Consider the following 57,174-nt stretch of genomic DNA (forward strand, 5'->3'; position numbering starts at 1 on the left):
CGCGGACACACCGCGCTGAAGGGCCAACCACCTGCCAGCCGCGTTCCCAACCTCACAGGGCAATACACCTAGCCCCGCGCCCGGGAGCCGCGGACACCGTTGAGAGCGATGGCCACGGCCGTGTCCGCAATGACGGCCGGGGATTCGGCCGCGCCGAGTTCGATGCGGCGGACGGCCGCGTCGACAGCTCCCTGGAGCAGCATCGCGGCCAGGCGGGGCTCCGGCTGGCCGAGGTCGGCCAGCACTTGGACGATCATGGTGATGAGCCCGCCGTGCGCAGCCCGGATCTTCTCGCGTGCCCGGTCGTCGAGCTCACCGGCGGAGATGGCGACGACGGCCCGGTGGCGGCGGTCACCGACCAGTTCGAGCTGGCGCCGCACATACGCCTCGACCTTGGCCTCCGGGGCAGCGACCCGCGCCATGGCGTCTTCGACCTCGGCGGCCCAGACGGGGAAGTCGACGGCGCACAGCTCCTCGACGACGGCGGCCCGTGAGCGGAAGTACTCGTACACGGAGGACCGCGCCAGGCCGGTGCGCTCGGCCAGGGCGGGAAAGGTCAGCGCCTCCGTCCCGCCTTCGGAAAGCAGGGTGCGCGCGGCCTCCAGCAGGGCGGCGCGCTGCATGCTCCGGTGCTCGGCCACAGAGGCCGCTCGAATCCTTGGCACGGGACAACTGTACGGCGGCGGGCCGGGCGTCGGGGCGGGGTGTCGGGTCAGCGTCCGACATCCGCCAGCTTGGCGCGGAGCTGGAGGACGGACTTCGTGTGGATCTGGCTGACACGGCTTTCGGTGACGCCGAGGACGTTGCCGATCTCCGCGAGGGTGAGCCCTTCGTAGTAGTAGAGCGTGATGACGGTCTTCTCGCGCTCGGGAAGCGTGTTGATCGCGCGGGCGAGGAGGCGCCGCAGTTCGCGGCCTTCGGCCACCTCGACGGGGTCGTCCGCAGCGGTGTCCTCCAGCTTGTCCATGAGGCTGAGCCGATCGCCGTTCTCCCCTCCGACGTGCAGGAGCTCCTCGAGGGCGACGACGTTCGCGAGCGACAGCTGGCTGAACACCCCGTGCAGGTCGTCGAGAGGGATGCCCATCTCGGTGGCGACCTCGCCCTCGGTGGGGGTGCGCCGCAGCCGGGCTTCGAGGGTGGCGTAGGCGCGCTCTACCGCGCGGGCCTTCTGGCGTACCGAGCGGGGGATCCAGTCGAGGGCGCGCAGTTCGTCGATCATGGCGCCGCGGATCCGGGTGATGGCGTAGGTCTCGAACTTGATGGAGCGGTCGAGGTCGAACTTCTCGATGGCGTCGATGAGTCCGAAGACGCCGGAGGAGACGAAGTCGGCTTGTTCGACATTGGAGGGCAGGCCCACACTGACGCGGCCTGCGACGTATTTCACGAGGGGCGAGTAGTGCAGGATGAGCTGCTCCCGTAGCCGCTCGTCGCCCGTCTCCTTGTACGACCGCCACAGCTCGTCGAGCGTCGAGGGGGCGGGCGGCCGTACGGTGCTCCCGGCGGCGGGGGGAGCTGCCGCGCGGTGGGACCCGGAGGTGTGCTGGGGCATACGTCGCCTTGAGCCGTTCTGCCGTGGTGAGCGGGGGGACGGATGTGAGGGCCGGGGTGTGGCTCGGATCGGGGTTCGGGTGGGGGGCTTGCCGGAAGGCGGGCGATGGTGAGCGTAGCGTGACTGGACTGTTGCTGTGAGCGAAGTCGTGGGGATCGCCCTTTGGTGGGGGCGTGCCGTCGGCCGCATCTTCGAATGGGGCCGACGGCGCGGTCGGCGGCGGAGGGACCGGCGCCGGGCAGTGATCCGAGGACCGTCGGGATTACCTTTTCACCCGAATGCCCCAGGTCAAGCACCGCCTCGCCGGTTGTTCGGGGCATGTGCGGCGGTCCGGACGAGATACCAACGGTCGCCCTCGCGGCGGGCGTATCCGAGGGAGTGGAGTTCGTACAGCCTGCCGAGTGTGTCGTCAACGTCGGTCCCGGCGGTTGTCGCCAGGTCGGAGAGGGTTACCGGGCGTCCGGGAGGTGGCAGGGCTTCGAGGACGCGGGCCGTTTCGGGGTCCAGGAGATCTCTGGGGAGGACGGGTCCGCGCCGGGCGGGTGCCAGGTCCCCGATGGCGCCGACGAGCTCGGTGACGTCGTCGGCGTCCGAGACGAGCGTGGCGCCGCCGCGCAGCAGTTCGTGCACACCGGCTGAGAGTCCGCTGGTGGCGGGGCCGGGGACGCCCATCGTGTGGCGGCCGAGGTGCTGGGCGTCGCGCGCGGTGGCGAGGGCGCCGCTGCGGTGGGCGGCCTCGACGACGACGGTGCCCCGGGTCAGGGCGGCGATGACCCGGTTACGGAGGAGGAACCGGCTGGGCGTGGGGTGCTCGCCCGGTGCCAGTTCCCCGATGACGAGGCCCTGCTGGGCGATGCGCCGGATGAGGGCGTCATGCCCTCGGGGGTAGGGCACGTCGACCCCGCAGGCGAGGACGGCGACGGTTGCTCCTCCGGCACCGAGGGTGCCGCGGTGTGCTGCGGCGTCGATTCCGAAGGCGGCGCCGGAGACGACGACCCAGCCGCGTTCGGCCAGGCCGGCTCCCAGGTCCGCGGCCATATGGGCGCCGTAGGCGGTGCAGGCGCGGGCGCCGACCAGGGCGACGGACCGGAGGGCCCACCGGCGCAGGTCCTGGGTGCCGCGCACCCACAGCCCCAGCGGGCGGGCGTCGCCGAGGTCGTCGAGCTGGCTGGGCCACTCCCGGTCACCGGGCACGACGAAGCGTCCGCCGAGGGCCCGGACGGCTTCGAGGTCCTGGTCGGGGCGGCTGCGGGCGGCACGCCTGAGGAGTCCCTGTACGCGCCGCTCGCCGGCTCCGGGAAGCGATCCGGGGCGGTACGGGTGGGTGGTGAGGCGGTACAGGAGTTCCCGGGCTCCGAGTTCGCGGAGCCAGCGCCCGCCGTGTTCGTCTCCCGGCTCGATGATCCGGCAGAGAGCCGCCCGTGCGCGCCTCTCCTCATCAGGTGCGGGCATGCTTTCCCCTCCGGTGACGCGCAGTCGGTTTCGTCGAACCCGGTCCGACGGAGGGGGTCATGCCCGCTGTCCGATCGCGAGGGGGACCCCACGGGTGATGCCGGTGCGCAGTTCCAGCGCCAGGTCGACGTCACGGGCAACGGGTCGGTCGCGTCCCGCCAGGTCGGCCAGGGTCCACGCGACGCGCAGGACTCGGTCGAGCCCACGGGCGGTCAGAAGCCCCCGCTCGATGCCTCGTTCGGCGTTGCCGAGAGCGCCGGGCGCGGGCTGCCAGCGGGTGCGCAGCTCGTGCCCCGGAACGTCGGCGTTGAGGCTCCACGGGGTGCCGTCGAGGCGGGCTGCCGCCCGTTCTCTGGCGCTCAGGACACGGGCGGCGACGGTGGCGGTGGGTTCGCCGGCGCCGTTCAGCAGGTCGGCCCGGGAGACGGGTTCGGCCTCGACGCGCAGGTCGACGCGGTCGAGGAGGGGACCCGAGAGCCGGGCCTGGTAGCGGCGGACGGCGGAGGGCGGGCAGTCGCAGCTGTCGCCGCGCAGGGTGTGCCGCCCGCAGGGGCACGGGTTGGCGGCCAGGACCATCAGGAAGTGCGCCGGGAGCCGTACGACTCCGGCGGCGCGGGCGACGACGACGTGACCGGACTCCAGGGGCTGCCTCAGGGCGTCCAGCGCCTTGCCGGAGAACTCGGGGGCCTCGTCCAGGAAGAGCACGCCACGATGGGCGAGGGAGCAGGCACCCGGCCGCGGTGCGCCATTGCCGCCGCCGACCAGGGACTGCATGGTGGCCGAGTGGTGCGGCGCGCAGTAGGGCGCCGAGCTGACCAGGGGTCTGCCCGGCGGGAGGGTACCTGCGACGGAGTGCACGGCGGTGACTTCGAGGGACTCGCGCCGGGTCAGGGGCGGCAGCACGCCGGGGAGGCGCTCCGCGAGCATCGTCTTGCCCGCGCCGGGCGGCCCGGACAGAAACAGATGGTGACCGAACCGGGCGGAATTGCATCTGATGCACGACCCTGAGGCGGCTTGCCGGGCTGATCTGCAGAGATGCTAGGGCGGTAGCGATCGCCCTAGCAAGCCTCCCACCTGGCACTTTGCCAACGATCATTCATTGGATGCATGATTCGGTCGTCTAGCGGCAAGGGGGGTTCGGTGTCAGATCGGTTCGAACCGGAGGGGTCCGCACGGTTGCAGGTCGTCTCGGGCGTCACCCTGCTGCACCCCGAGGACGCGATCTTCGAGGCAATGCTTGACGGCTGGGACCGGCAGCAACGGGGCGGACGGAACTTGGAGCGCAAGACCATCAGCGACCGGCAGGCACGCGTCCGGGATTTCATGGAATTCGCGGGCGAGTATCCGTGGCACTGGAACGCGGCCCACATGGACGACTGGTCGAGTCACCTGATCGCTGAGCTTCACAGGAAGCCCTCCACGATCCGCAACTACCAAGGTGCGATCAGGCTGTTCTGCGACTACCTGATCAACCCGCACTACCGGTGGGTGGAGGAGTGCGAGCAACGGTTCGGTACGCACCCGGTGCAGATCTGCCACGAGTGGAACACCCTCGCCCACCTCGTCGACTACGAGGGGGACGAGGACCGTCGGCCCTTCACCCGGAACGAGTTGCAGGCATTCTTCGACTACTGCGACGGCCGGGTCGAGCGAGCTGTCCGAAAGGGGCGGAAGGGGGCTCTGCACGCCTATCGCGACGCCACGATGTTCAAGGCGATCTACGCCTGGGGCCTTCGTCGCACGGAGGCTTCGCGGCTGGACTTGTCGGATTTCCACCGCAACCCCAAGGCTCCGGAGTTCGGCCGATACGGCGGCCTCCAGGTCCGATACGGAAAGCGCACTCGTGGGTCGGCCTATCGCCGGCGCGAGGTGCTGTCAGTGATGGACTGGGCGGTCGAGGCCGTCGAGGACTACGTCACCAACGTCCGGCCTCGCTTCGGGTTCCCGGACCATCCGGCCCTGTGGGTGACTGAGCGGGGTGGCCGTGTCCGCCCGCGGGAGATCGACGATCGGTTCGCCGACTACCGCACGGATCTGGAGCTTGACGAGAAACTGGTTCCTCACTGTCTGCGGCACAGTTACGTGACGCACCTGATCGAGGACGGTGCCGATGAGACCTTCGTACAGCAGCAGGTCGGGCACCGCTACAAGTCCACGACTGCGATCTATACGTCGGTCAGCGGTGACTTCATGAACACGATGATGCGCCAGCACCTGGACCAGACCCTCGCTCCGATGGGATGACGATGCCTTCCAAACTTGACTACCGCTGGCACCTGCGCGAGCTCATGGCGAAGCAGGGCATGTTCTCCACCACCGCGCTTCAGCCCTTGCTCGTCGAGCGTGGGATCAATTTGTCCACCAGCCAGGTCTATCGCCTGGTGACGGAGAAGCCCGAGCGGTTGAGCATGAAGGTCCTCATGGCCCTGCTCGACATTCTCGGCTGCGCGATGGACGAGCTGATCGAGCCGGTGGCCGCAGCGGCAGCGGCCCGACCGCGCAAGGCCGCCGGCGCCGAACTGGCCGGTGACGCCGGCGTCGGTTCCTTCCGGCCGAAGCGGGCCCGGATCTCGGGGGTTGATTCCTGATGGCGACTCCCGTGCCGGCCCCGGCTTCCGTCGAGGACGACACGGCCGCGATCGTGGCCGTCGTCCACGGGGTGGAACCCCGGCTTCGGGAGTCCGTAATCCGAACCGTGCTGGCGCAGACGTGCGTCGCCCGGACCAAGCGCCGCCGAGTCGCCCGCGCATTGGAAGGCGATCCGGGCCTTCTCACCTGCGGGCGTCCCGACGGGCCGGTCGCCGTCGATCAGCTGATCCACGCTCTGATTGCAGCTGGCGCCCGACAGCTGGTCGCCCCCCGCTGCCCCAAGTGCGGCACCCAGACGGCTCTGCTCAGCGAGAAGCTGGATGGCCAACGCGTTTGCCAGACCTGCAAAACGTCGTTCCGTGCCAACACGCGACCTTGTTCGGCCTGCGGGTCCACCCTCAACGTCAACTGCCGGGACCGTCAGGGACGTCCCGTCTGCCGCGGCTGCCGACCGGGCGACGGAGAAGACCCGGTGGCCCGCTTGATTGGCCAGGTCGCCCCTTTGGCCCCGGGCCTGAAATCCGAACAACTTCAGGCAGCGATTCAGGCTTCCAACAAGCAGTCGTACGCCCTGCTCAAGGTCTCCTGGGAGATCGAGGATCGTCCCGCGCTCCTGACGGGTGAGGGTGCCCAGGGCTCGCCGCATCTGATGCGGCTCCTCATAGAACTTCACAAGATCGGCGCGAGCGGCATCGTTGTCCCAGCCTGCCCGCAGTGCTCGGATGCACGCCCGCTGTTGTTCCGCGGCAAGAGTGGCCTTCGTGTCTGTCGCGGCTGCTATGACGCAGAACGAGCCCAGCCCTGCACAGGCTGCGGGAATGACCGCCCGGTCGTCTCCCGTTCTAACAGTGGCGGAGCCCTCTGTGGCACGTGCTCAGCCCAGGACCCCGAGAAGTTCGAGCAGTGCATCCAGTGCCGCCGCCATCGCCCCGTCGGACGGCGGACACCCGACGGGCCTCACTGTCGGGCCTGCTACCGACTGCCCGTCGACCGCTGCGGCCTCTGCGGCCGGAACCGGCCATGCATCGGAGCCAGTACGACGACGCCTCGCTGCGAAACCTGTTACCAGGTCAAGCACCCCTGTCACCGATGCGGAAAGACCTTCTACCCCCGAGCCCGCACACCGGATGGCTACCTCTGCCAGACCTGCTACAGAGTGGACCCGGTCGCCTACCGCACCTGCACCGGCTGCGGTCAGTCCGCCATTCTCTGGCACCACGGACTCTGCCCTCGTTGCGCCTGCACCCGCCGCCTCACGGAACTCCTTGCCGGCTCCGACGGCTCCATCCGCCCCGGTCTACAGCTGGCATTCGAGGCCCTCAGCTCTGCTGACGACCCAAGATCGGTCCTCTCGTGGATCGCGCCCAGGACCAGGGCTGCCACCGTGCTGGCTCAGCTGGGAACCGACGGGTTCCCAGTCGATCACAGCACGCTCGATCAGTACCCTCGCAGCCGAGCCATCGACTACCTGCGAGGAGTCCTGGTCACCGCGGGCGCCCTTCCGCACCGTGATGAGCAGATGGTGGCCCTCCACCGGTCACTGAGCGAGATCTTCAACAGCATCTCGGACAGCGACGACCGCAAGTTGCTCCAGGCCTTCACCCAGTGGGACCAGCTCGGCAGGCTCCGGCGACGCCTCGCAGGTCGTCCGGCGACCTACAACCAGATCAACACCATTCGGGTCCAGGTGAAGCAAGGTGCCCGCCTGATGGCGTGGCTCCGCAATCACGACACTGACCTGTCCAGATGCAGCCAGCGCGAGATTGATCTATGGCTGTCGGAGGGCAAGTCCGTGCACCTGCATGCCCGCGCTTTCGTGAAGTGGGCAGCCGCCCGCGGCCACACCGCTGGTCTGCAGATCCCGCCACCGAGCCGCACCAACCCGACGCCGCCCCTCGACACCGAGAAGCGGATCGAGCTCTCCCGGCGGCTCCTGACGGACGCCACCCTCGCATTGGACCTGCGCGTCGCCGGCCTCATGGTCGTACTCTTCGCCCAGCCCGTTACGACCATCACGAAGATCCGCATCGACCAGGTTCTTCACACCGATGCAGGCGTCCATATCGCCTTCGGACGAGAACCACTCCACCTGCCAGGCGCCATCGGAGAGCTGGTGACACACCTGTCAACCGACCGACGCGCTTACTCCGCCATTGGGCGAAACAGCACAAGCCCCTGGCTCTTCCCTGGCCGGCATCCCGAACAGCACCTCAGCCCAGCGACACTCCTGGAACGGCTCAAAGAGCTCGGAATCACGGCACGAGCCACCCAGCACGCCGCCCTCCGGGACCTCACCACAGCCCTGCCCGAGGCCGTGATCAACCGGCTCCTCGGCATCAGCATCTCCTCGGTCGACCGCTGGAAGGCCGGCGGTCAGTGGGCGAACTACGCGGCCGAGGTGGCCCGCCGTCGCATGCCACCCAAGGCGTGAATCAGCCGACCTCGACGGCCCACAGGCCGAGCCGAGAGCCGTCGTCACCATCCAGGTGATCGATTAGAGCCATCCCTGCCCGGGCCGCCAGGGCCTCGCTCGCCTTGTTCCGCGTGTCGATCTTGCCGAGAACAAGAATGGGACTCCCCGAGTCTGAACCCCGGATCGTGGACAGAGCGTGCTCGAAGGTGGCGTCCGCGACCTTCCGTCCCGCTCTGCGATGTTTCATGGACACGGCAAGCGCCATGATCAGGCGCTGAGGGCCTGCATAGTCGACGAGAGAACAGCGAGCGTGGGCATAGGCAGCGGCGATGCGGCCGTTCTCCGGCAGAATCCACAGCTGTTGATCTGCAGCGGCAGCCTTTGCAGTGCTGGTGAGGGACTCATCCCGAAACCAGGACTGAACACTGCGTTCCCACGGCAAGCTGTTATGCAGAGGCCGCCCTTTGCGGTCCTTCTTCGGCTTCGGAGTGCAGGTGAAGCCGTTCAGAAGGGCACGATCTTGCTTGATCGCCCTGCGCCAGTTGACAGAGTTCACTCGGCGGGTGCCACAGTTCGACGTGGGATGGTTCCTTCGGCCAACCGTCGTTCCAGCGATTCGCGAGCTTTGTCCGGAAGAGCCGCCTTCATTTCGGCCTCGTACTTGGCACCCCGGGTCCGGGTCCGCTGGTTGGCAGCCTTCCAGGCGACAACCTGCTCTGCCATGCGTCGCTGGGTCGAAGAGAGGGTCTGTTTCGCCCCGCGTTGCGCCGAGCGCGGGCGGCGGATCCGCGCGAGACCCTTGGAGCCATACGCGCCAAGCAGAGCCCGGAGCTCGGCTTCGGGCTTCCCTGCCATTCGCGCAACGTTCGCGCGACTGATCGGGTCGCTGGGCTCTTTCTTGGCGCCCTGCTTCTTGGCACCTTCGGCCTTCGCGGCAGCGCGGGTCCCCCGATCTGCCCCTGCTGCCTTCCGTCCCATGGGACGAGCATACCCAGACGGGGGACCCGAACCGCTGACGAAGCTCAGAAGGAGGGCCATTGCGCAACTTCTGATATCCGCCTCCACCAATACCGGCCGCGGCGACCTCCAGGGCGAGGCGGGCCGCCCGCTGCCCCGCGACGTCCTTGAGGTCCGGGGTGTCGGCGGGCGTGGTGGCCAGTCCGGTGCCGAGGCCGGCACCGGGCACGAGGAGCCCGGCGAGTGCCGGATCGGGCCTGCCCTCCTCGCGCGGTCCCTCGTCGGGGAGGGGGGCGTCGTTGAGGACGGCGAGGAGCTGGCGCAGCGTGCGGACGCCGAGGACGGAGACGCCGGGGACGAGTGCGGCCTCCCCCGCGGTCTGCTCCGGCACCACGACGTGGTCGTATCCGGCCTCGGCGGCGGCGAGGACCGCCGGGAGGACGCCCCGGACCGGCCTGACGCGGCCGTCGAGCCCGAGTTCTCCGATGAGGACGAGGTCGGCGATGGCGCGCGGGTCGACGAGTTCGGCGGCGGCGAGGACGGCGACCGCGACCGCGAGGTCGAAGCCGGATCCCGCCTTGGGCACGGACGCGGGGCTGAGGCCCACGGTCAGTTTCCTCTGCGGCCACTCGGCGCCGGAGTTGCACACGGCGGCCCTGACTCGCTCTCTGGCCTCCGAGAGGCTCTTGTCGGGCAGCCCGACCAGGGTGAACGCGGCGACGCCGGGTTCCAGATCGGCCTGGACCTCCGCCACGACGCCGTCGACGCCGACGAGTGCGACGGAACAGGTACGCGCGAAGCCCATCACGCCACCCCCCGTACGTGCTCGACGACCGGCGCGCCGCGGCGCGGCAGGAGCACTCCGACCAGGTCGATGCGGATGCCGCCGGGCGGTGGCGCCCCGTGCCGGTCGAGCCAGCAGGCGGCCAGCCTCCTGAGCCGGTCGGCCTTGGCCGGGGTGACGCCCGCAGAGGGGTGCTCGAAGGTGCCCGCCCTGCGGGTCTTGACCTCGCAGACGACGACGGCGTCTCCGTCCCGGGCGACGATGTCGATCTCGCCGCGCCGCCCGCAGCGCCAGTTCCTGGCGATCACGGTCATGCCGGCCTGGCTCAGCCGGCGTACCGCCAGCCTTTCTCCGTACTGTCCGAGTGCCCCGGTCGCGTTCATTCGGCACCACCTCCGGTACCGACGGTGACGCCTCGCGCACTCAGTTGTGGATCTTGGTGGACAGCTCGCCCGATGTGGATATCGCCGTCACCCGCCCGAGTGACTCAGCTGCCGGGAAGCTCCAGGTCCGTCTTGTTCAGCTCCTCGATGTTCACGTCCTTGAAGGTCAGAACACGGACCTTCTTCACGAAGCGGGCAGGCCGGTACATGTCCCAGACCCAGGCGTCCGCCATCGCCACCTCGAAGAAGACCTCGCCGTGCACCGAATGCACCTGCATCTCGTAGTCGTTCGTCAGGTAGAAGCGGCGCTCGGTCTCGATGACGTACTTGAACAGCCCGACGACATCGCGGTACTCCCGGTAGAGCTTCAGCTCCATCTCGGTCTCGTACTTCTCGAGGTCCTCGGCGCTCATGGCATGTTCCCCTTCAGCCGTGCGTGCCCCCATTGTGCGCCAGTCATCCGTACCCCTAGACGATTTCCGGGGACAGGACGAGCGGCGTTCGCGGAGGGCCGTCGTCGAGCAGTGTGCGCAACAGCCCGGCGAGTCGTGTCGGGTACACGGTCTCACGTGCCGCCGACAGTTCGCCGGAGGTCCACCACCGCAGTCCTGTGACGCTGCGGGTCTCCAGTTCGGTGAGGTCGGCGCCCAGGCCGACCTCGGTACGGGAGGTGCGGGCGAGGTAATACCACTCGTCCTGGTTCCAGCGCCGCCCGTCGAACGGGAACGAGCAGACCCGCCGCCACACGACCGGCCCGAGTTCGGCGTCGGTCACGCCGGTCTCCTCGGCCAGCTCCCGCAGCGCGGCCTGCTCCCGGGTCTCGTCGCCCTCCACGCCGCCGCCCGGGGTGAACCACCAGTCCTGGGCCGGGTCACCCGGCTCACAGCCGTGCAGGAGCAGGATCCGGTCGTCGGGGTCGAGCAGCACGACCCGCGCGACCTTCCGCAGCTCACCGGGCGGCAGCCCTCCCGGCAGCCCTTCGGGCGGCACACCTCCGCCCGCCGCCGGCATGTCACCCACGCGCCACCGCCTCGCCGGAACCGGCCCCGCGCCCGCCCGCGCCGCCGGAGCCACCGCGGCCCACGGCCCGCCGCAGCACCCCCGCGACCGGCCCGTACGCGGCACCGCCCAGGATCAGCCCCACACCCGCGGCCAACGCCCAGGCCAGCGGCTCCACCGGCCCCGGCCGCGACACCCCGCCCGGCAGCGAGGCGAACGCGGCGGGCCGCTCCAGAACCCCCTCCAGCGGCCACACCACGGCGTCCAGCCGTCCCGTCACCGCGCTTCTGGGAACCGAACCCTGTCCGGGCTCCGTGAGGTGCACCCGGGAGTCCTGGGAGCTGGCGCGCTGGTCGCCGAGCAGGAACAGATGCCCGTCGGGCACCGTCGCGGAGAACGCGCCGGGCGAGGCGGCCTTCGCGTCCTCCCACACCTGCGGGTGCAGATACGGCTCGTCGACCGCCGTGCCGTTGACGGTGAGCCGCCCGTCGGCGTCGCAGCAGACGACCTCGTCGCCGTCCACCCCCACGACCCGTTTGATCATCGTGACGCCGCCCCAGCGGGGGTCGCTGAACACCACGATGTCGCCGCGCCGCACGTCGGCGCCGCCGACCCGCTCGGCCAGCACCCGGTCCCCCGCCGTCACCGTCGGGCTCATGGAGTCGGTCGGCACGGTGTACGGGTGGTAGACCAGGGCCGCCCATGCGAACCCGCCGAGGAACAGCACACAGCCGACGGCCACGGCCAGCCCCGACAGCATTCTGCCGAGGCGGCCGTGGCCGTCGCCACCGCTGCCTGTCGTTCCGCCCATACCGGCGCTCCCCCGCTTCCGGATCGGTGCCCGCACCGGTCCTCGACCGGTGCCCTGGAACGGCACCCTACCCGCGGGTCGCTACCGGCGGTACGCCCCTTACGCGTCCCGGTGCGTCCGGTCAGGGCCGGCCGTGCCGGGAGCCGTCGCACCGTCGGCGGACGCCGACGCGGACACCGCCCCGGCGGAGGCCGACGCCACCGCCCGCCGGCGCCGCCACAGCACCAGCGGCACCGCGCCCGCGAGGCCCAGCGCCCCGGGCCCGGCCGCGAGGGCGGCGGCCGCGTTCAGCCCCGGCTGGTCGAAGGTGTCCGGCACGGGCAGCGTGGCCCAGCGGCTGACCGGCCAGGCCACGACGACCGCCCGGCCGACGACCTCCTTGTTCTCGACCGTGCCGCCGCCCGGGAGCTCCTGGTGATAGCGGGAGTCCAGGGAGTTCTGGCGGTTGTCGCCCATCACCCAGATCCTGCCCTCGGGCACCTTGATCGGCCCGAACGGCTGGTCGTCACACGGCGTCGAGCCCGGGTAGAGGTAGGCGGTCTCGTCCAGTTCCTTGCCGTTGAGGACGACCTTGCCACCCTTCTTGCACTCGACGGTGTCGCCGCCTACCGCGATGACGCGCTTGATCAGGTTCTGTTCGTCGGACTCCGGCATCAGTCCGATCCAGCTCAGCACCCGCTGCACCGGGTTCGGCTCCGGCGCGGGCTCGTTGAGCCAGCCGCCCGGGTCGTGGAAGACGACGACCTCGCCGCGCTCGGGCTCCGAACCGAACCACGGGGTCAGCTTGTCGACCAGCACCCGGTCGCCGCGCTGCAGAGTGTTCATCATCGACTCGGACGGGATGGAGAACGCCTGCACCAGGAAGGACTTGATCAGCAGCGCCAGAACCAGCGCGATACCGATGAGCAGCGGCAGTTCCTTCCAGAAGGACCGCTGTTTCCCCGGCCCCTCACCGTCCGGGGTGCCGTCCCCGTCCGGGGTGCCGTCCCCGCCCCCGGACGCGCCGCCGGTGCCGTCATTGCCGTCGGTGTGGTTGTCCACGCTGCCGCCCTCGGCGTTCTCCGCGTTGTACGTGTTGCCCGCGCCCTGCGGGGCCGCGCCGACCGCGTCCCGCGGTCCCCCCGGGGCCGCCTCGCCGGTGCCGTCCACGGCGGGGCCTCCGGCCGGACCGGGGGATCGCTCAGCGACTTGCTCGCGCCCCGGCTCCGGCTCGTCTCGTCCGGATCGTGCGCCGACCGCCAGATCCCCCACATCCACTCCTCAGTCCATGCGTTCGCCCGCCCCAGAGCAGGGGAAGGCCCACTACTCCCATAACGAGCGGGAGTTCCGCAGGGGTCGGGAGCCGTAGCGATCCATTCGGATTCCGAGAGGACACACTATGCGACGCGCCGAGTGCCGTCGTGGCACCGGGCGACGGCGCGTCCGGTACGGCCCCGAACACATCCCGTCGCTCCAGCCCCTGCCAGTGGCCCACCGGCCAGCCGATGTAGACGGCCCGGCCCACGACGCCTTCTTCGGGGATCGTGCCCTGGAACTCCTCGTCCAGATGAAACCGGGAGTCGGCCGAGTTGGCGCGGTGGTCCCCCATGACGAAGAGGCGCCCGGGCGGTACCCGGACCTCGAATCTGATCTCCGAGGGGGAGTTGCCCGGATGCACGTACGGCTCGTCCAGGGGAACGCCGTTGACGGTGAGGCGCCCGCTGTCGTCGCAGCACTTCACGGTGTCGCCGCCGACGGCCACCACACGTTTGATGAGGTCCTGTTCGTCGTCCGAGGGCAGCAGCCCGATGAACGTCATGCCCTCCTTGACCTGCTTGATGAGGAACGGGTCGTCCTCCTCGGGAAGCTGGTCCTGCTGGAGCCATCCGCCGGGATCCTCGAACACGACCACGTCGCCGCGCTGCGGCTTCGTCCCGAACCAGGGTGTCAGCTTGTCGACGAGCACCCGGTCGTCGATCTGGATCGTCTCCTCCATGGAGCCGGAGGGAATGACGAACGCCTGCACCAGGAAGGTCTTCAGGACGAGCGCTATCAGCACGGCGGCCGTGACGAGGAGCGGGATCTCCTTGACCGCGGACCGTCGGCGGCGCCGCTTGACCTTGCGGGCGAGCCTGCGCCGCTCCGCGCGCCCGGGGAGCGGGGAGCGCCCGTCGGTGGGCCGGGTCCCGGTGGGCAGCCGGGTGTCGGCACCGTGACCGCCGGGCCGCCCGCGCCTACCCATGGCCTCCGCCGACCACCGCTCCCCCGGCCGGTACGGCGTCGAAGGCACCGGTCCGGCCGACGGTGGACCACCGCCCGGCCGGCCACGCGATCCAGTCGGCCCGGCCGATCACCCGGTCGACCGGGACCATGCCGCCGCCGGGCGCGCCGAGCAGTTCGCGGGAGTCCCGGGACTGGCTGCGGTGGTCACCCATCACCCAGAGCCTGCCGGGCGGCACGACGATGTCGAACGGCACCCGGGACGGGGAGTCGCCCGGATACAGGTACGGCTCGTCGACCACTGCTCCGTTCACCTGGACCCTGCCTTCCTTGTCACAGCACGTCACCCGGTCACCGCCCACGCCGATCACGCGCTTGACGAAGACGGTGTCCGACGGCTCGGCCAGCCCGAGCCCCGCGGCGAGTCCGCGCAGTGCTCCGGTGACCGGATTCTCCTCGGGAACGTTCCGGACGAACGATCCGGTTCCGTCGAAGACGATCACGTCCCCGCGCGGGGGCGGGTCGTCGGAGCCGTACGCCAGTCTGTTCACGAGGACCCGGTCACCGACCTGAAGCGTCGGATCCATCGAACGGCTGGGGATCTGGTAGGGGGAGAGGACGAACCGGCCCACCAGCAGCACGGCCACCGCGCAGACGAGGCCGATGATCCCGATCCGCCGCCAGGACAGCCCGCCCAGCCACGCCACGCCCTCGGCGCCGCCGTCGGCGGGCGGGCCGGCGTCCGGGGCCTCAGGATCCGCGGAGTCGGCCGGATCCGAGGGGTCCGGCGCGGCCGGTCGCCGGAAACGCGCAGAGCGCGACCCGCCCTCCGTGCGCCTGTCGGCGTCGGGAGGCAGATCGCGCTCCGTGTGCTGTGCTTCGGTGTCCATGGAGGCCAGAGCCTATCCGGCCTGCCTGTGAGGACTCATCCGCTGCGCACCGCGCGGGCTGAGCGGATGCTCAGTTCTCGCGCTTCTCCTTGATCTTGGCGGCCTTGCCGCGCAGGTCACGGAGGTAGTACAGCTTGGCGCGGCGGACGTCACCACGGGTGACGAGCTCGATCTTCTCGAAGATCGGGCTGTGCACCGGGAAGGTACGCTCGACGGCCACCGAGAAGGAGACCTTGCGGACGGTGAAGGTCTCGGAGACGCCCGCGCCCTGGCGGCGGATGACGACACCCTTGAACTGCTGGATACGGGAGCGGTTGCCCTCGATGACGCGAACGTGGACGTTCACGGTGTCACCGGGACGGAACGCCGGGATGTCGGTCCGCAGGGAGGCGGAGTTGACGGCGTCGAGCACGTGAGACATGTCGTCTGCTTCCTCACTGATGCCACAGGTCATCAGCGGCAACTAGAAACGGGGTTCGAGCGACTGTCCGTCGGGGGCGGCGCACGACCCCCTGTGGCAGGGGCGCCGTCCGGACGTACAGCAGCGGTCTATTCTTCCACGGCCTCGGTCTTACGCCAAAATCGGCCACCGGGCTCGGGGGCCCAGCCCAGGATGGAGAGGGTCTCCCGGTCCTTCTTGTCGAAGACGGCGGGGTCGCAGCGCTCGATGAGGTCGGGCCGGTTCTCCGCGGTACGGCGGAATGCCTCGTCACGGCGCCAGCGGGCGATCTTCCCGTGGTGGCCGCTCAGGAGCACGTCGGGAATGCCGCGGCCCCGCCACTCGGGCGGCTTGGTGTAGACGGGGCCCTCCAGCAGGTTGGCCATGGCTCCCGGGGCGAAGGAGTCGTCGCGGTGCGACTCCGCGTTGCCGAGGACGCCGGGCAGCAGCCGGGCCACGGCCTCGGTGATCACCAGGACGGCGGCCTCGCCCCCGGCCAGGACGTAGTCCCCGATGGACACCTCGTACACCGGCATCCGGGTGGCGTACTCGTCCACGACGCGCCGGTCGATGCCCTCGTACCGCGCGGGGGTGAAGACCAGCCACGGGCGCTGGGACAGCTCGACCGCGACCTCCTGGGTGAAGGGGCGACCGCTGGGGGTGGGGACGACAAGGACGGGACCGTGGGCTCCGGCCTCGTATCCGGAGGCCAGGACGTCGTCCAGGGCGTCGCCCCAGGGGTCGGTCTTCATGACCATGCCGGGGCCGCCGCCGTAGGGAGTGTCGTCGACGGTGTGGTGCCGGTCGTACGTCCAGCGCCGCAGGTCGTGCACATGGACGTCCAGCCGGCCGCGCGCGCGTGCCTTGCCGACGAGGGAGACGTTCAGCGGGTCGAGGTACTCGGGGAAGATCGTGACGACGTCGAGCCTCATCAGCGCGCGTCCTCACCGGATCCGGAGCCTGCGTCGGCGTCGGCGTCGGCGTCGGAAGCAGCGCCGGAGCCCTCGCGTGCGGAGGCGACCTCGGCGCGGTCGTCGATGAGGCCGGGCGGCGGGGTGATGACCGCCTTCTGCTCGTCGAGATCGATGCCGGCGACGATCTCCTCGACGAACGGGACCATGACCTCGCTGCCGTCGGGCCGTTCGACGATGAACAGGTCCTGGGAGGGCAGGTGGGAGATCTCGCTGATCCGGCCGACCGGGGTGCCGTCGGCCAGGACCACGTCCAGGTCGATCAGCTGGTGGTCGTAGTACTCGTCGGGGTCCTCCGGCCGCTCCTCCGGGTCGACGTCCGCGATGAGCAGGGTGTTCCGCAGCGCCTCCGCCGCGGTCCGGTCACGGACGCCTTCGAACCGAAGGAGGAGTCGGCCGCTGTGCACCCGGCCGCTCTCGATGGTCAGCGGCCCGGTGCCGGCCGGGTCGGTGGCCAGCACGGCTCCGGGCCCGAGCCGCAGCTCGGGCTCGTCCGTGCGTACCTCGACGGTGACTTCGCCCTTGATGCCATGGGCGCGGCCGATCCGTGCGACTACCAGCTGCACTTTCTGACACTCTCCTGTCGTACGACGACGGGCCGGGGTGGGCCGCAGCCCTCCCCGGCCCGTGCGCCGGTGCTCATCCAGCTTCGCCGTGCGAGGCCCATGCCGGCCAGGTCGGCAGACCTGCTGTCCGGCTGGGAGTCCGGGGGTCATCCCCCGGAGAACACAGCGACTTCGCTCAGCGAACCTGGTCCACGTCGACGAGGTCGACCCGGATCCCGCGCCCGCCGAGGGCCCCCACGACGGTGCGCAGCGCGCGGGCGGTGCGGCCGTTGCGGCCGATCACCTTGCCGAGGTCGTCGGGGTGCACCCGGACCTCCAGCACGCGTCCGCGGCGCAGGTCGCGGGAGGCGACCCGCACATCGTCGGGGTTGTCGACAATGCCCTTCACGAGGTGCTCAAGAGCCTCGTCGAGCATGCTCAGGCCTCGGTCGACTCGTCGGCGGACTCGGCGTCAGCCTTGTCAGCCTTCTTGGCCTTGGGGGTGATGGCCTCACCCTTGGTGTCGTCGCCCTCGAGCGTCTTGGCGAACTCCTCGAAGGTCGAGCGCTTCTCTTCCTTCGTGGCCGGGGTCAGGAGCGGCTTCTCCGGGGCGGGCAGGCCCTTGTGCTTCTGCCAGTCACCGGTCAGCTTCAGGATGGCGAGAACCGGCTCGGTCGGCTGGGCACCGACGGACAGCCAGTACTGCGCGCGCTCCGAGTCGACCTCGATGCGCGAGGGGTTGTACGTCGGGTGGTACAGACCGATCTCCTCGATGGCCCGGCCGTCACGGCGGGTGCGGGAGTCGGCGACGACGATGCGGTAGTGAGGCGAACGGATCTTGCCCAGACGCTTCAGCTTGATCTTGACTGCCACGGGTGTGGTGTCTCCTGGTCTTGACGAGGTGGGGCACGACGAGATGCCGCGTGGGGTTGCGGTACTCGAATTGCCCGATGGACGCGTCAGCCGGAGGAGAGAGGGGTCCTGTTCGACTGTCGAGTACAGCTAGCCATTGTGCCACACCCCGCGCGCCTGTCCGGCCGCGGGGCGTGGCACCCGGCGACGGCCTGTCACCGTGCCGCGCCGACGGTCTCCGGGATGCGGAACGGCTTTCCGCAGCCGCCGCAGACGATCGGCGCCTGCGCCAGGACAGAGGGGACGACCCGCACGTTGCGGCCGCAGTCGCACACCGCCTTGACCCGCACACCGCCGCCCGAAGAGCCGTGCCGTGCGGCCGGCCCACGGAAGGAGCGCTTGGTGTCGGCGGCCGTGGCGGCCGTGTGCGCCTTCAGGGCGCGCTGGAGCCGCTCGATGGTCGGCCGGTACCGGCGCCGCGCCTCGGGATTGAGCGCGACCAGGGAGAAGCCACTGCTCGGATGTGGCTCGTCCGGGTGGTCCAGGCCCATCTCCTCGGCGATCGCCAAGAAACGGCGGTTGTGGTAGCGGCCGGCGCGCGAGGTGTCACGGACACCTCGCGCGGCGGCGATGCCGTGGACTGCCTCATGGAGCAGTCGCTCGAAGGAGAGCTCGGCGCCACAGGCGGACGACGACTCTCCGATCAGGGACTCGGGTGCGGCGAGATCGGGCAGCTCGGGGTGGTACCGCTGAATGTCGGCCCACGCCTGTGCCAGTTCTGCGGCGAGGACAGGTGGTGTCGTGCTCACGTCGTGACAACGAGCCGGAGGTCCAGGGGGTTCCATTACGGGGCATCCCAAATAATTTGCACGTACCCGTCAGTTGCCGTTGATGTGCTCTGACGAGGGCCAGTGCGCCGATGTAGGGCCGGTGCGCCGTTGTACGGAACAAGCCGTGCAGCCCGCCGCAAGGTGGTACGTAGCTCCTGCCGGGCCGGTGGGGCGGGGAGGCGAGCCGGAGTGCGCGGAGGCGACAGTACCCGGGCGACACGGTGCACGGGGCACCGACCTCGCTGGCATGGCGGGAATCGTACGGCGCCCTCACTATGGAGAAGGTTCGTGCCGGCCCAGGGGGCGCACGACCGGGGCACGCGCGCATTGCGCCGCCCAACCCGCGCCCGCCCCCTGGACGCGGGGCCGGATGCGGAGTTCTCTGGCATGGATGCGGAGTACTCCGGCATCACGGACGTGCGGGCGCGCACACGGGGGCTGTCAATCAGGGCACGGACGCACAGGTGGACCTCTCGGCTGATTGGGGCGCTTTCGATGACACCCATGCTCGTCCAGCACCACCCCCACCCGGCCCCGGCCGCTCCGGCGGTGTCCCGCGCGCCGGGGCGCGCCCGCGACTGGGCGGAGATCCAGGAGCGCATGCTGGTGCCGCTCTACGAGGCGGTGTACGAGCGCCTGGAAGTGGGCACCGGAACGCGGCTGCTCGGCCTCGGCTGCGGCTCCGGCCTGGCCCTCCTCATGGCCGCCGCGCGCGGAGCCCGGGTCACGGGTGTCGACACCGACCACGCACGGGTGGACCTCGCCCGGCAGCGGCTGCTGCCCGACCCCGCCGTCACCGCCCACCCGGCTGTTTCCGGGACACGTCACAGGGACGCGCCCCGGCTGGAGACCACCCTCCTGTACGGCGGGCCGGACGAGGCCGCGCAGGCCACCGACCCCGGCCGGCCCGCGTACAACCTCGTCACCGCGCTTCAGCCGATCGGGTGCACCGCCGGGGACGCCGACGCCCTGGTACCCACCCTCAGCGCCGCCGCACGGCTGGCGGAACGCGGCGGCACCGTCGTCCTGGCCGGGTGGGGACCGCCCGAACGCTGCGCCACCTCCGGCGTCCTGCAGGTCGCCGCCCGGCTCACCGAACGGCTCCGCCCCGGCGACGCCTGGCGGCCCGCACTCCGCGACGAGCTGGAGGACGTCGCCGCCCGCGCGGGCCTGCGCCCTGACGGCTCGGGCCGTGTGTCCTGTCCCTTCGGCTACGCCGACACCGACAGCGCCGTCCGCGGACTGCTGTCCACCGGGCACTTCGACGCCGCGGTGCGGGCCTGCGACCTGGCCACGGTGGAGAAGGAGATCACCGAGGCGCTGCACCCGCACACCCGGCCCGACGGCACGGTGTGGATGCCGAACGTGTTCCGTTACCTCGTCGCTAGGATTCCGTAAACCCAGCCGGACCCCGGGTCGGGCCGGGGCCGCGGGTTACCCCTGGTCGCCGTTCTTCCTGAGACGGGGGACACCGGCGGCACGGTACGCGGCGTCCTCGTCGAGCGTCTCGCTCTCCAGCAGTGCCCCGGCCAGCCCGTCCAGCCGGGCCCGGTTGTCCCGCAGCAGCCGGCAGGCGCTCTCGTAGCACTCGTCGACGATCCGCCGCATCTCACTGTCCACCGTGTCCAGCGTGCCCGGCGCGGCCGACAGCCCGTAGGCCTGCTGCGCATCCGACGGAATCGCGGTGAGCCGCCCCACCCGGTCGCTCATCCCCCAGCGCCCCACCATGCCCCGCGCCAGATTCGTCACCTGCTCAAGATCGCTCTCCGAGCCCGTCGTCACCACCCCGAACACGACCTCCTCGGCCGCCATCCCGCCCAGCGCCCCGATGATCCGCCCCCGCAGGTACTCCTCGGTGTACGCGTACTTGTCGGTGTCCGGTGTCGACAGCGTCACCCCCAGCGCCCGCCCGCGCGGCACGATCGTCACCTTCCGCACCGGGTCCGCGCCCGGCTGCAGCATCCCCAGCAGCGCGTGACCGCTCTCGTGAAAGGCCGTCCGGCGCCGCTCCTCCACCGGCATCACCAGCTGCCGCTCGGCCCCCAGCTGGACCTTCTCCAGCGCGTCCGACAGGTCCGACTGCGTCACCTGCTCCTGCCGCCGTTTCACCGCCAGCAGCGCGGCCTCGTTCGCCAGGTTGGCCAGGTCCGCGCCCGTCATCCCCGGCGTCGTCCGCGCCACCTGCAGCAGGTCCACGTCCGGGGCCAGCGGGATGCCCCGCGTGTGGATCCGCAGGATCGCCTCACGACCGCCCCGGTCCGGCGGGCTCACGCTGACCACCCGGTCGAAGCGGCCCGGCCGGGTCAGCGCCGGGTCGAGAACGTCCGCCCTGTTCGTCGCGGCGATCACGATGACGCCCTCGGAGCCCGAGAAGCCGTCCATCTCGGTGAGGATCTGGTTCAGCGTCTGCTCACGCTCGTCGTGCCCGCCCATCCCGGCGCCCGCGCCCCGGGCCCGCCCGATGGTGTCGATCTCGTCGATGAAGATGATCGCGGGAGCCACCTTGCGGGCCTCGTTGAACAGCTCCCGCACCCGGGACGCGCCCACACCCACGATCATCTCGATGAACTCGGACGCCGAGGCCGAGAAGAACGGCACCCCCGCCTCTCCCGCCACGGCCCGCGCCAGCAGCGTCTTGCCCGTTCCCGGCGGACCGGACAGCAGCACCCCGCGCGGCATCTTGGCACCCATGCGCCAGTACGCCTCGGGGTTCCTCAGGAAGTCCACGACGTCGTTCAGCTCGCCCCGCACCTCGTCGATCCCCGCCACGTCGTCGAACGTCGTCCGCCTCCCCGCCTCCACCTCCACCGGCTTCGGCGGCTCCTTCCGCCCCAGCATGCCGCCCGCTCCCCCGGCCAGTCCCGCTCTCATCCGCCGGGCGATGAACAACCACAGCACCACCAGCAGCACGATCGGCGCCATCGAGAACAGCAGATTCGTGAGGAGCCCGGGCCGCTCCACCACCGGCTCGGCCGTCACCGTCACGTTCTGCGCCGTCAGCTGCTGCCACAGGTCGTCCTCGGCGAACAGCGGCCGCTGCGTCGTGAACTTCGTGTAGTCGCCGTCGCCGTCCGGGACCGGCTGCTTGTCCTTCAGTTCCCCCTCGATCGCATCGCCCTTGGAGTAGATGGTCGAGACGTTGCCCGCCGCGACCTGCCTGCTGAACTCCGTGTACGAGATCGTCGGCTCGTCGCCGCCGTTGAAGGACTGCAGGATCAGGTTCGTCACCAGGAACACCACCGCGGCGGCGAGCAGCAGCCCCAGCCAGCCCCCGGGCATCTTCCGCCTGGCGGGCGGGGGCGGCGGCGCCCCCTCGGAGCGCCAGGGCTGATCGGTGCGGTCGCGCGGGGGCACGGAACTGGTCACGGAGCGATTATCGCTGTATGACCATAACTCCGACATATGGGATGCATATGAGTGGGCGATCTGCCCGTACGTCGCGGCATGCGCAAGGGGCACCCTCCAGGGAAGGGTGCCCCTTGCCGGTCCGCCACGAGGACGGGCCGTCAGCCCATGAACTTCTTGAACTCGTCCGGCAGCTCGAAGTCCTTGCCGGGCTCGCCCGCCGGAAGCCCGAAGGCCGTTCCGGCCTGCTCGGCCTGCGTCTGCTCCCGGCGCGCGGCGGCGGCCTGCTCCTCGGCCTTCCGCTTCATCGGGTTGCCGCTGCGCCGCTTGCCCTTCGCCTGCTTCTGCTGCTTCTTCTGCCGCCCGGGGCCACCGCCCATGCCGGGGATGCCCGGCATCCCCGGCATGCCGCCGCCCTGCGCCATGCGGGACATCATCTTCCGCGCCTCGAAGAACCGCTCCACCAGCGACTTCACGGTGCTGACGTCCACACCGGAGCCCTTGGCGATACGCGCGCGGCGCGAGCCGTTGATGATCGTCGGGTCCTGCCGCTCGCCCGGAGTCATGGACTTGATGATCGCGGCGGTGCGGTCCACGTCCCGCTCGTCGATGTTGTTGATCTGGTCCCGCATCTGCGCCATGCCGGGCAGCATCCCCAGGAGCTTCGAGATGCTGCCCATCTTCCGGACCTGCTCCATCTGGGCCAGGAAGTCGTCGAGTGTGAAGTCCTTGCCCTTGCTGCTCGCCAGCTTGGAGGCCATCTTGGCGGCCTCTTCCTGGCTGAAGGTCTGCTCGGCCTTCTCGATCAGCGAGAGGACGTCGCCCATGCCGAGGATGCGGGACGCCATGCGGTCCGGGTGGAACGCGTCGAAGTCGTCCAGCTTCTCGCCGTTGGAGGCGAACATGATCTGGCGGCCGGTGACGTGCGCGACGGAGAGCGCGGCACCACCGCGGGCGTCGCCGTCGAGCTTGGAGAGGACCACGCCGTCGAAGCCGACGCCGTCGCGGAACGCCTCGGCGGTGTTGACGGCGTCCTGACCGATCATGGCGTCGACGACGAACAGGATCTCGTCGGGGCCGACGGCGTCGCGGATGTCCGCGGCCTGCTGCATCATCTCCTGGTCGATGCCCAGGCGACCGGCGGTGTCGACGATCACGATGTCGTGCTGCTTGGTCCGCGCGTACTCGATCGAGTCCTTCGCGACCTGCACCGGGTCACCGACGCCGTTGCCCGGCTGCGGCGCGTAGACCCCGACGCCCGCACGCTCGGCGACGACGCTGAGCTGGTTGACGGCGTTGGGCCGCTGAAGGTCGCAGGCGACGAGCAGCGGCGCGTGGCCCTGGCCCTGGAGCCACTTGCCGAGCTTTCCGGCGAGGGTGGTCTTACCGGCACCCTGGAGACCGGCCAGCATGATCACCGTCGGGGACTGCTTGGCGAAACGGAGCCGGCGGGTCTCGCCGCCCAGGATCCCGACGAGCTCCTCGTTGACGATCTTGATGACCTGCTGGCTGGGATTCAGCGCCTTGGAGACCTCGGCGCCGGTCGCCCTCTCCTTCACGCTCTTGATGAAGGCCCGCACCACGGGCAGGGCGACGTCCGCCTCAAGCAGCGCGATACGGATCTCGCGGGCGGTGGCATCGATGTCCGCCTCGCTCAGACGGCCTTTGCCGCGGAGGCCCTTGAAAGTCGCTGCAAGGCGGTCGGAGAGGGTATCGAACACGGCGGTCGCGGATCCTTGGGTCTAGGGGGCGGGTGGACAGTCGGACTCAAGGGTATCTGGCCGCGCAATGGGAACGCCCTCGCCCGCCGGATTCGGAAGAAGGGGCCGAGCCCCGCGTGTGCGGGGAGCAGGTGACCACGCCGGGCGCGGACACGGTCGGCGCGGGAAGCGCTCCGGCCCGTCCAGCACCTCGGCGGCGGCCGGGACTCGCTCAGGACAGCGCCCTCTGCACCATGCCCGCCACCTCGGCCGCCTCCGCCGCCGGCAGCGAGGCACCCTCCGGTGACGTCACGTACACCGTGTCCACGGCATTGGCCCCCAAGGTGCTCACATGCGCGCTCCGCACCCGCACGTCCGCCCCCTCCAGCGCCCGCCCGATCCGGTGCAGCAGCCCCGGCGCGTCCTGGGCCCGCACCTCCAGCACCGTCGCACGCGCCGCCGACCCCGCGGGGGCGACCGTCACCCGGGGCGGAGGCGCCTGGACCCCGCGCCGTCTCGGGTAGGCGGCGTCCCGCTCCGCCAGCCGGGCGGCCACGTCCAGGGACCCGTCCAGCACCCGTACGAGATCGGCCCGCAGCCGCGCGGCCTGCGGAAGCGACCCGTACTCGGCCGCCACCCGCCAGTTCAGCACCAGGACAGGGGGCCCGGCGGCGCCCATGGCGTCCAGGTCGATGGCCCTCAGGTCCGCCGACCGCACGGTCAGCCGGTGCAGCGCCAGCACCCCGGCGACGGCCGGGAGGACACCCGCCTGGTCGGGCAGGGCGATCAGCAGCTCCACGCCCACCGGCTCGGGCTCGTCGTCCTGCGGGGCGGCCTCGGCGTGCAGGCTCAGCACCGGCTCCCCGGTGCGCAGCGCCTCCACGGCCAGCCGTTCCTCCTCGGCGCTGGGCGCCGCGACCGCCGCGACCGGCGGGGCGTCTCCGGCCAGCGCCGCCGCCACTCGGGCGACCAGGTCCGCGACCAGGGAGGCCCGCCAGGAGGACCAGGCGGCGGGCCCGGTCGCCAGAGCGTCGGCCTCGGTCAGGGCGTGCAGCAGCTCAAGGGCCGGCACGCTGCCCACCGCCTTGGCCACGGACTCGACGGTGGCCGGGTCGTCCAGGTCGCGCCGGGTCGCCGTGTCGATGAGGAGAAGGTGGTGCCGTACGAGGACGGCCAGGACCTCGGCGTCGTCCTGGTCGAACCCGATCCGCACCGCCACGTCGCGCGCGATGGTCTCGCCCGCGACGGAGTGGTCTCCGGGCCAGCCCTTGCCGATGTCGTGCAGGAGCGCCGCGACGAGCAGCAGGTCGGGACGGCCGACGCGGCGTGTCAGGGAGGAGGCCCGTACGGCGGCCTCGACCAGGTGGCGGTCCACGGTCCAGGTGTGCACGGGGTTGCGCTGGGGACGGAAGCGGACCCGCTCCCAGTCGGGGATGAGCCGGGTGACCAGGCCCTCGGCTTCCAGCGCCTCCCATACGGCGAGGGTGGCCTCACCCGCGCCGAGCAGGGTGACGAGCTGTTCGCGGGCCTCGGCGGGCCAGGGCGTGGGCAGCGGCTTGGCGCCCTCCGCGAGGCGGCGTACGGCGTGCCGGGACAGCGGGAGTCCGGACTGGGCGGCGGCCGCGGCGGCGCGCAGGGGCAGGACGGGATCGCGTTCGGGGCGGGCGGTCCGTGCGAGGACGGCTTCCCCGTCCATCTCGACGACGCCTTCGGCCAGCGGTGTGCGCTCGGGCTGGGGTTTCCCGCCGGACGGGCCGCGGGCGCCGAGCAGGGCGCGGAGCCGGGGCCGGGTGGAGCGGGCGCGCAGGACGCGGTGGACCTCGCGCCAGGTGACGTCGGAGGCGTACGCGATGGTGCGTGCCGCTTCGTACACGTGCCGCAGCAGGGTGTCGGCGTCGAGGAGGCCGAGGGCGGCGGCGACCTGGTCCTGTTCCTGGAGGCTGAGGCGGTCGGTGGCGCGGCCGGTGGTGAGGTGGAGGGCGTCGCGGGTGTCGAGGAGAGTGCGGGCGGCGTCGCCGAGGCCTTCGCGGGGAGCGTCGGCGAGCCAGGAGGCGGCGACGGCGCGCAGGGCGGTGGCGTCGCGGAGACCGCCGCGGGCCTCCTTGAGGTCGGGTTCGAGGAGGAAGGACAGTTCGCCGGCCCGCTCGGCCCGCTCGGTGCACAGCTCGTGGAGTTCGGGGAGGCGCTTGGGGGCCTGGTTGCGCCAGTCCGCGAGCACCGTGGTGCGCAGGGCGGCGACGAGGCCGAGGTCCCCGGCGAGGGGGCGGGCGTCGAGCAGTCCGAGCTGGACCTTCAGGTCCTCTCCGGCGGTCCTTCGGGCTTCGGCCGGGGTGCGGACCGAGTGGTCGAGGGCGAGGCCGAGGTCCCAGACCGGGTACCAGACGCGGTCCGCGAGGGCGGCGACGGCGCCGGGGTCGGCGGTGCCGTCGTGCAGGAGGAGCAGGTCGAGGTCGCTGCGCGGGGAGAGGGCGCCGCGGCCGTAGCCGCCGACGGCGACGAGGGCGGTGCCGCGGGGCGGGGCGGCGGCGGTGAAGAGCGCGGCCAGCCAGTCGTCGGTGAGCCGGGCGAGGGCGGCACGGCGCGGCGGCCCGGGCCGGGCCTCCTGCCGGAGGAGGCTCAGCCGGGCCGCCGCGTAGCCGCTGGGTCCCGAGTCTTCGTCGGTGTCGTTCACATCGAGGCTCGTCACGCCCAGCAGCTCCTTGTCCGTACGCCGGAACCCGTGGGCCGGGTTCCGTCTGCCGTGTCCGTTCGTCGGGTTACAGCGCGTCGGGGCCGCGTTCGCCGGTGCGGACGCGTACGGCGGTCTCGACCGGGACGCTCCAGACCTTGCCGTCACCGATCTTGCCGGTGCGGGCGGCCTTGACGATGACGTCGATGAGCTGTTCGGCGTCGTCGTCCTCGACGAGGACCTCGATGCGGATCTTGGGGACGAGGTCGACGGTGTACTCGGCGCCCCGGTAGACCTCGGTGTGGCCGCGCTGGCGGCCGTACCCGCTGGCCTCGGCGACGGTCAGGCCCTGGACTCCGAAGGCCTGGAGGGCCTCCTTGATCTCGTCCAGCCGGTGCGGCTTGACGATGGCCGTGATGAGCTTCATGCGTCCACCTTCTTGGTCGTGGCCTGCGCCTCGGCGGTGGTCCCGCCGGGCGTGGCGGAGGGAGCGGCGGCGGAGACGGCGGTCTTCCGGGAGGAGGCGCCGGTTCCGCTGAAGTCGTAGGCGGTCTCGGCGTGCTCGACCTGGTCGATGCCGGAGATCTCGTCGTCCTCGCTGACCCGCATGCCCATGGTCTTGTGGATGATCAGAGCCAGGATGCCGGAGACCACGAGCGAGTAGGCGAGGACGGCCACGACACCGATGACCTGCTTGATGAGCTGGTCGACGCCGCCGCCGTAGAAGAGGCCCTTGGCGTCGGACTGGACGCCGCCGGTGGCGAAGAAGCCGACGAGGACCGAGCCGATGATGCCGCCGACGAGGTGGACGCCGACGACGTCGAGGGAGTCGTCGTAGCCGAACTTGTACTTGAGGCCGACGGCCATGGCGCAGAGGAGACCGGCGACGGCGCCGACGGCGATCGCGCCGAGGGGGCTGACGGAGCCGCCTGACGGGGTGATGGCGACGAGGCCGGCGACGGCGCCGGAAGCGGCGCCGAGGGTGGTGCAGGCGCCGTGGCGGACCTTCTCGTAGGCGAGCCAGGCGAGGACGGCGGCGGCGGTGGCGACCTGGGTGTTGACGAACATCACGGCGCCGACGCCGTCGTCGTTGCCGAGCCAGGAGCCGGCGTTGAAGCCGAACCAGCCGAACCACAGGAGGCCGGCGCCGAGCATGACGAGCGGGAGGCTGTGGGGGCGCATCGGGTCCTTCTTGAAGCCGACGCGCTTGCCGATGACCAGGATGACGCCGAGTGCGGCGGCTCCCGCGTTGATGTGGACGGCGGTGCCGCCGGCGAAGTCGATGACGCCCATGTCGAACAGCCAGCCGCCGTCGCCCCACACCCAGTGGGCGACCGGGAAGTAGACGACGGTGACCCAGAGGGTGATGAAGAGGACCCAGGCGCCGAACTTGACGCGGTCGGCGAGGGCGCCGCTGATGAGGGCGGGGGTGATGATGGCGAACATCAGCTGGAAGACGGCGAAGACGAAGACGGGGATGTTCGTCTCGCCCCAGATCGCGTCGCGTCCGATGCCGCTGAGTCCGACGTAGTCGGAGGACCAGCCGATGACCGATCCGGTGTCGGTGCCGAAGGCGATGCTGAAGCCGTAGAGCACCCAGAGGATCGTGACGATCCCGAGGCTGACGAAGCTCATCATCAGCATGTTGAGGGTGCTCTTGACGCGGACCATGCCTCCGTAGAAGAAGGCGAGGCCCGGGGTCATCAGCATGACCAGGGCGGAGCAGATCAGCATGAAGCCGGTGTTGGCGGCAGAGATGGCGGGTGCTTCCTCTGCGGCAAGCGTCAGGATGCCTGGGGACATCTCGGCGGTCTCCTCGTCGTCGGTCGGCCTGTGCGGGGTGCGGAGCCGGGGAGGCTGCGCGGCTGAAGAGGGGTGGCCGGTTATGACGCAGGAGGCTGTCGCAGCGCGGTTTCGGCGGATGCCGCGGGTTGTTTCGGGGCGGTGACGAACGGGCGGGGCGTGTTACGTCACCATGAACTCGCGCATCACGGTTGGGTAACGGGAGTACCCTCTGCCCGCGTCGGTGCCCCGTGAGGCGGTGGCGGGCATGGGCCGGCCGCGGCAGTCGCACCCGTCGACCTGGCGGTGGGGGAACCGGTTCGGGCTGTACGGGGTGGACTGTCGCGGCCGGAGTGTGCGGGGCCGTGCGGCGCGGGCGGCCGGAGGACCGGGCCGTTCGGTTCAGACGGCGGCGTCGGCGTTCTCGGGAAGCTCCGCGGCGAGCCGTTCCGTGAGGTCGATGACCTGCGGCAGGTCGGAGTAGTCACGGGCGGCGTTGGCGACGGTCTTGCGGAGCCGGGTGTTGACCCGTTCGGAGCGGACGCGCTTGGCGACGGTGAGGCACTGGCCGGCGCGGAGGGCGGCCTGTTCGGGTTCCTTCTTCAGAAGGTGCACGGTCGCCATGCCGACGAGGTTGAGGGCGTACGAACGCTGGTGGACGTCGTCCTTGGCGAACAGGTCGACGGCCCGCTGCATCACGGGTTCGGCCATGGAGGCGTAGCTGGGGCTGCGTCCGGCGACATAGGCGAGGTCCCGGTACGAGTGGGAGTTCTCGGCGTTGAGTTCGGCTTCCGAGAAGAACCCGATCCAGTTGGGTTCCGGGGTGTCGTCGAGTCCGGCGTCGACGAAGGTGTCCTCGGCCATGCGGACGGCCCGCTTGCACTTGCTGGGCTGGCCCATGTTGGCGTAGGCGCGGCCCTCCATCGCATACAGCATGGCCTGGGTGCGGGCGGTGGCGCAGTCGCGGCTGCCGTACTGGGCGAGGTGGATGAGTTCGAGGGCGTCGTCGGGCCGTCCGAGGTGGATCATCTGACGGCTCATCGAGGACAGGATGTACGACCCGAGCGGCTTGTCCCCGGCTTCCTTGGCGGCGTGCAGGGCGAGGACGAAGTACTTCTGGGCGGTGGGCTGGAGGCCCACGTCGTAGCTCATCCATCCGGCGAGCTGGGCGAGTTCGGCCGCGCAGCGGAAGAGGCGCTGGGCGGTGGCGGCGGGGTGGGACTCCTGGAGCAGGTCGGTGACCTCGTGGAGCTGGCCGACGACGGCCTTGCGGCGCAGTCCGCCGCCGCACTGTGCGTCCCATTTGCGGAACATCACGGTGGTGGTCTCCAGCATCTCCAGTTCCGCCTTGGAGAGCTTGTACGAGCGGCGGCCGGCTCCGGCGGGTTCCAGCCGGTCGCCGCCGGGGGTGGGGACCAGCCAGCGCTGCATCGGCTCGATGAGGGCCGGGCCGGCGGCGAGGGCGAGGGAGGTGCCGAGGAAGCCGCGCCGGGCGAGCATGAGGTCGCTCCGGGAGAACTCGCTGAGCAGCGAGACGGTCTGGGGGCCGGCCCAGGGCAGGTCGACACCGCCGACCGACGGGGACTGGTGCGCTGCGCGCAGCCCGAGGTCCTCGATGGCGACGACCGCGCCGAAGCGTTCCGAGAACAGTTCGGAGAGGATGCGCGGAATGGGCTCGCGGGGCTGCTCTCCGTCGAGCCAGCGGCGCACGCGCGAGGTGTCGGTACTGATGTGATGTGCGCCCATCTGGCGCGCCCGGCGGTTCACTTGTCGCGCCAGCTCGCCCTTCGACCAGCCGCTGCGCACGAACCACGAGCTGAGCTGCTCGTTCGGGCGCTTCCCGGTAGCCGATTGACCGTCTGCGCCGCTGCCACCCACTGGAAGGCCCCCATCCGCCGTGTCGCTGTGTGTTGCCCGAACCTGTATCAGACTGCCGCCTGTTGTGGCCTGCCGTCCCGGAGTTGACCCCTCCGCACGGGAATCCGGCGTGAACTCGTTGCCTCCGGCATACCCACGAGCCAGGACCGTACCCGGGGTTCGGGCACCGAAAGTAATCCTACGATCACCCGCCCCGCGAGGCGGTTTCCGTAAACGCCACCATTCGCCACCCCTTCGAATGAACCCGCCTGAGGTGGGGCGCGATTCACTTGACACATGACGATCTGGAGCCCGGCGCACTGACGCTCCGGGCGGCGCGCGCGAGCGGGCGCACTACGGCGCTCACTTCCGTACGCCACTCGAAAGAGGGACGGCGGTACACAGCGTCACACGAGAACTCCGGGTCGTAACCACCGGCGAGGCGGACCCGTTGGAGGGGGCATGGGCTTCACGATCGGCGGCACGCGCATCCGCGACATGCGCTCCGGGTGGACGGGATTCACCGGGTTCACGGGGTTGACGGGGTCCCGTCGGCGGGCGGTCCGCTCGGCGGAGTGCACGGCCGCGGCCGAGTACACCGGCCTGTGGGGCTGGGACGTGGTGCCGGGCACGCGGGCCTCGGCGGGCGAGTGCTCCTGCGGCGACGCCTCGTGTACGGCCCCGGGGGCGCACCCGCTGGGTTTCGCGCCGGTGGTGCCGTCGGGGGCACCGCTGGACGCGGTGACGGACGCCTGGTCCCGGTTCCCGGGGGCGTCGTTGCTGCTGCCGGTGGGGCGGGCGTTCGACGTGCTGGAGGTGGCGGAGGAGGCGGGGCGGCGGGCCCTGGTGCGGCTGGAGCGGATGGGGCTGCCGCTGGGCCCCGTGTGTGTGACGCCCACAGGACGGGCGCAGTTCCTGGTCGCGCCCGGCGCGGCGCGGGAACTGCCGGGGCTGCTGTACCGGATGGGGTGGGACGACGCGGACCTGGACCTGCGGTGCCTCGGGCCGGGCGCGCACATGACGGCGCCGCCGTCGGACCTGGGCGGCGAGGGTCCCGTGCGCTGGCTGCGGGCCCCGTCGCTGGACGCGCCCCACGCGCCGCCGCAGGCACGGCTGCTGCTGGGCACGCTGGCGTACATCTGCCACCGGGCGTAGTCGGGGGTCCGCCCCCGGACCCCTGCTCCTCGAACGCCGGAGGGCCGGACAAGCCCGCCCGGCGTTCGAGGACGAGTGACGAAGCCGCGGCAGCGGGGGCCTGGGGGCGGAGCCCCCGGCGGTCAGGTCAGGCCCCGTCGCCGATCAGGGCGTCGACGAACGCCTCCGGTTCGAACGGCGCCAGGTCGTCCGGGCCCTCGCCCAGGCCGACGAGCTTGACGGGGACGCCCAGTTCGCGCTGGACCGCGACGACGATGCCGCCCTTCGCGGTGCCGTCGAGCTTGGTGAGGGCGATGCCGGTGATGTCGACGACCTCCGCGAAGACCCGCGCCTGAACGAGCCCGTTCTGACCGGTCGTGGCGTCCAGGACCAGCAGGACCTCGTCGAGCGGTGCGTGCTTCTCCACGACGCGCTTGACCTTGCCCAGTTCGTCCATGAGCCCGGTCTTGGTGTGGAGGCGGCCGGCGGTGTCGATGAGCACGACGTCGGCGCCCTCGGCGATACCTTCCTTCACCGCGTCGTACGCGACCGAAGCCGGGTCCCCGGCCTCCGGCCCGCGCACGGTACGGGCACCCACACGCTCGCCCCAGGTCTGGAGCTGGTCCGCGGCGGCGGCGCGGAAGGTGTCGGCGGCACCCAGGACGACGGAGCGGCCGTCGGCCACGAGGACCCGCGCGAGCTTGCCGGTCGTGGTGGTCTTGCCGGTGCCGTTGACGCCGACGACCATGACGATGCCCGGGGCGTCCGTGTCGCTCTCGGTCCTGACCGTGCGGTCGAAGTCGGTGCCCACCAGGGCCAGCAGCTCCTCGCGGAGGAGGGCGCGCAGCTCGTCGGGGGTGCGGGTGCCGAGCACCCTGACCCGCTCACGCAGGCGCTCGACGAGTTCCTGGGTGGGCGCGACACCGACGTCCGCGGTGAGGAGGGTGTCCTCGATCTCCTCCCAGGTGTCCTCGTCGAGGTGTTCGCGGGAGAGCAGCGTGAGCAGACCCTTGCCCAGGGAGTTCTGGGACCGGGCCAGCCGGGCCCGCAGGCGGACGAGGCGGCCCGCGGTCGGCGCCGGGACCTCGATCTCGGGCGCCGGGGGAGCGGCCATGACCGGGTCTTCGACGGCGGTCGGCTCCTCGACGATCTCCTCGGCGGTCGGGAGGGCGACCTCCTCGATCGTGCGGCGAGGCTCTTCTCGTGGCTCCTCCGCCTCCTCGCCGACGTGCGGTTCGGCGGGCGGGGCGGTGATGGTCGGGGTGGCGGTCGGGGCCCCGGACGGCGGCAGCTGCTTGCTCCGGCGGCCGGTCACCACGAGGTAGCCGGCCGCTCCGACCGCGACCAGGGCGATGACTACAGCGAGGATGACGAATTCCATGGTGCGTCCAGTATGCGCGACACCACCGGAACACCCCTGGCCCCCTTGCCCGAATGTCCCCTTTTAGGGAATTGTGCGGTGAATGTACGAGAGCCGGGGCCTGGAGCCCGTCCCCGACAGCGAGCGTGTGGGCCGGGTCCGTGAACTGTTCCCGACCTGGGTGGCGGCGAACATCACGGTGCTGCTGCTGACGATCGGCGCGGGCCTGGTCGTGCTGCACGGGCTGAACTTCTGGCAGGTGCTCGCCGTGGCCGCGACGGCGCCGGTCGTGTCGTACGGGATCGTCGGTCTGGTCTCGGTCGCGGGCAAACGTGGTGGCGCGCCGGGCATGGCGCTGTCGCGGGCGGTGTTCGGGCAGCGCGGGAACCTGCTGCCCGGGTCGGTGATCTGGGTGGCGCGCTGGGGGTGGGAGGCGGTCAACGCGGTGACCGGCTCGTACGCGCTGCTGACGGTGCTGGACCTGCTGTTCGGGGTACGGGGCGGCACCCCGCTGACCGTGGTCACACTGCTGCTGTTCGTGGGCGGCACGTTCCTGGTGTCGGGCCTGGGGATCGGTGCGCTGCACTGGTGCTGCCGCTGGTCGGCGTATCTGTTCGGGGTGTTCTCGCTGCTGGTGCTGGGCCATCTGGTGGCGTACACGGACTGGGGCGCGGTGTTCTCGCGCCCGGCGGGTCCCGTGCCGCTGATGGTGGTGGGGGTGGGGACGCTGGTGGCGGGGGCGATCAGCTGGGCGCCGTCCGCGCCGGACTTCACGCGTTATCTGCCGTGCACGGCGTCAGCCCGGGCGGTGGTGGGGGCGACGGTCGCGGGCGCGGTGGTCGTGGTGCTGCCGCTGGTGGTGATGGGGGCGGTGATGGCGGACTCCGCGCCGGGGCTGGCACGCGCTCAGGATCCGGTGTCGTTCATCGGGGCGCTGCTGCCGCTGTGGCTGTCGGTGCCCTATCTGCTGATCGCGCTGGTCGGCATGCTGCTGATCAACGCGATGTCGATGTACTCGGCCGGGTTCACCGCCCAGACGCTGGGTTTCCGGCTGCCGCGGGCGTGGGCGGTGGCGCTGAACGCGGTGATCAGCGTGGTGCTGGGGGCGCTGCTGATGCTGGTGGCGACGGGCTTCCTGGACGCGTTCGTGTCGTTCCTGGCGCTGCTGGGAGTGGCGTTCTCCGCGTGGATCGGGGTGTTCGGAGCGGACATGCTGCGCCGCAGGTCGTACGACGGCGGGGCGCTGCTCGACACGTCCCGGTCGAGTCGCTACTGGTACCGGGGAGGGTTCGCGTGGCGGGCGGTGGCCGGGTGGGCTTCAGGACTGGTGGTGGGGCTGCTGTTCACACGCGTGGAGTGGTTCGCGGGGCCGCTGGCGGACAGCTGGCCGGGACGGCACGGGCTGGGGTGGATGCTGACGGCAGTGGTGGCGGCGCTGGTGTACGGGGCCCGGCGGCCCTTTCGTACGACCGCGCACTCCGCACGGCGAGCGGCTGCCCCGGACCGCGCTCTGGAGGCGGGCCGGGGCAGCCGGAGGAATGAGGAGAGGGGCAGCGGGGATTAGCCCATCTCCTCCAACGCCTTGCCCTTGGTCTCCTTCACGAACTTGAGCACGAAGGGGATGGAGAGCACGGCGAAGACCGTGTAGATCACGTAGGTGCCGGACAGGTTCCAGTCGGCCAGCGACGGGAAGGTCGCGGTGATCAGCCAGTTGGCGATCCACTGAGCGGCGGCGGCGACGCCGAGCGCGGCGGCGCGGATGCGGTTGGGGAACATCTCGCCGAGCAGCACCCAGACCACGACGCCCCACGACAGGGCGAAGAAGAGCACGAAGGCGTGGGCGGCGACGAGGGCGACGACGCCCTGGGTCCCGGGCAGCTTCCCGCCGACGAGGTCGGCGGAGAACGCCCAGGCCTCCAGGGCGAGGGCGAGGGCCATGCCGGCGGACCCGACGAGGGCGAGCGGACGGCGGCCGACCCGGTCGACGAGGACCATCGCGATCACGGTGCCGACGATGTTGATGATCGAGGTGGTGAATGAGTAGAGGAAGGAACTGGAGGGGTCGACGCCGACGGACTGCCACAGGGTGGCGGAGTAGTAGAAGGCGACGTTGATGCCGACGAGCTGCTGGAAGACGGACAGTCCGATGCCGATCCAGACGATCGGCAGGAGCCGGAACCGGCCCGGGCCGCCGGTGAGCAGGTCCTTGAAGGTGGACTTGTGCTCTCGGTGCATGGCGTCCTCGATCTCCGCGACCCGCGCGTCGAGGTCGACGCCCCGCCCCTCGACCTCCGCGAGGACCTCGCGGGCCCGGTCGTGACGGCCCGCCGAGATGAGGAAGCGCGGGGACTCGGGGATGGCGAAGGACAGCAGCCCGTACAGCACGGCGGGCAGCACCTCGACGCCGAGCATCCACTGCCAGGCCTCCAGCCCGGCGATCTCACCGCGCTGCCGGCCGTCCGCAAGGTTGAGGACGGCCCAGTTGACCAGCTGGGAGACGGCGATACCGATGACGATGGCAGCCTGCTGGAAGGAACCGAGGCGGCCCCGGTAGGCGGCCGGCGCGACCTCCGCGATGTACGCGGGTCCGATCACCGAGGCCATGCCGATGGCGACGCCGCCGACGACCCGCCAGAGCGCCAGGTCCCACAGGGTGAAGGGCAGGGCGGAGCCGATCGCACTGACGGAGAAGAGGGCGGCGGCGATCCGCATGACGCTGATACGGCCGATCCGGTCCGCGAGGCGGCCGGCGATCGCCGCGCCGACGGCGCAGCCGATGAGGGCGATGGCGATGACCTGCGCCAGGGCACCGGACCCCACGGCGTAGCGGTCCCGGATCGCCTCGACGGCGCCGTTGATGACAGCGCTGTCGTAGCCGAAGAGGAAGCCGCCCATCGCGGCGGCGGCCGTGATGAAGACGACGTGGCTGAGGTGGTCCGCCTGGGCCTGTCCGGCGCCCGATGCCGGGGGCCGCGTGGTGCTGGTCACGAGTTCTCCTGGGCGCCGGCCTCGTCGCCGGGCATGAAGGCAAAAAGCAACGCTGGAGAGACTATGCGTTCAAGACTCGAAGTCAAGACCTAGCGAGATGTGATGCGAGCCGAAGCCGCCCCTGATGAATCTTCAGAAGTTGAACGAAAAGGGTTCTCTCGGCTCAGCGGAGCCGCTGACTGACGACCTTCGACACCCCGTCGCCCTGCATCGACACCCCGTACAGCGCGTCCGCGACCTCCATGGTCCGCTTCTGGTGGGTGATGACGATGAGCTGCGAGCTCTCCTGGAGTTCGCGCATGATCCCGATGAGCCGCTGGAGGTTGGTGTCGTCCAGCGCGGCCTCCACCTCGTCCATCACGTAGAACGGGCTGGGCCTGGCCTTGAAGATGGACACGAGCAGGGCGACCGCCGTCAGCGAACGCTCCCCGCCGGACAGCAGCGACAGCCGCTTGACCTTCTTGCCGGGCGGCCGGGCCTCGACGTCCACGCCCGTGGTGAGCATGCTGCCGGGGTCGGTCAGCACCAGCCGCCCCTCGCCACCCGGGAAGAGCCGGGAGAACACGCCCTCGAACTCCCGGGCGGTGTCCTGGTAGGCCTCGGTGAAGACCTGCTCGACCCGCTCGTCGACCTCCTTCACCACCTGCAGCAGGTGCGTGCGTGTCTTCTTCAGGTCTTCGAGCTGCTCGCTGAGGAACCTGTGGCGTTCCTCCAGTGCCGCGAACTCCTCCAGTGCGAGCGGGTTCACCTTCCCGAGCTGCTGGTACGCCCGCTCGGCGGCCTTCAGCCGCTTCTCCTGTTCGGCCCGTACGAAGGGACGGGACCGGTTGCGGGGGTGCTCGGGCCCCTCAGGCAGCTGCTCGCCGTCGGCCGGGGGCGCGGGCGGTACCGGCCGGTCGGGTCCGTACTCCGCGACGAGCGCGGCCGGTTCGACACCCAGCTCCTCCAGGGCACGGGTCTCCAGCTGCTCGATCCGCAGCCGTTTCTCGGCGCCCAGCACCTCCCCCCTGTGCACGGAGTCGGTCAGTGTGTCCAGCTCGGCCTTGAGGTTTCGGCCCAGGGCGCGGGCGGCGCCCAGCTCCTCCTCACGGGCGGCCTTGGCGGTCTCGGCGGCCGACCGTTCCTGCTCGGCGCGTACGAGGGACACCTCGATGTGCGCGAGCAGCTGCCGGGCCCCGGCGGCGACGGCCCCGGCGACCTCGGCCTCGTGGCGCAGCCGGGCGCGGCGCTGTGCGGCGCGGGCGCGGGCCTCGCGCTCGGCGCGGGCGGCGCGGTCGAGGGAGTCGGCCCGTCCGGCCAGCGCCTTGACGCGTTCCTCGTGGGTACGGACCTGGAGGCGGGCCTCCATCTCGGTCTGGCGCGCGTTGGCCCCGTCGGCGTTGAGGCGGTCCCGTACGCAGGTGTCGGGCTCCTCCTCCACGGGTTCCTCCTGGGCGGTCAGCAGCCGTTCGGCCAGCTCCTCGGCATCCTCCACCGCCCGGTCCAGGGCCTCCTGCGCGCGAGCGACGGCGGCTGCGGTGCGTTCGGCCTCGCCCGCCGCGGCGCGGGCCTGCCCGGCGAGGCGGGCGACCTGCTGCGCGGCGGCGGACCGCTCCCGGTCGGCGGCGCGGCGCCGCTGGGCCAGTTCCTCGACGCGGACCGCGGCCTGCTGCCGCCGCTCGGCGGCCCGTTCCCTGCGGGCGGCCAGCTCCTCACACCGCACGGCGAGCTCTTCGAGCTCGGCGGCGGCCTCGTCGACGGAGGCCTGGATCTCCAGGAGGCTCGGGGCGCCGGCGGAGCCGCCCGCCGCGAAGTGGGCGCCCAGCACATCGCCCTCGGCGGTGACCGCGACGAGCGAGGGCCGCGCGTACACGAGTTCCTCGGCGTCCTCCAGGGTGCCGACCACCACGACGTCCCGCAGCAGGCGCCGCACGGCGGGCAGGAGTGTGTCGGGTCCGCTCACGAGACCGGCCGCCCAGGTCAGGCCGGCGTTCCCGGGGCGGGGCTCCTCCTCGGGCGCGCCGCCCGGCAGCAGCGCCGCGCGCCCCGCGTCCTGTTTGCGGAGCAGCCTGATGGCTTCGGCCGCGGCGGCGGGCCCGGTGACGGCGATGGCGTCCGCGGCGGCGCCGAGCGCGGCGGCGAGGGGAACCTCGTAGCCGGGGGTGACGGTGAGCAGTTCCGCTGCGGGGCCCAGCAGTCCGGTGAGCCGGTCGCGGGCTTCCAGAAGGGCGCCGGTGCCGTCCTTGCGGCGCAGTCCGAGGGCGAGGGCGTCGTGGCGGGCCTGGGTGGCGGCGCGGCGCCGCTCCGCGTCGGTGACGGCGTCGCGTGCGGCGGCGAGGGCGGCTTCGGCGTCCGTCAGCTCCGCCTCGGCGGCTTCGTGGGCCTGTCCGGTCCCGGCGTCGTCGGCGTCGAGCGCGTCGGCTTCGGCCTTGAGCCGCTCGTACTCCTCCTGAGCGGTGAGGGCCCGTTCGGTGGCGTCGTCGCGGCCCGCGGCGAGCCGGTCGATCTCGGCCTGTGCGGCGGCGGCGCGGGAGCGGGCGGCACCGGCCTGGGCGGTGAGCCGGGCGAGGACCTCGCGGCGGTCGGCCAGGGCACGGGCGGCGTCCTTGAGGCGGCGCTCCTCCGCGGCCAGGGCCCGTTCGAGTTCGGCACGGTGGGCGACGGTGTCGTCCAGGGCGTGTTCCGCTGCCTCCAGGGCGGCCTGGAGTCCTGCTTCCTGTTCCCGTACACGCGCGGCTTCCCGTTCCAGGTCCTCCGGGTCGCGGCCGTGCCGTTCCTCGGGGGGCCGACTGGTGGCGCTGGTGACGCGGGCCTCGGCCAGGGAGACGGTGCCGCGTACGCGTTCGGCCTGCCGGGACAGCTCGTGCCAGGTGTGCTGGGCGCGCTGGAGGCGGGGGGCGAGGCGGCGTACCTCGTCCTCTAGGGCGGCCTCGCGCGCATGGGCGTCCTTCAGCGCGGCCTCGGCGGCCTCCTTCCGTTCCTTGAGGGCGGCCTCGTCGGCCAGTTCCGCCTGCAGGGCCTGCCGGAGACGTACGAGATCGTCGGCGAGGAGGCGGAGGCGGGCGTCACGCAGTTCGGCCTGGACGACGGCGGCGCGGCGGGCGGCGGCGGCCTGGCGGCCGAGGGGTTTGAGCTGGCGGCGCAGCTCGTCGGTGAGATCCTGGACGCGGGACAGGTTTGCCTGCATCGCGTCCAGTTTCCGCAGCGCCTTCTCTTTGCGCTTGCGGTGTTTGAGGACTCCGGCGGCCTCCTCGATGAAGGCGCGGCGGCCGGTGGGGTCGGCGTGCAGGACGGAGTCGAGCTGGCCCTGGCCGACGATGACGTGCATCTCACGGCCGATTCCGGAGTCACTGAGGAGTTCCTGGATGTCGAGGAGACGGCAGGTGTCGCCGTTGATCTGGTATTCGCTGCTGCCGCCCCGGAACATGATCCGGGTGATCGTGACTTCGGTGTAGTCGATGGGCAGGGCGCCGTCGGAGTTGTCGATGGTGAGGGACACCTCGGCGCGGCCGAGGGGCGGGCGGCCGGTGGTGCCGGCGAAGATGACGTCCTCCATCTTGCCGCCGCGCAGGGTCTTGGCGCCCTGTTCTCCCATGACCCAGGAGAGCGCGTCGACGACATTGGACTTTCCGGAGCCGTTGGGACCGACGACGCAGGTGATGCCCGGTTCGAACCGCAGGGTGGTGGCGGAGGCGAACGACTTGAAACCACGCAGGGTCAGGGCCTTGAGGTGCACGGCGGGACTCTACCGGGCGGGTTTCGTTTGGCCCGGGAACACGAAGGGCAGATCACTCGGTAAGCAGGAACGGGGGAGGGCGGAAAAGAAGGAAGGGACGCCGGAGCGTCCCTTGCATATCTGTCTCGCGAGATTGTTTCTCACCGTCCCGCAGGTTCACATGCGCGGGAGTCCCTTGCGGGGGTCAGGTGAGCGCAGGCTCGCTCTTGGGTACGTCGATGTCGATGCCGTCGAGCAGCGGCTCACGGTGAGCGGCGGCGGCGGTCAACGCGTCGTTCTCGGACTGGATCCGTACGAGCTCGGATTCGAGGTCCTGGACGCGCTGCTGCAGCCGTCGCATCTCGGCGAGCAGTCGCGGGTCGGTACCGCCGACATAACCGAGAAGCGCCTTTGCCATGATGGATGGTCCTCCACACTGAGTGACCGACCGAAGCGGTGTGGGTCGTGAGGGATTCGCACCCCGCGGTGCTCGGCAGTATGGGGTGGTGCCGCTGCGCTCTTACTGCCACACAACTGAGGTGCCCGGGGCTTCCAGCGTCTCACCAAAAAGTTTGACGGTCAACACGATCACGCCCCGTATCACGGGGCAACCGGGGGGTCCGCGGCCGCCGAGGTGGGCGGCAGCGCCTCGCGCGCGGTGATCCGTGGGGCGTGGAGATCATCCTTGCGCGCCGACGCGCGCATCACAAGCCCTTCTCGCCAATCACCTGGCCCTTTCCGTCCCGGAGGGCGGCGCGAGAGGCGCTCCCGGTCGCCCCGCGGGCGCCCCGCGTACCCCTTGACGGTGGCGTTCTCCGGGCCTGCCGGGGATCAGGACGGAACCCGTCAGCGGATTTCGAATCCGTCGTAACCCCCGCGTGGCGTGGCCCATATCTCAGTGACTCCGTCAACGCGTCCGGGTGTGTCGCCGGTACGCAGCCAGTCGAGCAGACGGTGGCAATTCTCACGCGGGCCTTCCGCGACGACCTGGACGCGGCCGTCGTCGAGATTGAGGGCGAAACCGGTGAGGCCGCCGATCCGCATGGCGTTCTCCCTGGTGAACCAGCGGAATCCCACTCCCTGTACCCGGCCGCGCACCCAGGCGGTCATCCGTGCGTCGTCGTTCATGGCTGCACGCTAACCGGCCATCGCCTCCGGCATCACTTCCGCTCCACTCGCCATGGCGTACAGTCCCCACCCAATGAGCCTCACTCGTTCGGGTGTGTCCCAGGTGCACCACCTGGACGAGCGGGCCCGAAGGCCCACGCGGCACACCGCAACGAGAACAGCGACCGGACAGGAAGGGCGCAGCAGATGGGACGCCACCGACGCTCGGACGCCGCAGCCTCAGCCGCTACCACGGGCGGGGCCACCGAGGACCACGCCTCCGGCCGGCGGCGGCGCAGGAAGCGCTCCGGCGGACTGCCGGTCAAGGGCGGACTGCTCGGCGCCTCCGCCGCGATGGCGGTCGGCGCGGTCGCGGTCGCGTCGGGCCTGCTGCCGGGCGGGGACACCTTCACCCTGGGCAGCAGCTCCCCGGACGAGCAGATACGTTCCGGCGACCCTTCGGGGCTGAACGCGCAGGGCGGCTCCACCGACGGCCCGGGCGCGGGCGGGGCCTCGGCCTCCGCCCCGGCCACCCCCACCGCCCCCACGTCGGCGGCGGCCCCGTCGACGAGCCCGTCGCCGTCGCCCTCCCGGACGACGGCCTCGCCCTCCCCCAGTCCGTCGAAGACGGCTGAGAAGAAGAAGCCGTCCCCGACCCCCACGAAGGTGGCGACCACCGCCCCCCGCACGACGGCACCCGCCCCCACCCAGAAGCCCAAGCCCCCGACCACCCCCGATACGGACGTCAGCCGGGCCGACGCCGCCGAGGCGGCGGTGCTGGACCTGGTCAACAAGGAGCGCGCCAAGGCCGGCTGCTCCCCGGTGCGGGCCTCCAAGGACCTGGGCGCGCTGGCCCGCGCGTACAGCACGGACATGGCCGAGCGGGACTTCTTCTCGCACACCGACCCGGACGGCAACTCGCCGTGGGACCGGGCGGCCAAGGCGGGCATCGAGGGACTGGGCGGCGAGAACATCGCCCGCGGCCAGGCCGACGCGGCTGCCGTGATGGAGGCCTGGATGAACAGCGAGGGCCACCGGGCGAACATCCTGAACTGCGACTTCAACACGCTGGGCGTGGGCGTCCACTTCGCGGACGGCGGTCCCTGGTGGACGCAGAACTTCGGCTTCTGAGCAGACCTGTCGGCTGAGCCGCACAGCAGCCGCGGCCGTCTTCTGCGCGGGCACACGGGGGCGCTCGCCCCTCGATGAGGCCGGACAGGGCCTCGACGGCCCCCCTCGCCCGGCAACGCGGAAGCACAGGGCGCCGTCACAGCGGCCCGGCCGTCACCGATGGACCATCGAACGGACCGCGGCCCGGCCCTCCGGTCACCGCCGACCTGACCGGCGCTGCGAACGCGAAGCCGACCGCATCCTCGCCTGCACCGGCATGGCCCTGCACTCTCATCTGCCGCGGCGGACTCGGGGGCGCCGCGGCGGTAATTCGGTCGCGCGCGCGAAGCGGTGTGATCACGCTGGTCCGGTGACACAACCGAGGCATCAGATCAGAGCCCTTCACACGGACTCGACGATCACCGTCTACCAGGCGTACGCGCCGGGGATCGGGCCGGAGGCGGCCCGGGACGGTCGATTCCCGGCAGCGTGGCGGCGCGACCGGATGACGTGGATCAAGCCGTCCTTTCTGTGGATGATGTACCGCTCCGGGTGGGGCACCAAGGAAGGTCAGGAGCACGTCCTCGCCGTCGAGATCACCCGGGAGGGCTTCGAGTGGGCACTGCGGCACGCCTGCCTGTCCCACTACGAGCGCGGACTCCACGCCGACCGCGACACGTGGAGGCGCGAGCTGAGGCGGGCTCCCGTGCGCGTGCAGTGGGACCCCGAGCGCGACCTGCACCTTCAGCCCCTTCCTCACCGGTCGCTGCAGCTCGGCCTCACCGGCGAGGCCGCACGCCGCTACGCGGACGAGTGGATCGTCTCCATCACCGAGGTCACACCCCTGGCCCGCATGATCCACGCCCGCGTACAGGGTGGAGAGCTGGGCGCCGCCCGGCGGCTCCTGCCGGACGAACGCCCCTGTCCCGTGAGCGAGGAGACGATGACTCACCTGTACCGATAGGCAGGAAGGTCATGTGAGACGGCTGTCCGCCGCGTTCCCTTCCCGAGGCGGGCGGACAGGGCGTCCGGCACCTCCCGTACCCGGCTGCAGGAGGCTCTGGACGCCGGACACGGGAGGCAGTCAGAGGCCGCTCCCCTTCACCCGATTGCGGAGAGGCGGGACGGACTGTCTACACGGTGACCACCTGCCGCCGGACCGGGCGGCCCGCGTGGCACGCGCACGTGCACCTGATCGAGACGACCGGCGGACCGACCACCGGCCGCCCGCGCGTCACCACGTACACGTCCAGGGGCGGGGTGCAGTAGCCGCACTCACCGATCACGCAGGCCCCCGACCTCCCGGTACGGTCCATCTCCACCCACGCGGCCGTGACCGCGGGGCCCCGCCCGCTCACCGGTCGCCGCCTTCGGGTGCGCCGGTGTCCGCGGACGTCCGCACCCTGTGGGGCTGCGGCGCCTCCCGGCCGTGCCCCCGGCACCGCTCCGGCTCCGCCGCCGGGCCGCGGTCAAGGGTGTACGCGGTGACCGTGCGGCGAGCGCTCACAGGGCCCCGTCCTCGCTGCCGGGCCAGTCGGACCGGCCCTCGGGGTGCGCGAAGTAGTACCGGGCGCACTCCGGGCAGCAGTAGACGTTGAACCCGGGCCCGGTCGCGGAGTCGATCTCCGCCACCACCATGGGCGTGTCCGTGATGTGCCGGCACCGCACGCACATGCGGACCGGCCTCCGCGCCGTCGGCCGCGCGGCGCCGGACGTCACCTCGCTCACCGGCCCGCCCCCGCTCCGTGCAGAACCCGCCGGTCAAGGTCGATACCGAAGTGCGCCGCCGTCACGAGCGTCAGGCACCGCCGCCGCTGACGGGCCCGCTCCTGCCGGTGCCCGTACGGGGACCAGGGCCGCGCGGTCCACCCCCACCCCGGGCCGCACCACGCGACCTGTCGGCGCGAGGGGCGCGGGGTCCGGGGCTTGGCGGCGGGAGCCGGTGCGGCCGGACGGGCATCCGCCCGCCGACGGCCGGTACCGGGCGCGAACACCAGTCGGAGCCGGGTGGGGATCCGGTGGGTAGGGTCTGTCATGTCGACGCTCCTCGTAAGCGTTGGCCATGCCCCCGGACGGCTCCACCCGTCGCGGGGGCCTTCTACGTCCTCACGATCATGAGCCCCCGTAAGGGACGTATCTGGCCATGGGCAGGGACAGTTGGGCCTTGCGGCGCTAGGGTCGTAAGAAGGCCCAAACGTCCCTGTCGAAGGGGTTGACTTGAACGTCAGACTTCGTTCTGCCATGGATGACGCGGGGCTCACCGCCCGGCAGCTCGCTTACCGAGTGGGGGTATCCCCGAAGCAAGTGGAACGATGGGTTTCGAACGAGGCGTTAACGCCACACGCCAGGAACCGCGAAGACACCGCCCGCGCTCTGGGAGTGGACGAGGAAATGATCTGGCCCCAGGCAGTCAAGGACCGCATCAAGACCGGCACGGATCGCGAGATCACCCACAGCTACCCATACCGGTCCGCAGCCCCGTCCTCTCTGTGGGCCGAACTGGTCGACGGTGCCGCGCGGGAGATCTACCTTGCCGGGTACACGAACTACTTCCTCTTCACGTCCGTTCCAGCATTCTCGGAGATGCTGCGCCGCAAGATCGATTCCGGGGTGCGGGTCCGCTTCCTGCTCGGGGATCCCGACGGCGAGGTAACACGACAGCGGGAGGCCATCGAGGACACGGCCCTGACGGTCTCCACTCGGATCCGTATCACCCTGGAGCACCTGGGCCGCCTCGGTTCGCCGGAAGGACTTGAGACAAGGTTCTCGGCTTCCTCCGACGCGGTGAACCACGTGAGCTTGAGCGTCTTCCGATTTGATGAAGACGCGCTGGTCACGCCTCACCTCGCACGACTGGTCGGCCACGACTCGCCCTTGTTGCACCTCCACCGGCAGGGCAGCGGCGGCATGTTCGACCGCTTCCGCGACCACGCGGAGGAGCTCTGGAGTCGCGCCTTGCCGGTCACGCCCTGACTCAGAGACGATTCAGGAGCACGCGAATCTCCTGGGCATCCACCCCGGGGACCTGCTGCTCATGATCGAGCGGACCTATTACGACACCGACGGCCGCCCCGTCGAGACAGCCGACATCGTCGTGCCGGACGTCCGGTGGGAAGTGGCGTACGAGTTCGGCGTCGACCACCCCTGAATCGCTGCGTCCCAGGGCGCACCGAGGGCACCCGAGGGCAGGAATCCACCGGAACAGCTGAGCATGACCGGGAGCCACCCGCGCGCCGGGCTCTGCCCGCTCTCGCGCTGAAGAAGGGAAAGCGCCCTCCGCCGGGTGGCGCTGTGCGGCGTATCGTGGGTCCCATGGACGCGACCGCCGCCGCTGAGACCCGCCCGCAGAGCGGTGAGCCGCCGTTCGACGTCTTCGCCCGGGCGTGCCCGTCGCGGGGCACGCTGGAGCATGTGACCGGCCGCTGGGGCGCGCTGACCGTGGGAGCGCTGTACGAGGGCAGCCTGCGCTTCAACGAACTGCGGCGGCGGGTGGACGGTGTGAGCGAGAAGATGCTCTCCCAGACCCTGCACGCCCTGGAGCGCGACGGGCTGGTGCACCGCGAGGCGCAGCTCACGAACCCGCCGCGCGTCGACTACGAGCTGACACCCCTCGGCCGGGAGGTCGCCGCGCGCCTTCTGTCCCTCATCGGCCTGCTGGAGTCCCGCATGCCGGAGGTCCTGTCGGCGCGCGAGCGGTACGACGCGGGGCGCGGCTGAGGACGATCCGCTACGCCGCGCGGGGTGCGCGCTGGCAGCGGGGGCAGTAGTAGCTGGAGCGGTTCATCCAGGGGCGGCGGCGTATCGGTGTGCCGCAGCGCCGGCAGGGCTCGCCCTCGCGCCCGTAGGCGTCCAGGGAGCGGTCGAAGTACCCGGACTCGCCGTTCACGTTCACGTACAGGCTGTCGAAGCTGGTGCCGCCGACCTCCAGCGCCGCGTTCATCACGTCCCGTACATGGCCCAGCAGCTCGTACGAGCGGGGCCGGGTGAAGGTCGCCGTCGGCCGCTCGTAGTGCAGGCGGGAGCGCCACAGCGCCTCGTCCGCGTAGATGTTGCCGACGCCGCTGACGAGGCTCTGGTCCAGCAGCGCCCGCTTGATGGTCGTGGTCTTCCGGCGCAGCGCGGCATGGAACGCGGCGTCGTCGAACCCCTCGTCCAGCGGGTCGCGGGCGATGTGCCCGATGACGTCGGGCAGTCCGTCCGGTGTGGTGTCGTGCAGCGACAGCCCGCCGAACGTGCGCTGGTCCACGAACCGCAGCTCCGTGCCCAGCGCGTCGTCGAAGCGGATCCTGATCCGCAGGTGCTTCTCGTCCTCGGCCCCCTCGGGCTGGACGAGCAGCTGACCGCTCATGCCGAGATGCCCCAGCACGGCGGCCCCGGCGTCCTCCAGCGGCAGCCACAGGTACTTGCCGCGCCGCCGCGCCACCCCGAAGCGGTGCCCCTTCAGCCGGGCGGCGAAGTCCTCCCCGCCTCCGAGGTGACGCCGCACCGCCCGTGCGTGCAGCACCTCGACGCCGGCGACGGTACGGCCGCCGACCCAGCGTTCGAGGCCCCGGCGGCACACTTCCACCTCGGGCAGTTCGGGCACGGGACGGATCTCCTTCACAGCGGGGCAACGGGAGAGCCCCGCCGCACCGGGATGGTACGACGGGGCACGGAAGCGAAGACAGCCGATGTCACGGCCGACCGCACAGCGCGGGGCGAACCCCCGCGGCCCGGCATCGGCGCGAGGAACCGGCCCGCTCACGCGGGCCGGCCGCACCAGCCGCTGCCGGTCCCTTCGGCTGTCAGGCCGAGGGCGCGCTGCCGGGGGTGTCGGGTGCGGAAGAGGAGTCGGCGGCCTCTCCTGTGCCCGCGCTCCCGCCGGTCGCGGCGGCAGTGCCCTCGGCCGCGGCCTTCGCCGCCGCCTCGCGCTCGTCCGCCGCGGCGCGGATGGACCGCCACGCGGACTCCGCCGCCTGCTGCTCCGCTTCCTTCTTGCTGCGGCCGGTGCCGGTGCCGTACGAGACACCACCGACGCGGGCGGCAGCAGTGAAGGTCTTCTCGTGGTCCGGGCCGGTCTCGCTGACCAGGTACTCCGGAACACCGAGGCCCTCGGCCGCGGTGAGTTCCTGGAGGCTGGTCTTCCAGTCCAGTCCGGCACCGAGGTTCGAGGACTTCTCGATCAGCGGGTCGAACAGGCGGTGCACCAGCTCGGAGGCCGCCTCCAGACCCCGGTCGAGATAGACCGCGCCGATCACCGCTTCCAGGGTGTCGGCGAGGATGGACGCCTTGTCCCGGCCTCCTGTGCCCTCTTCACCCCGGCCGAGCCGGATGAAGGCGCCCAGATCGAGGCCGCGTCCGACCTCCGCCAGCGCACGCGAGTTGACCACCGCGGCCCGCAGCTTGGCCAGCTGGCCTTCGGGCAGGTCGGGGTGGGTGCGGTACAGCGTGTCCGTGACCACCAGGCCGAGCACGGAGTCCCCGAGGAACTCCAGCCGCTCGTTGGTGGGCAGGCCGCCGTTCTCGTACGCGTAGGAGCGGTGGGTCAGCGCACGCACCAGAAGGGCGGACTCGACTTCATAGCCGAGCCGCCCTTCCAGAAGCGTGTGGGACGAGGCCGTGTTCTCCGCCTGCTTCTTGGCGTCATCCGCCATTTTCTGGCCAGACACGGTGCCTCTCACCAGCCGCTCAGACCGCGAGGACCTGGCGCTTGTTGTACGTGCCGCAGCTGGGGCACGCGATGTGCTGCTGCTTCGGCTCCTGGCAACGCTCACACGAAACCAGGGTGGGGACCGCAGCCTTCCACTGCGACCGGCGGTGGCGCGTGTTGCTGCGCGACATCTTCCGCTTCGGAACAGCCACGGCTACTTCTCCTGCTTCTCGTCGACGCCCGAATCGGCGCCGCTCATGTCGTCCTTCTCACCGGCTCCGAGTGAACCGGCGAGTCCCTGCAGTGCCGCCCAACGGATGTCGACGGCGTCATGGTGGTGGTCCGGGTTCTCGTTGAGACCGACCCCGCACTCGGGGCACAGTCCCGCACAGTCCTCCCGGCACACCGGCTGCATCGGCAGTGCGAGCACCACCGCATCGCGCAGCACGGGTTCGAGGTCGAACATGCCGTCCTCGAGGGGGATCATGTCCTCGTCCTCGGCGTCGTCGCCGGGCTCCGCCTGCTTGCTGCGGCCCCGGTCGTCGGCGTCGGGGTACGAGAACATCTCCTGGAAGTCCGCTTCGACCTCACGGCCCAGCGGCTCCAGACACCTTACGCACTCCCCCTCGGCGGTCGCACGGGCGGTGCCTGTGACAAGCACCCCTTCCATGACCGACTCGAGGCGGAGCTCCAGCTCGACGGGCGAGCCCTCCGGTACGCCGATGACTCCTTCGATCCCGAGGTCGGCGGGGGCCGCCACCTCGCGGGCCAGCCGCTGGAGGGCACCGGGACGCCGCCCCAGCTCGTGTGTGTCGAACACGAGGGGGTTGCGGTGGTCGAGGCGCGTGCTCAGGGCTTCTCCTGCGTTTCGGGTTCCTGCGGAATCGTGAAGGGGGCCGCCCCGTGCGTTCCGGGTGGTGAAACGGGCAGCCGGGATCGCGGACGTACTCGCGACCGAAGAGCCAGGATACTGGACGCTCCGCCCCAGGCCCAATCCGGCCGCCGCGACGCAGCGGCTCAGTGGCCCTGACCGTGGCCCTGCTCGTACCGGCGGAGCTGCTCCAGGTCGATCATGCTCGTGTCGAAGAAGCTGGTCTCGTCGAGCGCGGCCGTCGGCTGCGCCTGTTCCTGCGGGGCCGCCTGAGGGTGCTGCTGGTACGCGTACGGGTCGGGCTGCTGGGCGTAGCCGCCCTGGCCGTAGCCGTGGGTCTGGTCGTGGCCCTGGTCGTATCCGGTCTGCTGCTGGTAGGCGTACGGGTCCTGCTGGCCGTAGCCGTAGCCGTCCTGGGCCGGCTGGGCCTGGTAGGCGGCGGCGTACGGGTCGGGCTGGTGTGCGGGCTGCGGCGGCAGCTGCTGGGGGATCGCGGCGGGCTGCGCGGCGGGCGCGGGGTCCGCGAGCTCGGCCAGGCCCGCGAGGTAGTCGGCGTCGCTGGTGTGCACCTGGGCCTGTCCGGCCGCGTCCTGGGCGGCCATGTGCTCCCCGAGGTCGTCGGAGGTGGTCCGGCCGTGCAGCTTCTGGCGGCCCCGTCCGACGGCCTCCAGGGTCTTGGAGAGGACCGCTTCGAAGGCGCTCAGCTTGGCGTCCACGTACTCGTCGGCGCGGCCGACGAGGGTGCGGGGGTCCTCGCTGTACTCGGGGGCGTCCTCGTCGGCGTAGCCGTCCGCGTCCAGGCCGGGACCGCGGCCGAGGAGCTTCTCACGGCCCCGGTCGACGGAGCCGATGGTCTTGGTGAGAACGACCTCGAAGTTGGCGAGTTTGGAGTCGACGTAGTCGTCGGCCTCCGCCCTGATCTCCTCGGCCTCGCGGCGGGCGTCCGAGAGGATGCGGTCGGCCTGCTCCTGGGACTGGCGGGCGACCTGGGTGTCCGAGACGAGCGTGCCGCGCTCGGCGTGGGCGGCCTCGATGATCCGCTGGGCCTCCTGGCGGGCCTGCTCGACCATCTGCTCACGGCCGCCGATCAGCTCCCGGGCCTCGGCCAGGGAGCCGGGCAGGGCCTGGCGCAGGTCCTCCAGCATGGCGAGCAGCTCGGCGCGGTTGACCACGCAGGAGGCCGACATGGGCATGGACCGGGCGTTCCCGACCGCTTCGACGATCTCGTCGAGCTTCTTCTGCACGTCCACCGTGTGCTCGCCACTCTCTACAGCCGTGTTTTGGAGACGGACGGGACGACTGTACGGCCACTCGGCACCACGCGGACACCGGGTGACGGCCTGTCAGCGGATCACTTCTCCGAGGACCTGCCGCGGAGCCGTTCGACGAGCGCCTCGTGGACGATCGGGGGCAGCAGGTGGGAGACGTCGCCGCCCCAGGCCGCGACCTCCTTGACCAGCGAGGACGACAGGAAGCTGTACGTCGGGTTGGTCGGTACGAACAGGGTCTCGACACCGGTCAGGCCGTTGTTCATCTGGGCCATCTGGAGTTCGTAGTCGAAGTCGCTGACCGCGCGCAGGCCCTTGACGATGGCGGGGATGTCCCGCTCCTTGCAGAAGTCGACCAGGAGGCCGTGGTGGGACTCCACCACGACGTTGTCGAACTCCGCGGTGACCCGGCGGATGAGGTCCATCCGCTCCTCGACGGTGAAGAGGCCCTTCTTGGACTGGTTGATCATCACCGCGACGTGCACGACGTCGTACAGCTTGGAGGCGCGGGCGATGATGTCGAGATGTCCGTTGGTGATGGGGTCGAACGACCCCGGACAGACTGCTCGGCGCAACTGAAGTCCCTCGCTCTCCGGTCCGGTCATGGTGCGTCTTCGCACGTAGAGGCGGCGCGACCGTACCAAAACGTTCCCTCGCCGTAGCGACGGGCCCGCAGCGGCTCGAAACCTCGGGGCCAGGCGAATTCCCCGCCTCTGGTGCTGCGCTCCACGGTGGCGATCGCGTCGTCGGCGAGCCACCCCTGGCGGCGGAGTGTGAGGAGTATCTCCCGAAGATCGTCGTCCGGGACGGCGTAGGGCGGGTCGAGGAAGACCACGTCGTACGGCTCCGTGGGCGCGGGGCCGGTGACGAGCTGCTCGGCCTTGCCGGTGCGTACCTCGGCTCCGGGCAGGCGCAGGTTCCTGACGTTCTCGCGGACCGTGCGGGCGGCCCGGTTGTCGGCCTCGACGAGCAGGGCGTGGGCGGCGCCCCGGGAGAGGGCCTCCAGGCCGACGGCGCCGGATCCGGCGTACAGGTCGGCGACGCGGATGCCCCGGAGGGTGCCGAGGAGCGCCTCCCAGGTGGAGAACAGGCCCTCGCGCGCACGGTCGGAGGTGGGGCGGGTGCCGTTGCCCGGCGGGACGGCCAGGCGGCGTCCGCCGGCGGCACCGGCGATCACGCGGGTCATGTCTGTGGGGTCCTTGTCGCTGAGGTCCTTCGGGGGCTCGCCTCCACGATATGGGCTCCGGGCTCGGGGAGGGCCGCCTCAGCCCTTGTCGAGGTACTCCTCCCGCTCCTTGTCGAGCAGGGCGTCCAGTGCGGTGCGCAGCGCCGGGTGCCGGTCCAGGCCGGGGTCGGCGCGGACGAGGGTGTCGGCCTCGGCGCGGGCGGCGGCGATGACCTCCTCGTCCTCGATGACGGCGAGCATCCGCAGGGAGGAGCGGGCCCCGGACTGGGCCTGGCCCAGGACGTCGCCCTCGCGGCGCTGTTCGAGGTCGATGCGGGACAGTTCGAAGCCGTCGAGGGTGGCGGCGACGGAGGCGAGGCGCTGCCGGGCCGGGGTGGCCTGGGGCATGTCGGTGACGAGGAGGCACAGCCCGGGGGCGGAGCCGCGGCCGACCCGGCCCCGGAGCTGGTGGAGCTGGGAGACGCCGAAGCGGTCGGCGTCCATGATGACCATCACGGTGGCGTTGGGGACGTTGACACCGACCTCGATGACGGTGGTGGCGACCAGGACGTCCACGTCGCCTGCGGCGAAGCGGCGCATGACGGCGTCCTTGTCGTCCGGGTGCATGCGGCCGTGCAGGATCTCGACGCGCAGGCCGGTCAGGGGGCCCTTGGCGAGCTGTTCGGCCACGTCGGTGACGGCGAGCGGGGGCCGCTTCTCGGCGGCGTCCTCGGCGGACTCCTTCCTGCCCTTGCCGTTCTCCGTCGCCTCGTCGAGGGCGTCCCCGATGCGCGGGCAGACGACGTACGCCTGGTGGCCGCCCTGGACCTCCTCACGGACGCGTTCCCAGGCGCGGTCCAGGAAGTGCGGCTTGTCCTGGGCGGGGACGACGTGGCTGGCGATCGGGGAGCGCCCGGCCGGGAGCTGGTCGAGGACGGAGGTCTCCAGGTCTCCGAAGACGGTCATGGCGACGGTGCGCGGGATCGGTGTGGCGGTCATGACCAGCAGGTGTGGCGGCTGCTTGCCCTTCCCCCGCAGGGCGTCCCGCTGTTCGACGCCGAAGCGGTGCTGCTCGTCGACGACGACCAGGCCCAGGTCGTGGAAGAGGACCTTGTCCTCGATGAGGGCGTGGGTGCCGATGACGACGCCGGCTTCGCCGGTGGCGAGGTCCAGGAGGGCCTGGCGGCGGGCGGCGGCGCCCATGGACCCGGTGAGCAGCACGACCTTGGTGCCCTGTTCGGACCCTCCGAGCATCCCTCCCTCGGCCAGGTCGCCCATCATCTCGGTGACGGACCGGTGGTGCTGCTGGGCCAGGACCTCGGTGGGCGCGAGCATGGCGGCCTGGCCGCCCGCGTCCACGACGGCGAGCATGGCCCGGAGGGCGACGAGGGTCTTGCCGCTGCCGACCTCGCCCTGGAGGAGCCGGTGCATGGGGTGCTCGGTGGCCAGGTCGTCGAAGATCTCCTGGGACACGGCCTTCTGGCCGTCGGTGAGCGTGAACGGCAGCCGGGCGTCGAAGGCGTCGAGGAGCCCGCCGGGCACCGGTCTGCGCGCGACGGCGGGCAGCTGTGTCTCGGCGTGGCGGCGGCGGGCGAGGGCGACCTGGAGGACGAACGCCTCGTCCCACTTGAGACGGTCGCGGGCGTCCGCGATGTCGGCCTGGGTCCGGGGCCGGTGGACCTTGCGGAGCGCGTCCGGAAGCTCCAGGAGCCCCCGCCCCTCGCGCAGGGCGGGCGGCAGCGGGTCGACGGCGTCGTGGGCGCGGGGCAGGACGGCGTCGACGGCCTTGGCGATCTTCCAGGACTCCAGTCTGGTGGTGGCGGGGTAGATCGGGATGAGCGCCCCGGCCCAGGAGCCCACGGCGTCGGCGCCGTCCTCGGCGCGCAGCAGCTCGTAGGCCGGGTGGGCGAGCTGGAGCCTGCGGTTGAAGAGCGACACCTTGCCGGCGAACATCGCGCGGGTGCCGGGCAGCAGCTCCTTGTGGGGCTTGTGGACGCCCTTGCCGAAGAAGACCAGCTGGAGCCGCCCGCTGCCGTCGGTGATGGTCACCTCCAGCCGCTGCCCCCGCCCCCGGGACCCGCTGTAGGTGTGCACGCGCGCGTCCGCGACCTGCGCGACGACCGTGACATGCTCGTCCAGCGGCAGTTCCGCCAGCCGCGTCAGCTCCCCGCGCTCGGCGTACCGGCGCGGATAGTGATGCAGCAGGTCCCCGACGGTCCGCAGGTCGAGGTACTCGGCCATCACCTTGGCGGTGGCCGGTCCGAGGACCTTCGCCAGTGGTTCGCTCAGCACGGGAACGACACCTCGTCTCGCACGTTCATCGGGCGGTGCCTCCGAGAGGCGACAGGCCCCGGACGGTCCGCAGGCCGGGGCGCTCGGCCAACACCTCGGCGGTGGCGGGGCCGGTGGCCTTGGTCAGGGGTTCTTCGAGCGCGGGCACGCAACCTATTGCACACCACGACTCTGACAGAGGCGGTGTGTCAGCCCGCCCGGTGTCCGGGGGCGCGTGTCGCTCCGGGGCGGCCCTGCCCGAAGAGGCTGCTGGGACGGACCGGGTCCGGGGGCGGGGCACCCGGGTTCACTCGACGCCGATCAGCAGCGGGGCCTGCTGGCTGCCGCCGTGGTGGACGCAGGTGTCGACCGCCAGGTAGCGGTCGCGTACATGGGCTTCGAGGCGTTCCGCGAGGGCCGGGGGCGTGTCCTCGGCGAGGATGAGCGTGACGAGTTCGCCGCCCGCCGCGAGCATCCGGTCCAGGACCGTCTCCGCGGTCGCCGCCAGGTCGCGGCCGATCACCGCGACATCGCCCTCGATGAGCCCCAGGACGTCCCCGGCCTGGCAGACCCCGGCGGAGGTGAAGGACTGGCGTGCCGCGACGGCCAGTTCGCCGTAGCGGGTGGCGCCGGCGGCGGCGGTCATGGCGACCACGTCCTCGTCGAAGCGGCGCTCCGGCTGGTGGACGGCGAGGGCGGCGACGCCCTGGACGGCGGCCCGGGTCGGGATGAGCGCCACGCGGACGCCCTCGGCGCGGGCCTGCTCGGCCGCCGCGGCGGCGGGGTGCCACAGGTCGGCGTCGTTCGGCAGCAGCACCACCTCGCGTGCGTGGGCCCGCCGCACGGCGTCGAGCAACTCGCCGCTGGCCGGCGGTTCCCCGGGCCGGGCGACCACGGGCGTGGCGCCCGCCTCGGCACAGAGGGCCGCCAGCCCCTCCCCCGGGACCACGGCGACGACGGCCCGCTGGGCGGGCTCTCCCGCGAGGGCCGGTCCCTCAGCCGCGAAGTGCGTGATCCGGATCCGGTAGGGGCGTCCCGCCTCGATGCCGGCCTCCACGGCGGCACCCGCGTCGTCCACGTGCACATGGACGTTCCAGAGCCCTTCGCCGCCCACGACGACCAGCGAGTCGCCCAGCCCGTCCAGCCGGTCCCGGAGCCGGGTCACGGCCGCGTCGTCGGCCTCCAGCAGGTAGATGACCTCGTACGCGGGCCCGCCGCCCCCGCAGCTCACCTCGGGCACCGCGTGCGGGGCCACGACGGCCCGCTGGTGGCGGGGTGTCCGCGCGGGCGCCTCGCCCGACAGTGCCTCCACGAGCGCGCCCAGCACGGTCACGAGCCCCCGTCCCCCGGCGTCCACGACCCCCGCCTCCCGCAGCACCGCGAGCTGTCCGGGCGTCGCCTCCAGGGCCGTGCGGGCCCCGTCGTACGCGGCACGGGCGACCGCGGCCGGTCCGCTGCCCGCACCGGACGGTGCGGCCTCCGACGCGGCGGACGCCACGCTCAGGATCGTGCCCTCCACGGGGTGGGCGACGGCCTGGCGGGCGGAGGCGGACGCCGCCCGCAGGGCGTCCGCCAGGTGGTCCCCGTCACAGCCGCGGGCCAGCACCTCGGCCATGGACCGCAGCAGCTGCGCCAGGATCGTGCCCGAGTTGCCGCGGGCGCCGATGAGCGCGCCGTGCGCCATGGCCCGTACGACGTCGGCCAGGTCCGGGGTCCCGGTCCCGTGCGCGGTGAAGACAGCCTCCACGGCCCGGCTCGCGGACTCCGCGGTGAGGTACAGGTTCGTGCCGGTGTCGCCGTCGGGGACGGGATAGACGTTGATCGCGTCGATCTCCTCGCGCTCGCGGCCGAGGGCCTGAAGCGCCAGGGTGCACCAGGCGCGGACCGCTGCGGAGTCGATGGTCTCGGCGGTCTGCGGCACCTGCGTGATCCTCCTCGATTCGGCTGCACCGCAGGGTAGACCCCGTGGCGGGGGCCGTCCCCGCCCCGGGCCCGGGGCGGGGTCCCGGCCGTCCGTGGTAGTTTCGTACTGCCGAAGTGGCCGTTGTATGCTGCTCCGGTTGCCCGACGAAAGTCGGGCCGTCCCGGCAACGCCACTTCAGTCACCGACCCTCATGTCACCGATCTGATTCCGGCTCTGCCGGATTTCAATGTAAGTGCATCTGAAGTCTTTGGAGTGACCCGTGGCTGCCAACTGCGACGTCTGCGGCAAGGGGCCGGGCTTCGGCAACAACATTTCGCACTCGCACCGCCGTACGTCCCGTCGCTGGAACCCGAACATCCAGCGCGTGCGTGCCGTGGTCGGTCGGACGCCGAAGCGGCTCAACGTCTGCACCTCGTGCATCAAGGCCGGCAAGGTCTCGCGCTAATCGCGACGTTCTGTCGTAGCGCAGCCTCTGCGGTTGCCTTGAAAGCCGGTCCACCTCCTGGTGGACCGGCTTTTGCCATGTCCGGGGGCCGCGACCGGACCTAGGCGCGCAGACGCCACCCGTGATCGACCGGCCCGATGCCCGCCCCCAGCGCGAATCCGGCGGCGATCGCGCCCGTGACGTACGCCTTCGCCTCGCGCGCGGCCTCCGGCACCGTGAGTCCCCTGGCCAGACCGCAGGCCACGGCGGAGGCGAGGGTGCAGCCGGTGCCGTGGGTGTGCCGGTTGTCGTGCCGGGGGGCGCGCAGCCAGTGTTCCTCGGTGCCGTCGGTGAGCAGGTCCACGGCCTCCGCGGCGTCGCCGGGGAGGTGCCCGCCCTTGATGAGCGCCCAGCGCGGGCCGAAGCCCAGGAGGGCGTCGGCGGCCCGCCGCAGGTCGTCCTCCGTCTCGACCCGTACGCCGGTGAGCCGGTCCACCTCGTCCAGGTTGGGGGTGGCGACCGTGGCGACCGGGAGGAGCCGCTTCCGTACCGACTCCAGGGCGGAGGCGGCGAGCAGCGGGTCGCCGTGCTTGGAGACGCCGACCGGGTCGACGACGGCCGGGGCGCCGGTCCCCGCGAGCAGTTCCGCGACCAGTTCCACGAGGGGCGCGGAAGAGAGCATGCCGGTCTTGACGGCCTGGACGCCGATGTCGTCGACGACGCTGCGGTACTGGGCGCGTATCGCCTCGCCGGGCAGTTCCCAGGCGCCTTGGACGCCCTGGGAGTTCTGGGCGGTGACGGCGGTGAGGACGCTCATGCCGTGGACGCCGTGGGCCAGCATGGTCTTGAGGTCGGCCTGGATACCGGCCCCGCCGCCGGAGTCGGAGCCGGCGACGGTCAGGACGCGCGGCGGGGCCGCGACAGGGGCCGCGGGGGCGGAGGAGGTCACTCGTGGCCTCCGAAGTGGTCCCAGCCGCCCTTGGTGTGCCAGGGGGCGCCGTCGACGGTCACCTGGGGCAGTGCGGAGGGGTTGAGGACCTCGCCGATGACCTTCCAGCGGGCGGGCAGCTTCACGTCCTGCGGGAAGGTCGCGACGATCGCGTGGTCCTCTCCCCCGGTGAGCACCCACTGGAGCGGGTCGACGCCGACGGCCTGGCCGATGTCGTTCATCTGCGTGGGGATGTCGATGGCGGCGGAGCGCAGGTCGATGCGGACCTTGCTGGCCTCCGCGATGTGCCCGAGGTCCGCGATCAGGCCGTCGCTGACGTCGCACATGGCGGTGGCGCCGAGCCCGGCCGCGGCGGGCCCGGCGTGGTAGGGCGGTTCGGGGCGGCGGTGCGCCTCGACGAAGGCGCGGGGGGAGCGGAAACCGCGGGACAGGACGGCGAACCCGGCGGCCGACCAGCCGAGCCAGCCGGTGTAGGCGACGACGTCGCCGGGCTGGGCGCCGCCGCGGGTGACGGGCTCGTGGTTCCGGAGGTCTCCGAGGGCGGTGATGGAGACGGTGATGGTGTCGCCGCGTACGACGTCGCCTCCGACGACCGCGGCTCCGGCGACCTGGCACTCGTCGCGCAGCCCGTCCATGAGTTCGCTGGGCCAGGTCGCGGGGAGTTCGGCGGGGACGACCAGTCCGAGGAGAAGGGCGGTGGGGACGGCACCCATGGCGGCGATGTCGGCCAGGTTCTGGGCGGCGGCCTTGCGGCCGACGTCGTAGGCGGTGGACCAGTCGCGCCGGAAGTGGCGGTTCTCCACCAGGATGTCCGTGCTGGCGACCACGCGCCGGTCGGGCGCCACGACCACGGCCGCGTCGTCGCCCGGGCCGATGCGCACGGCCGGGGTGGTGGTGAGCCGGGACGTGAGCTCCCTGATCAGCCCGAACTCCCCGAGCTCGCCGACTGTGCCCTTCACCGAGGTTCACCTCTCCATGTCGTCGTGGGCTCACCGTACGACCGGTTCGGTTCCGGTGGTGTTCCGGTGCGGTTGCGGTCGCGAGCCGTCACTGCTGTAGGTACGGTCGGGCAGACGGGCCGAGCCGTCAACTTCTGTCTGCCGTGCGCCCGCCGCGGGCGCGCCACCGGCCCCGCGGGTCTCCCCGCGACGTGCGGCGACGCGATACCGTGGCGTCTCTTTCTTCCCTGGGTTTCCTGGGTTCCGCTGGTTTTCCCGGGGTTCTCCCGGGGAGGCCCCACCCAGGATGATCCTCGCGGCCGCCCT

54 protein-coding genes and 3 pseudogenes are annotated in these 57,174 nt (G+C 71.6%); 13 read left to right on the plus strand and 44 right to left on the minus strand.

Annotated elements, in window-relative coordinates; translation table 11 throughout:
• Positions 1-68: 68 nt before the first annotated feature.
• The 4 genes and pseudogenes from I3F58_RS17105 to I3F58_RS17120 all read right to left on the minus strand — a co-directional run.
• Entirely contained in the window at positions 69-641 is a 573-nt protein-coding gene (locus tag I3F58_RS17105) for a TetR/AcrR family transcriptional regulator (RefSeq protein ID WP_240109539.1), read from the minus strand.
• 71 nt (positions 642-712) lie between these two features.
• Positions 713-1,549, minus strand: a complete 837-nt coding sequence (gene whiG, locus I3F58_RS17110) for an RNA polymerase sigma factor WhiG (RefSeq protein ID WP_240109483.1) — start codon at positions 1,547-1,549, stop codon at positions 713-715.
• 288 nt (positions 1,550-1,837) lie between these two features.
• Positions 1,838-3,001 (minus strand): DNA-processing protein DprA, encoded by a 1,164-nt coding sequence (gene dprA, locus I3F58_RS17115; protein ID WP_240109484.1) that lies wholly within the window; start codon positions 2,999-3,001, stop codon positions 1,838-1,840.
• Between the two features lie 57 nt (positions 3,002-3,058).
• Positions 3,059-3,982 (minus strand): annotated as a pseudogene (locus tag I3F58_RS17120) (YifB family Mg chelatase-like AAA ATPase); the annotation flags it as partial.
• Between the two features lie 159 nt (positions 3,983-4,141).
• Here I3F58_RS17120 and I3F58_RS17125 point away from each other — a divergent pair.
• The 3 genes from I3F58_RS17125 (at position 4,142) to I3F58_RS17135 (ending at position 8,021) form a co-directional block, all read left to right on the plus strand.
• Positions 4,142-5,245, plus strand: a complete 1,104-nt coding sequence (locus I3F58_RS17125) for a tyrosine-type recombinase/integrase (protein ID WP_240109485.1) — start codon at positions 4,142-4,144, stop codon at positions 5,243-5,245.
• Between the two features lie 2 nt (positions 5,246-5,247).
• Positions 5,248-5,589: a helix-turn-helix transcriptional regulator gene (locus I3F58_RS17130; RefSeq protein WP_240109540.1), complete on the plus strand. Its 342-nt coding sequence runs from the start codon at positions 5,248-5,250 to the stop codon at positions 5,587-5,589.
• Positions 5,590-6,974: 1,385 nt separating this feature from the next.
• Positions 6,975-8,021 (plus strand): hypothetical protein, encoded by a 1,047-nt coding sequence (locus I3F58_RS17135; protein WP_240109486.1) that lies wholly within the window; start codon positions 6,975-6,977, stop codon positions 8,019-8,021.
• 1,009 nt (positions 8,022-9,030) lie between these two features.
• Here I3F58_RS17135 and I3F58_RS29825 read toward each other — a convergent pair.
• From I3F58_RS29825 to I3F58_RS17205, 14 genes and pseudogenes are all read right to left on the minus strand, one after another.
• Positions 9,031-9,765: pseudogene (locus I3F58_RS29825) on the minus strand (magnesium chelatase domain-containing protein); the annotation flags it as partial.
• A complete protein-coding gene (locus I3F58_RS17145; RefSeq protein WP_240109488.1) occupies positions 9,765-10,127 on the minus strand; it encodes a YraN family protein in 363 nt (120 codons plus the stop codon). The pseudogene I3F58_RS29825 and the gene I3F58_RS17145, both read right to left, overlap by 1 nt.
• 104 nt (positions 10,128-10,231) lie before the next feature.
• Positions 10,232-10,540: a DUF2469 domain-containing protein gene (locus tag I3F58_RS17150; RefSeq protein ID WP_240109489.1), complete on the minus strand. Its 309-nt coding sequence runs from the start codon at positions 10,538-10,540 to the stop codon at positions 10,232-10,234.
• A gap of 55 nt (positions 10,541-10,595) precedes the next feature.
• Positions 10,596-11,138 (minus strand): NUDIX hydrolase, encoded by a 543-nt coding sequence (locus I3F58_RS17155; protein WP_240109541.1) that lies wholly within the window; start codon positions 11,136-11,138, stop codon positions 10,596-10,598.
• Position 11,139: 1 nt separating this feature from the next.
• Entirely contained in the window at positions 11,140-11,937 is a 798-nt protein-coding gene (gene lepB / locus I3F58_RS17160; protein ID WP_240109490.1) for a signal peptidase I, read from the minus strand.
• 99 nt (positions 11,938-12,036) lie between these two features.
• Complete coding sequence (gene lepB, locus I3F58_RS17165; RefSeq protein ID WP_275678619.1) at positions 12,037-13,179, minus strand: signal peptidase I; 1,143 nt, start codon at positions 13,177-13,179, stop codon at positions 12,037-12,039.
• The gene (lepB, locus tag I3F58_RS17170; protein ID WP_240109492.1) at positions 13,118-14,158 is read right to left on the minus strand and encodes a signal peptidase I; all 1,041 of its coding nucleotides are present in this window, start codon (positions 14,156-14,158) and stop codon (positions 13,118-13,120) included. Before lepB (I3F58_RS17170) ends, lepB (I3F58_RS17165) begins: the two co-directional genes overlap by 62 nt.
• Positions 14,151-15,026, minus strand: a complete 876-nt coding sequence (gene lepB / locus I3F58_RS17175) for a signal peptidase I (RefSeq protein WP_240109493.1) — start codon at positions 15,024-15,026, stop codon at positions 14,151-14,153. The genes lepB (I3F58_RS17170) and lepB (I3F58_RS17175) overlap by 8 nt, the downstream gene beginning before the upstream one ends.
• Before the next feature lie 70 nt (positions 15,027-15,096).
• Entirely contained in the window at positions 15,097-15,447 is a 351-nt protein-coding gene (rplS, locus tag I3F58_RS17180) for a 50S ribosomal protein L19 (RefSeq protein WP_240109494.1), read from the minus strand.
• 128 nt (positions 15,448-15,575) lie between these two features.
• Positions 15,576-16,397, minus strand: coding sequence for a tRNA (guanosine(37)-N1)-methyltransferase TrmD (gene trmD, locus I3F58_RS17185; protein ID WP_240109495.1), 822 nt, complete (start codon positions 16,395-16,397; stop codon positions 15,576-15,578).
• Entirely contained in the window at positions 16,397-17,002 is a 606-nt protein-coding gene (rimM, locus tag I3F58_RS17190; protein WP_240109496.1) for a ribosome maturation factor RimM, read from the minus strand. The genes trmD and rimM overlap by 1 nt, the downstream gene beginning before the upstream one ends.
• 175 nt (positions 17,003-17,177) lie before the next feature.
• A complete protein-coding gene (locus I3F58_RS17195; RefSeq protein ID WP_240109497.1) occupies positions 17,178-17,417 on the minus strand; it encodes an RNA-binding protein in 240 nt (79 codons plus the stop codon).
• A 2-nt stretch (positions 17,418-17,419) separates the two neighbouring features.
• Positions 17,420-17,854, minus strand: a complete 435-nt coding sequence (gene rpsP, locus I3F58_RS17200) for a 30S ribosomal protein S16 (protein ID WP_240109498.1) — start codon at positions 17,852-17,854, stop codon at positions 17,420-17,422.
• 194 nt (positions 17,855-18,048) lie between these two features.
• Entirely contained in the window at positions 18,049-18,678 is a 630-nt protein-coding gene (locus tag I3F58_RS17205) for a hypothetical protein (protein ID WP_240109499.1), read from the minus strand.
• Between the two features lie 480 nt (positions 18,679-19,158).
• Here I3F58_RS17205 and I3F58_RS17210 point away from each other — a divergent pair, with 480 nt between their 5' ends.
• The gene (locus I3F58_RS17210) at positions 19,159-20,061 is read left to right on the plus strand and encodes a methyltransferase domain-containing protein (protein WP_240109500.1); all 903 of its coding nucleotides are present in this window, start codon (positions 19,159-19,161) and stop codon (positions 20,059-20,061) included.
• Positions 20,062-20,097: 36 nt separating this feature from the next.
• Here the strand turns inward: I3F58_RS17210 and ftsH are convergent, their stop codons facing one another.
• The 6 genes from ftsH to I3F58_RS17240 form a co-directional block, all read right to left on the minus strand.
• Complete coding sequence (gene ftsH, locus I3F58_RS17215) at positions 20,098-22,029, minus strand: ATP-dependent zinc metalloprotease FtsH (protein ID WP_240109501.1); 1,932 nt, start codon at positions 22,027-22,029, stop codon at positions 20,098-20,100.
• A 140-nt stretch (positions 22,030-22,169) separates the two neighbouring features.
• A complete protein-coding gene (gene ffh / locus I3F58_RS17220) occupies positions 22,170-23,729 on the minus strand; it encodes a signal recognition particle protein (RefSeq protein ID WP_240109502.1) in 1,560 nt (519 codons plus the stop codon).
• A gap of 211 nt (positions 23,730-23,940) precedes the next feature.
• Positions 23,941-26,394: a [protein-PII] uridylyltransferase gene (locus I3F58_RS17225; RefSeq protein WP_240109503.1), complete on the minus strand. Its 2,454-nt coding sequence runs from the start codon at positions 26,392-26,394 to the stop codon at positions 23,941-23,943.
• A 70-nt stretch (positions 26,395-26,464) separates the two neighbouring features.
• A complete protein-coding gene (locus I3F58_RS17230; protein ID WP_240109504.1) occupies positions 26,465-26,803 on the minus strand; it encodes a P-II family nitrogen regulator in 339 nt (112 codons plus the stop codon).
• Complete coding sequence (locus I3F58_RS17235; protein WP_240109505.1) at positions 26,800-28,179, minus strand: ammonium transporter; 1,380 nt, start codon at positions 28,177-28,179, stop codon at positions 26,800-26,802. The genes I3F58_RS17230 and I3F58_RS17235 overlap by 4 nt, the downstream gene beginning before the upstream one ends.
• A 381-nt stretch (positions 28,180-28,560) precedes the next feature.
• On the minus strand, positions 28,561-30,036 hold the full coding sequence (locus I3F58_RS17240; RefSeq protein WP_240109506.1) for a hypothetical protein: 1,476 nt from the start codon (positions 30,034-30,036) through the stop codon (positions 28,561-28,563).
• Positions 30,037-30,477: 441 nt separating this feature from the next.
• Between I3F58_RS17240 and I3F58_RS17245 the strand changes: the two genes are divergently transcribed.
• On the plus strand, positions 30,478-31,170 hold the full coding sequence (locus tag I3F58_RS17245) for a bifunctional DNA primase/polymerase (protein WP_240109507.1): 693 nt from the start codon (positions 30,478-30,480) through the stop codon (positions 31,168-31,170).
• Positions 31,171-31,297: 127 nt separating this feature from the next.
• Here I3F58_RS17245 and ftsY read toward each other — a convergent pair whose 3' ends face one another.
• Positions 31,298-32,530 (minus strand): signal recognition particle-docking protein FtsY, encoded by a 1,233-nt coding sequence (gene ftsY, locus I3F58_RS17250; RefSeq protein ID WP_240109508.1) that lies wholly within the window; start codon positions 32,528-32,530, stop codon positions 31,298-31,300.
• Positions 32,531-32,612: 82 nt separating this feature from the next.
• Between ftsY and I3F58_RS17255 the strand changes: the two genes are divergently transcribed.
• Positions 32,613-34,073, plus strand: coding sequence for a cytosine permease (locus I3F58_RS17255; protein WP_240109509.1), 1,461 nt, complete (start codon positions 32,613-32,615; stop codon positions 34,071-34,073).
• On the opposite strand, the gene I3F58_RS17260 is transcribed toward I3F58_RS17255, so the two are convergent.
• The 4 genes from I3F58_RS17260 to I3F58_RS17275 all read right to left on the minus strand — a co-directional run bounded on the left by I3F58_RS17260 (position 34,070) and on the right by I3F58_RS17275 (position 40,319).
• Positions 34,070-35,497 (minus strand): sugar porter family MFS transporter, encoded by a 1,428-nt coding sequence (locus I3F58_RS17260; RefSeq protein WP_240109510.1) that lies wholly within the window; start codon positions 35,495-35,497, stop codon positions 34,070-34,072. The two genes, I3F58_RS17255 and I3F58_RS17260, sit on opposite strands and share 4 nt — an antisense overlap.
• Before the next feature lie 163 nt (positions 35,498-35,660).
• Complete coding sequence (gene smc, locus I3F58_RS17265) at positions 35,661-39,212, minus strand: chromosome segregation protein SMC (protein WP_240109511.1); 3,552 nt, start codon at positions 39,210-39,212, stop codon at positions 35,661-35,663.
• Positions 39,213-39,396: 184 nt separating this feature from the next.
• Positions 39,397-39,609: a hypothetical protein gene (locus tag I3F58_RS17270; protein WP_236239775.1), complete on the minus strand. Its 213-nt coding sequence runs from the start codon at positions 39,607-39,609 to the stop codon at positions 39,397-39,399.
• 428 nt (positions 39,610-40,037) lie between these two features.
• Entirely contained in the window at positions 40,038-40,319 is a 282-nt protein-coding gene (locus I3F58_RS17275; RefSeq protein WP_240109512.1) for an acylphosphatase, read from the minus strand.
• 186 nt (positions 40,320-40,505) lie between these two features.
• Between I3F58_RS17275 and I3F58_RS17280 the strand changes: the two genes are divergently transcribed.
• From I3F58_RS17280 to I3F58_RS29405, 3 genes are all read left to right on the plus strand, one after another.
• Positions 40,506-41,429, plus strand: coding sequence for a CAP domain-containing protein (locus tag I3F58_RS17280; protein WP_240109513.1), 924 nt, complete (start codon positions 40,506-40,508; stop codon positions 41,427-41,429).
• A 349-nt stretch (positions 41,430-41,778) separates the two neighbouring features.
• On the plus strand, positions 41,779-42,372 hold the full coding sequence (locus tag I3F58_RS17285; RefSeq protein ID WP_240109514.1) for a DUF4291 domain-containing protein: 594 nt from the start codon (positions 41,779-41,781) through the stop codon (positions 42,370-42,372).
• Positions 42,373-42,548: 176 nt separating this feature from the next.
• Positions 42,549-42,677, plus strand: a complete 129-nt coding sequence (locus I3F58_RS29405) for a hypothetical protein (protein ID WP_275678615.1) — start codon at positions 42,549-42,551, stop codon at positions 42,675-42,677.
• An 85-nt stretch (positions 42,678-42,762) separates the two neighbouring features.
• Here I3F58_RS29405 and I3F58_RS17290 read toward each other — a convergent pair whose 3' ends face one another.
• From I3F58_RS17290 to I3F58_RS17300, 3 genes are read right to left on the minus strand one after another with little or no spacing between them, the layout of a single operon-like run.
• Positions 42,763-42,915 carry a hypothetical protein gene (locus tag I3F58_RS17290; protein ID WP_240109515.1) on the minus strand — a complete coding sequence of 51 codons (153 nt, stop codon included), beginning with the start codon at positions 42,913-42,915 and terminating at the stop codon, positions 42,763-42,765.
• A complete protein-coding gene (locus I3F58_RS17295) occupies positions 42,912-43,136 on the minus strand; it encodes a hypothetical protein (RefSeq protein ID WP_240109516.1) in 225 nt (74 codons plus the stop codon). Before I3F58_RS17295 ends, I3F58_RS17290 begins: the two co-directional genes overlap by 4 nt.
• Positions 43,133-43,444, minus strand: a complete 312-nt coding sequence (locus I3F58_RS17300) for a hypothetical protein (protein WP_240109517.1) — start codon at positions 43,442-43,444, stop codon at positions 43,133-43,135. The genes I3F58_RS17295 and I3F58_RS17300 overlap by 4 nt, the downstream gene beginning before the upstream one ends.
• 205 nt (positions 43,445-43,649) lie before the next feature.
• Between I3F58_RS17300 and I3F58_RS17305 the strand changes: the two genes are divergently transcribed.
• The 3 genes and pseudogenes from I3F58_RS17305 (at position 43,650) to I3F58_RS17315 (ending at position 45,125) form a co-directional block, all read left to right on the plus strand.
• On the plus strand, positions 43,650-44,381 hold the full coding sequence (locus I3F58_RS17305) for an XRE family transcriptional regulator (RefSeq protein ID WP_240109518.1): 732 nt from the start codon (positions 43,650-43,652) through the stop codon (positions 44,379-44,381).
• Positions 44,374-44,556: pseudogene (locus I3F58_RS17310) on the plus strand (UTRA domain-containing protein); the annotation flags it as partial. The gene I3F58_RS17305 and the pseudogene I3F58_RS17310, both read left to right, overlap by 8 nt.
• A gap of 164 nt (positions 44,557-44,720) precedes the next feature.
• Complete coding sequence (locus I3F58_RS17315; protein ID WP_240109519.1) at positions 44,721-45,125, plus strand: helix-turn-helix domain-containing protein; 405 nt, start codon at positions 44,721-44,723, stop codon at positions 45,123-45,125.
• Between the two features lie 10 nt (positions 45,126-45,135).
• On the opposite strand, the gene mutM is transcribed toward I3F58_RS17315, so the two are convergent.
• The 10 genes from mutM to I3F58_RS17360 all read right to left on the minus strand — a co-directional run bounded on the left by mutM (position 45,136) and on the right by I3F58_RS17360 (position 54,533).
• Positions 45,136-45,993, minus strand: a complete 858-nt coding sequence (mutM, locus tag I3F58_RS17320; RefSeq protein WP_240109520.1) for a bifunctional DNA-formamidopyrimidine glycosylase/DNA-(apurinic or apyrimidinic site) lyase — start codon at positions 45,991-45,993, stop codon at positions 45,136-45,138.
• A gap of 199 nt (positions 45,994-46,192) precedes the next feature.
• Entirely contained in the window at positions 46,193-47,068 is an 876-nt protein-coding gene (gene rnc / locus I3F58_RS17325) for a ribonuclease III (RefSeq protein ID WP_240109521.1), read from the minus strand.
• A 7-nt stretch (positions 47,069-47,075) separates the two neighbouring features.
• Positions 47,076-47,249, minus strand: coding sequence for a 50S ribosomal protein L32 (rpmF, locus tag I3F58_RS17330; RefSeq protein ID WP_003957604.1), 174 nt, complete (start codon positions 47,247-47,249; stop codon positions 47,076-47,078).
• Positions 47,250-47,251: 2 nt separating this feature from the next.
• A complete protein-coding gene (locus I3F58_RS17335; protein WP_240109542.1) occupies positions 47,252-47,890 on the minus strand; it encodes a DUF177 domain-containing protein in 639 nt (212 codons plus the stop codon).
• 164 nt (positions 47,891-48,054) lie between these two features.
• On the minus strand, positions 48,055-49,158 hold the full coding sequence (locus tag I3F58_RS17340; protein ID WP_240109522.1) for an ATP synthase F0 subunit B: 1,104 nt from the start codon (positions 49,156-49,158) through the stop codon (positions 48,055-48,057).
• 101 nt (positions 49,159-49,259) lie between these two features.
• Positions 49,260-49,781 (minus strand): pantetheine-phosphate adenylyltransferase, encoded by a 522-nt coding sequence (gene coaD / locus I3F58_RS17345; RefSeq protein ID WP_240109523.1) that lies wholly within the window; start codon positions 49,779-49,781, stop codon positions 49,260-49,262.
• The gene (rsmD, locus tag I3F58_RS17350) at positions 49,778-50,362 is read right to left on the minus strand and encodes a 16S rRNA (guanine(966)-N(2))-methyltransferase RsmD (RefSeq protein ID WP_240109524.1); all 585 of its coding nucleotides are present in this window, start codon (positions 50,360-50,362) and stop codon (positions 49,778-49,780) included. The genes coaD and rsmD overlap by 4 nt, the downstream gene beginning before the upstream one ends.
• A 78-nt stretch (positions 50,363-50,440) precedes the next feature.
• Positions 50,441-52,633 carry an ATP-dependent DNA helicase RecG gene (recG, locus tag I3F58_RS17355; RefSeq protein ID WP_374207990.1) on the minus strand — a complete coding sequence of 731 codons (2,193 nt, stop codon included), beginning with the start codon at positions 52,631-52,633 and terminating at the stop codon, positions 50,441-50,443.
• Between the two features lie 25 nt (positions 52,634-52,658).
• Positions 52,659-52,781 carry a hypothetical protein gene (locus tag I3F58_RS29410; protein ID WP_275678616.1) on the minus strand — a complete coding sequence of 41 codons (123 nt, stop codon included), beginning with the start codon at positions 52,779-52,781 and terminating at the stop codon, positions 52,659-52,661.
• A 138-nt stretch (positions 52,782-52,919) separates the two neighbouring features.
• Positions 52,920-54,533 carry a DAK2 domain-containing protein gene (locus I3F58_RS17360; RefSeq protein ID WP_240109525.1) on the minus strand — a complete coding sequence of 538 codons (1,614 nt, stop codon included), beginning with the start codon at positions 54,531-54,533 and terminating at the stop codon, positions 52,920-52,922.
• A 262-nt stretch (positions 54,534-54,795) separates the two neighbouring features.
• On the opposite strand from I3F58_RS17360, the gene rpmB reads away from it, so the two are divergent.
• Positions 54,796-54,981 (plus strand): 50S ribosomal protein L28, encoded by a 186-nt coding sequence (gene rpmB / locus I3F58_RS17365; protein WP_003957616.1) that lies wholly within the window; start codon positions 54,796-54,798, stop codon positions 54,979-54,981.
• Between the two features lie 100 nt (positions 54,982-55,081).
• On the opposite strand, the gene thiD is transcribed toward rpmB, so the two are convergent.
• Positions 55,082-55,909 (minus strand): bifunctional hydroxymethylpyrimidine kinase/phosphomethylpyrimidine kinase, encoded by an 828-nt coding sequence (gene thiD, locus I3F58_RS17370; RefSeq protein ID WP_240109526.1) that lies wholly within the window; start codon positions 55,907-55,909, stop codon positions 55,082-55,084.
• Positions 55,906-56,868: a thiamine-phosphate kinase gene (locus I3F58_RS17375; protein ID WP_240109527.1), complete on the minus strand. Its 963-nt coding sequence runs from the start codon at positions 56,866-56,868 to the stop codon at positions 55,906-55,908. Before I3F58_RS17375 ends, thiD begins: the two co-directional genes overlap by 4 nt.
• Positions 56,869-57,174 lie beyond the last annotated feature (306 nt).

It is taken from the genome of Streptomyces sp. MUM 203J, assembly GCF_022414595.1.
Taxonomy (GTDB): domain Bacteria; phylum Actinomycetota; class Actinomycetes; order Streptomycetales; family Streptomycetaceae; genus Streptomyces.

Bases quoted from the DNA above. Each gene is read 5' to 3' on its own strand.
- I3F58_RS17205 (WP_240109499.1), bottom strand. From the start codon at position 18,678: ATGGAACCCCCTGGACCTCCGGCTCGTTGTCACGACGTGAGCACGACA.
- dprA (WP_240109484.1), bottom strand. From the start codon at position 3,001: ATGCCCGCACCTGATGAGGAGAGGCGCGCACGGGCGGCTCTCTGCCGG.
- I3F58_RS17255 (WP_240109509.1), top strand. From the start codon at position 32,613: ATGTACGAGAGCCGGGGCCTGGAGCCCGTCCCCGACAGCGAGCGTGTG.
- coaD (WP_240109523.1), bottom strand. From the start codon at position 49,781: ATGACCGGACCGGAGAGCGAGGGACTTCAGTTGCGCCGAGCAGTCTGT.
- I3F58_RS17210 (WP_240109500.1), top strand. From the start codon at position 19,159: ATGACACCCATGCTCGTCCAGCACCACCCCCACCCGGCCCCGGCCGCT.
- I3F58_RS17150 (WP_240109489.1), bottom strand. From the start codon at position 10,540: ATGAGCGCCGAGGACCTCGAGAAGTACGAGACCGAGATGGAGCTGAAG.
- I3F58_RS17130 (WP_240109540.1), top strand. From the start codon at position 5,248: ATGCCTTCCAAACTTGACTACCGCTGGCACCTGCGCGAGCTCATGGCG.
- lepB (WP_240109493.1), bottom strand. From the start codon at position 15,026: ATGGACACCGAAGCACAGCACACGGAGCGCGATCTGCCTCCCGACGCC.
- I3F58_RS17270 (WP_236239775.1), bottom strand. From the start codon at position 39,609: ATGGCAAAGGCGCTTCTCGGTTATGTCGGCGGTACCGACCCGCGACTG.
- trmD (WP_240109495.1), bottom strand. From the start codon at position 16,397: ATGAGGCTCGACGTCGTCACGATCTTCCCCGAGTACCTCGACCCGCTG.
- lepB (WP_240109492.1), bottom strand. From the start codon at position 14,158: ATGGGTAGGCGCGGGCGGCCCGGCGGTCACGGTGCCGACACCCGGCTG.
- I3F58_RS17305 (WP_240109518.1), top strand. From the start codon at position 43,650: ATGGATGACGCGGGGCTCACCGCCCGGCAGCTCGCTTACCGAGTGGGG.
- I3F58_RS17245 (WP_240109507.1), top strand. From the start codon at position 30,478: ATGGGCTTCACGATCGGCGGCACGCGCATCCGCGACATGCGCTCCGGG.
- ftsY (WP_240109508.1), bottom strand. From the start codon at position 32,530: ATGGAATTCGTCATCCTCGCTGTAGTCATCGCCCTGGTCGCGGTCGGA.
- I3F58_RS17155 (WP_240109541.1), bottom strand. From the start codon at position 11,138: ATGCCGGCGGCGGGCGGAGGTGTGCCGCCCGAAGGGCTGCCGGGAGGG.
- I3F58_RS17280 (WP_240109513.1), top strand. From the start codon at position 40,506: ATGGGACGCCACCGACGCTCGGACGCCGCAGCCTCAGCCGCTACCACG.
- I3F58_RS17230 (WP_240109504.1), bottom strand. From the start codon at position 26,803: ATGAAGCTCATCACGGCCATCGTCAAGCCGCACCGGCTGGACGAGATC.
- I3F58_RS17315 (WP_240109519.1), top strand. From the start codon at position 44,721: ATGGACGCGACCGCCGCCGCTGAGACCCGCCCGCAGAGCGGTGAGCCG.
- rplS (WP_240109494.1), bottom strand. From the start codon at position 15,447: ATGTCTCACGTGCTCGACGCCGTCAACTCCGCCTCCCTGCGGACCGAC.
- I3F58_RS17145 (WP_240109488.1), bottom strand. From the start codon at position 10,127: ATGAACGCGACCGGGGCACTCGGACAGTACGGAGAAAGGCTGGCGGTA.
- rsmD (WP_240109524.1), bottom strand. From the start codon at position 50,362: ATGACCCGCGTGATCGCCGGTGCCGCCGGCGGACGCCGCCTGGCCGTC.
- I3F58_RS17300 (WP_240109517.1), bottom strand. From the start codon at position 43,444: ATGACAGACCCTACCCACCGGATCCCCACCCGGCTCCGACTGGTGTTC.
- I3F58_RS17195 (WP_240109497.1), bottom strand. From the start codon at position 17,417: ATGCTCGACGAGGCTCTTGAGCACCTCGTGAAGGGCATTGTCGACAAC.
- whiG (WP_240109483.1), bottom strand. From the start codon at position 1,549: ATGCCCCAGCACACCTCCGGGTCCCACCGCGCGGCAGCTCCCCCCGCC.
- I3F58_RS17275 (WP_240109512.1), bottom strand. From the start codon at position 40,319: ATGAACGACGACGCACGGATGACCGCCTGGGTGCGCGGCCGGGTACAG.
- lepB (WP_240109490.1), bottom strand. From the start codon at position 11,937: ATGGGCGGAACGACAGGCAGCGGTGGCGACGGCCACGGCCGCCTCGGC.
- I3F58_RS17235 (WP_240109505.1), bottom strand. From the start codon at position 28,179: ATGTCCCCAGGCATCCTGACGCTTGCCGCAGAGGAAGCACCCGCCATC.